The sequence below is a fragment of the Pedobacter sp. AK013 genome, from assembly GCF_014205835.1.
Classification (GTDB): domain Bacteria; phylum Bacteroidota; class Bacteroidia; order Sphingobacteriales; family Sphingobacteriaceae; genus Pedobacter.
Window position 1 is genome coordinate 1 of record NZ_JACHCQ010000043.1, and the last position, 43,774, is coordinate 43,774.

The window sequence follows — 43,774 nt, forward strand, 5'->3', positions numbered from 1 at the left end:
CAAGATCAAAGCTTTTAGGGCAACCTCAAGAGGTGTAAGGGATATTAAATTCTTCTTATTCAGATTGTCGAAAATATATGCTTAAAAAAACATCCCCCCCAACTTTTCCGCTTGATCCCTTAATTGTAGATCGTTACAGAAGTTAACTGGTTCATTAGCTATTAGTTCATTAGTAAGATTATAAACTAATGAACAACTGACCATTGAACTAATGAACTATCTATCCTTCAATCGCTTTCCAAAGCATATCCTTCAGTTCTAAAATATTTTTTTCAGCTACTGACGAAATAAATATAGATGGGATATTTGGCAGGTCCTGCTTCATCTCCTCCATCAGTTCTTCATCTAACATATCTGATTTGGTAATGGCTAAAACGTGTGGCTTTTGCATTAATTCGGGATTGTAAGATTCTAATTCGCTTTTAAGAATTTCGTATTCTTCTTTAATTGAGCGGCTTGTATCAGCCGGAACCATAAACAATAGCACCGAATTACGCTCTATATGACGCAGGAAACGGTACCCTAAACCTTTACCCTTTGATGCACCTTCGATAATTCCGGGGATATCGGCCATTACAAAAGATTTTCCACCTCTGTAACTCACAATACCCAGATTAGGAACAATAGTAGTAAATGGATAATCGGCAATTTCTGGCTTAGCAGCCGAAACTACCGAAAGTAAAGTAGATTTTCCTGCATTAGGGAAACCAACGAGACCAACATCGGCTAAAACTTTTAATTCTAAAATGTTCCAAACCTCTTGTCCCTGCTCACCCGGTTGTGCAAAACGTGGTGTTTGCTGAACAGCGTTTTTAAAATGCGCATTACCCAAACCACCACGGCCACCAGCTGTTAAAATCTTCGTTTCGCCATCTTTGGTAATTTCGAAAAGGATTTCTCCGGTTTCAGCATCTTTGGCAATGGTACCAAGTGGAACCTCTAAGATTTCATCCTTACCTTGCTTGCCGAATTTATGGGAACTACCACCAGCGCCACCATCTTCTGCAATGATATGCTTACGGTATTTAAGGTGTAATAATGTCCAGATATGGATACTGCCTTTAACGATAATGTGGCCACCGCGACCACCATCACCGCCATCGGGGCCACCCATTGACGTTAAAATATCACGATGCAAATGTGCCGAACCTGCCCCGCCCTTACCAGAACGGCAACAAATTTTTACATAATCTACGAAATTCGAACCCTGTGACATATTTTAATATTGAAATGTTAATACTGGAACGTTGAAACAACAATTCCTTTAAAATTAAAGAGTTATAACGTTTTAACATTATAACTCTTTGTATGTTTTTAAAATACGACCGGGATAATAAAATTAATCCCAATCCAATTTACTTGATACTAGATACTTGCTACCTGAACCTTACACTTTATATTGATCAATTACAGCGCAAAGATCGTTATATACTCTTTCTATTTCACCAATTCCATTAACTTTATTCAACTTTCCTTGCTCTTCATAATAAGGCAATACATGAATGGTTTTATCAAAGTATTCTGAAATCCGTTTTTTCAATTTTTCAGCGTCATCATCAGGGCGGCCACTGGTTTTATGACGTTCAGCAATACGTTTTGTTAATTCATCCTGATCTACATCTAAAGCGATAACTCCTGCTATTTTACTGCCTTTACGCTCTAAAAATAAATCAAGCTCAACTGCTTGCGGAACGGTACGCGGAAACCCATCAAACACAAACCCCTTAGCATCAGGATTTTTATCCACCTCTTCTTCAAGCATGGCAATCGTAATGGCATCAGGAACCAATTCCCCATCAGCTAACAATTGACTTACTTTTTTTCCTAATTCGGTTTCTCCTTTAACGTGTGCTCTAAAAAGATCGCCTGTTGAAACGTGTACCAACTGATATTTTGTAATCAGCTTTTCAGATTGGGTGCCTTTACCCGCCCCTGGAGGGCCAAAGAGAACTAAATTAAGCATTCAAGTTGTTTAGGTTGTCTTCAAAAATTAAAAAAGCCTTATTCCTATGGCTCTGTTAAAAGTAATATTCAAATCACTGATTAATAGGATTAGACATTGCTTACTTTCGAGGCTGCAAATATATAATTATTAATTTAGATGCCATTTAAAATTGATAATTTATTTAAAAAAGGACTATTTTAATGACATTTATCTTATTCTAAGAAGAATCTTGTGCCATTTTTATATTTAACAGAATTTTCTTCAAATAATCATAAACCTGACCAAACAATTTCTTTTACATATCATGGCGATATCCCGATCTTCTTGTTTCGGTAAGCGTTGTGAAAAAAGAAAATTATTTGGATATTAATATCCGGTCAAAAAGTGTATAAAATACGAATTGATTTATCCATATCTGGCGGATCAGCCCCCAAGATCGACAGTACCTATGGCGACCTTCATACGGCTCAGCTCACGAAAAAACTAAACCTACCAAATTAGGGTTTTGGTATAAAAACCAAAGCACTTGGTATAAAAACGCAGTTTAATACTATTTCAACAGCTTTCTTTGGTTTCATGAAAGCGAAAACTGTACAATACCCATTGTTATTGGAGCGGAAAAAAATTTCCACCAAACTGCATCCGGAAAGAGAAACTTTTCCCTCGATGGGATATAGTACTCTAGCCTGTCTTTCCCATTTTATTTTATGCTACAGGCCTTCCATGCAAATAGCTGAATGGAGACCGTATCCATCTTACACCATGCAGGACAGAGAAATCCGCGCGAAGGTTTGTCTTGTTAACTTGCACTACGCCGGAATTTACAAATTTGGGCAGTATACGGCAGAAATTGACCATGCTAAGGCTGTCTTCAATGAAGAAGCCTGGCTGATCCTCTCCTTTACAAATGATAAGCGCCCCCGCAGACTAAACGGTGAGAAAAACGCCCAACTGTTTAAGTCATTTGATAAGGTATTCCTCTTTGATTTTTTCCATTCCATAATCCATCCCATCAAATAATAATGAAAACAAGTAAAAGAATTATGTTTTCAATCACCGTTTTGCCCCCTTCAAAACCGGCTATTGTACTAACACAGAATAGTACTTCCAAAACCTGTAAGAACATCTAATACCATGCATACAAGACATTCATTAATTTTGTTAGCCTGTTTTCCCTTTTGCTTGTCTGCTCAGGTGCCATCGTCACTAAAAGCATGTATGGACTACGGGCTAAAGCATAACCGTAATAGAACGATCTACGCAAACGAAAAGAAAATTGCCGATGCAAAAGCTAAGGAAATGCTTGCGGCGTACTTACCCACTATCGGGATAAACAGTAGTTTGGATAACAACTTAAAGGTTCAGCAGACGGTCATTCCAGGGGGTATTTTCGGCCCCAATGACATCCGCGTTGCCTTTACTAAAAAAATAAACACCAACCATGTAGCCAGGATTGACCAGACGATTTATGACCAGTCTTTACTGATAGGTTTGAAGGCAAATAGTTATAATGCGCAACAGGCTACCTTAAATGAAAGGCAGAGTGAGGAAACCATTATCTATAATGTAGGAAACGCTTATACCCAGGTTTTCGTTTACCGTGAACAACTACATCTATTGGGTGAGAATCTTCGCACTTATCAACAACAGCAGGAAATCAATGCGTTGAAGGTTAAAAAGGGTGTGCTCCTGCAAAAGGATCTTGATAGGATAAGTGTTGACTACAACAACACTTTCGCCCAAATAAAGGTAGCAGAAAGCAATCTTACCCTCTGCGAAAATCAGTTGAAATTTGAAATGGGATATCCATTGGATCAGCCCCTGGCATTGGACAGTATATCTGCAGAAAAGTTATTCGTTCAGGTATCCCAGCATACGGTTGATTCTGGCCATTTAAACCTGGATAACCGGATTGATTTTCAGCTTTCAAAGATCAATGCAAAACTATTGGAAATTGATCAGAAAAGGATCAAGGCTACTGCAATGCCAAAACTTACAGCTTATGCACAATATGGTGCAATTGGCTTTGGCGACTATCCAGCTTCAGCATTTTCCACACTCACGCCTTACTCGGCTGTAGGGCTGAAACTCAGCATTCCTTTTTTTGATTTCTTGAAACGTAATGCCCAGTATAACCAGGCAAAATACAAAAGTTTGAATGCACAGGAGGAGATAAAGATGAATGAGGATAAATTTAATATTGAATACCTGAATGCGCAGACAAAGGTAATCAAGGAGCAAGGCAACCTGGAAAACAACCGACGTAATATCGCGTTGGCCCAAGCCGTGCTTAATATTACTGATTTGCAGCTCCGAAAGGGCACTACCAATATTACCGAATGGCTAAATGCACAAAATGCGTTAAAAGAGTCACAAAACAATTATCTCAACTCCTTGTACGCCTATTTTCAGGCCCGGATGGAAATCGAAAAAGCTGGTGGCAGCTTAAAAACATTTTATAACGATTTATAGAATCTATATGAAGAAAAAATATATTATCATCATCATACTATTTGCATTAGTGCTTTTGGTGGTTTTTAAGCTATCCTCCAATAAAAAAATCATTAATGAAAAAAACAGGCCCCGGAGCACTCAGAATATCCGGATTCCTGTTAAAACCGCTATGGTATTCCATAAGCAAATCGAATCGGGCATTGTCAAAACCGGAAATCTCATCCCTTATAAGCAAGCCAAAGTATTGGCAGGCGCAAGTGGTACCTTATCGGTTGTAAATTTTAATCTTGGCGATATAGTCGCCGAGGGTCAGTTGCTCGCATTGGCTGATACCAGGGTGCAACAGCTGGAATTGGAAAAAGCGCAAAGCATTGCCTCAAAATTACGTACTGACCTTAATACTTATACTGAACTTCTTCAGGGGCAGGCGGCCACACAGGAACAGGTAAATAATCTGAAGCAGGATTATACGAACGCCCTAAACCAGGTTGCGCAGGCAAAAAAGAATATGAGCAATACGAAAATCAAGGCTCCCATCAGCGGTATGATTGCTTCCAAAATTATTGAGCAGGGCATGTTTATAAATGCCGGGGCAGAGGTTGCAACGATTGTAAACCTGGCTAAAATTAATGTACAAGTGAACTTGAGTGAAGCCGAAGCCTATCAGGTCCACAAAGAGCAGCAGGTCAGGATTAGCACAGATATTTACCCCGGTGAAACATTCGTGGGCAGGGTGAGCTTTATCAGCCCTCAAGCAGACCAGGCAAATAATTTTTTGACCGAAATCCAGGTCGATAATAACTCCAGGATGGCACTTCGCGCCGGAACCTTTGTATATGTAGATTTTCAAACGAAGAATACCGCTCCAGCACTGGTCATTCCCCGCGAAGCCGTTATTCAAAGTATCCAAAAACCGGCGGTATACGTAGTGCAGCATGGCGCAGCGAAACTGCGCACTATCCAGGTGGGACAGGAGGCGGCCGGGTTCATAACAGTTCTATCAGGCCTTAAAGCTGGTGAACAGGTGGTTAGTTCAGGCCAGATTAACTTGAAAGACGGCAGCTTAATCAGCATCCCTAAATAATATAAGCGCCATTTTTAATGGTTCAAGACTATGTGTTAAGTCCAACCACTGTTTAAAGTCTGTTTTATAACAAAAGATAAAGTATATAAGAAATTAAACTTTTCAAAAATGTCTATAGCGGAAATTGCCATCAAGCGGCCCTTGCTTATCATCGTTATATTTACTGTCCTACTCCTTTTTGGAGGTTTGAGTTATTTTAAACTGAGCTATAAACTCTTACCTAATGTAGAGGTGCCAACAGTATCAGTAAGTACAATTTATCCCGGTGCCTCTGCTGCAGAGGTGGAAAGTGCTGTCACCAAAAAACTGGAAGATGCCTTTGCCTCAGTAGAAGGCCTTGAAAAAATCAGTGCCGCTTCTCAACAAGGAGTCTCGCAGATCACCATACAACTGAAAAGCGGTACAGATGTAAATCAGGCAGATCGCAATATACAACGTAAAGCAGACCAGGCGCAGAATGACCTGCCGATAGATATCGATCGGCCGAAAGTCAGTAAAATAAACCTTGAGGAAACCCCTGTGATCAGGGCGGGAGTGACCGCTAATTTATCAGCCAGGGAATTATACGAAATTGTAGATAGGGAGATCCGCCCTATCCTACAAAATGGTACAGGTGTAGGGCAGGTCAATGTAATCGGAGGAGAAGAACGCCAGATACAGGTAAATATCAATCAGGATAAACTAAAAGCCTATGGCTTAAATATTACCCAGGTTAGTGATGCTATTGGAAATGCAAACCGTTCTTTTCCTGCAGGGCTCATCGAAACGCAAAGCCAGGAAGTGGCAATACAATTCGACGCCAATATATCCTCACTCGAACAACTCGGCAAAACGGTGATCAGGCAGCAGGCAGGCATGGGACCGGTTTATTTGAAAGACCTCGGTGAAGTGGTGGATGCCAGTGTTAAAGAGACGGCCGTTAATCACATAAACGGCTTACCCTCCATCGGTATCCAGGTGATCAAACAGACCGATGCCAACGCAGTAGATGTAAGCAAAGGCATCAAAACAATGTTTAACACGCTGGAAAAACAATACAAATCTCAGGGAATACGTTTTATTGTATCGAGCGACCAATCCACATATACACTTAAGTCGGCAAATGCTGTTATGGAAGACCTTGGTTTGGCAGTACTCATCGTTGGTCTTGTAATGCTTGCTTTTTTACATAGTTTCCGCAGTTCGATGTTTGTTATGATAGCCCTCCCCTGCTCTATCATACCAACATTTATTGTGATGTACCTGATGGGTTTCTCTTTGAACCTGATGACACTAATGGCCATGTCGCTGGTTGTTGGAATTCTGGTAGACGATTCGATCGTGGTACTGGAAAATATTTACCGGCACATGGAAATGGGTACTGAGCGTCGGAAAGCGGCACTTGACGGGCGCAATGAAATCGGTTTTACAGCAATTGCCATTACGCTAGTAGATGTAGTGGTCTTTTTGCCTCTTGCCCTCACCGGTGGGATGATCGGGGCCATTCTTAGAGAGTTTTCAGTCGTTGTTATCGTATCTACCCTTATGAGTTTATTCGTTTCTTTTACAGTTACGCCCATGTTATCCAGCAGGTTCGGAAAACTCGAACACCTGGGTAAAAAAAATTGGTGGGACCGTGTTAATATTGCGTTTGAAAATCTTCTTGAGGATGTGAAGGCTGGTTATGGGAATTTTTTGAAGATTATCCTGCAGAAAAAAAGATGGCTCTTATCTGGAGTTCTGTTGTTAATTTTAGGATCTTTTATGCTAATCGGTAAGGGTTTTATAGGCGCCTCCTTCATTCCTTCGGGCGATCAGGGCGAACTTCTGATCAACCTAGAACTTGAACCTTCAGCATCCATCTATCAAACAACAATGATTACCCAACAGGCAGAAAAGATTATCATGTCACAGCCTGAAGTGCATCATGTATTTTCGAGCATAGGGTTTGTGAGCGGAGGAGTTGTGGGATCAAATAACAATGCAAATCGCGCTGAGATAACGATAAATTTGAAAGATAAAAAATACAGGAACTACACGGCAGATGAATTCGGGATAAGAATTCAGCAAAAGCTTAGCGCACATATTCCAGGGGTAAAAGTAACCTCATCAGCCAAATCAATCACAGGTAATGCCAGCTCCATACCTATCCAAATTGCGATAAAGGGCATAGACCGGACAGTGGTAAGAAAAGTTGCTGAGCAATACCGCAGCTTGGTGGCCAGTGTGCCAGGAACACAGTTTGTTCAACTTTCAGTAAAAGATCAAATCAACCAGGTTGAGATACATTTGAATCGGGAGAAGATGTCCCGCTTTGGGCTCAATGCTACGCAGGTGGGATTGTCACTTCAAAATGCGTTTAGTGGCAATAACAAGAGTAAGTTTAAGGAGCAGGGCAATGAGCACGAGATCCTGATAAGCCTGGACCGCTTTGACCGCTCGGCAATGGAAGATGTAGGGAGGCTTTCCTTTACAAATTCCAATGGTCAAAGCTTTAACCTATCGCAATTTGCGCAGATTAACCAAGGCCTGGGCGAAAGTATCCTTCAGCGCATTGACCGCATGGGTTCTATCACTGTTAATGCAAATGTTTCCGGAAGGCCAACTGGTACCGTTTCCAGTGATATAAAAGCAAAAGCGGGTGCATTTAAATTACCACCGGGAATTACTGTTGAGTATCTTGGAGATATAAAAAATCAGGGGGACGCCTTCGCCAGCCTTGGCCTGGCACTGGTTATCGGAATCCTGTTGGTTTACCTGATTATGGTTGCACTTTACGAAAATGCGGTCTACCCATTTGTGGTATTATTTTCCATTCCTGTTGCATTGGTTGGCGCGCTGCTGGCCCTAGCCCTTACCATGGAAACCCTGAATATCTTCTCTATTATAGGTATGATTATGCTGCTTGGATTGGTTTCCAAAAATGCGATCCTGATTGTCGATTTCACCAATCAGCTAAGAACGGAAAAGCGTCTTGAGGTAAAAGCTGCGCTGATTGAAGCGGGAAAAGAGCGTCTGAGGCCAATATTGATGACTACCTTGGCCATGATTTTAGGCATGCTTCCAATTGCTATTGCGAGCGGAGCAGGTTCGGAGATCAAAAACGGAATGGCATGGGTAATCATAGGCGGCCTAACCAGCTCTATGGTGCTGACTTTATTTGTAGTGCCAACCATGTACCTCATTATTGAACAGTTAAGGCTCAAATTCTATAAGAAGTGACTTATTGCTTAGTGAACAAAGAGTACTTAAGCTATGAATTTGGAGCGTTTTTAAATTTTTTGTATTTTTATCTTGAAAACATAGTGCTAGGCAAGATCGATAAAAACAATTAAACCAAATGGAAATGCTAAGTTTCATTATCGTGAAAGCCACACAAGAAAAAGGCTATATTCTTCCAGAAGATTTGGAAGTAGGAAAATCAATGGTTCAACATGACGACAGAACAGCTGTCTATGATGATACTGAACTCGACTATGATGACCAGCTGAACAATCTTAACGGGTTTATAAAATTGTAAAGATAAAATCGCAAAAGCCCTGCCGTTTGACGACAGGGCTTTTTATATTATAATATAAGATATAAAGGAGTACCACTTTACCTAACTATAGTGCCACTTCTGTGATAACCAATAATATAGGTCTATTTTAAACTATTGTTTTTTGAGATAAGTTTTATTACCATTCTTATTAATGTAATATTTTCCGCCGCGTGGACCTGTTATTACCTGCTCTCCGTTAGGACCGGATAGTGTTCTGTCTACCGTAGGCGTATAACTCTTTGTATTGGCAGAATTTTCAGCTTGTGCTGCTGGGGCTGCCTTTTCTTTAGCCGCACTGTAACGTTTATCTGGCGTACCATCTTTCTTAAGTTTTACACCATCAGCATTTGAACTTGGCGCGGCTTTACTTGTGGTAGGAGCTGCTTCTGTTTTAGAAGTATAACGTTTATCAGGTGTGCCGTCTTTTTTTAGCCTCACTCCACTTGCATCTGGACTTGGTGCAGCTTTGCTTGCAGCCGGAATCGCTTCTGCTTTAGAAGCATAGCGTTTATCGGGTGTGCCATCTTTTTTTAGCCTCACTCCACTCGCATTTGGACTTGGTGCAGCTTTACTTGTAGCAGCTGGGACTGCTTCTGTTTTAGAAGCATAACGTTTATCAGGTGTGCCGTCTTTTTTTAGTCTTACTCCACTCGCATTTGGACTTGGTGCAGCTTTGCTTGCAGCCGGAACCGCTTCTGCTTTAGAAGCATAACGTTTATCAGGCGTGCCATCTTTTTTTAGTTTAACACCACTTGTTGATTCCGTTTCTTTTTTAGCACTAGCTTTAGTTCCCTTTTTAGCTTTTGCTGAACCTGATTGTGAAGGTATAGTAGTTTGAGCAAAACTCAGGTTTATATAAAAAACCATAATGACTACCAGCGAAAATAATTTTCTCATAACTTTTTGTTTTATATTAATGGTATGTTAATTTTCATCTCAAACCCGTATCACGATATCAATGATACAATTTACCAAATTTTCTTTACCATGGCAATAAAATCAAGAATATATTAATTAATTAATTTTTTCTTTATATTGTTGAAGATAAGGTATTTTTAAATAATCACATTTATCTCTAGTAGAGGAGTTTGAAGTCTAAATTATTTCAACTTTAAATCAGAAATACATATCCAATCCTTATAGAGCAAACAAATTGTAAATTCACTAGCCTCATAGTCCACTAATTAAGGAAGATGTAATCGTTAAACCAAAACTAATAAACTCAACATCTCTTTATTTTTTTAAAAGCACTTTAAAGGCTGAGACTACTGACACGACAGAAAGAAAAATTGAATACAAATGAATACAAAATAGTTTAAAGAAAATCCTTTCAAAACTGGCTGAAGAAAATCAGATCCTTAATACTCATTGCATTTTGAATTAGGATCGATTATCTTGGACTCTCAAAGTAATGCTCATGATCCTACAAAACAGAATCCAAAATCCAAAAGAACTTGACCATCGGTTAATCGAAAAACAGATCAAATTAGGTTGGGATGTTATCGTACAATTTTCTGATAAATTTTATACCGACAAACTTCTTAATGAGATTAATAACCTTTGCAAGCACTACAACTCTCATTTTGGTATCAGGTTCTATGGGCACACCTTCGACTGTAAAAACCTGGAAAGAATACCTAATGTAAAAAATTTGTCTCTGGATTGCATGTTGGAAGTTAAAAACTTGGAAATCGTTACTAAACTGATGCACCTTGAACGATTTGGACTTGGTGTTTTTGAAATGAAAGAAACCGAAATATTGGGTGCAGAAAATCTCCATAAGATTAAATACCTAATGCTGACAGGCACTAGAATAAAGGCATTTAATTTAGACCACCTAAGAAACTACCACAACTTGACCACACTTATGGTCTGTGGACATACCAAAAACATTGATTCTATAGGAGAACTTGGTCAATTGAATCAACTAAATCTGAATTCAATTTCCAAGGCTCCACTACACTTTATTAATAAACTTAGAGAACTTAAGACCTTAAAGATTATCCTTGGTGGTCGAAGCAATATTGACGAGATAGAAAAAAACAATATTGAAAACTTAGAAATTGTTTGGGTACGAGGTTTTAACAATTTAAGTAATATATCAAACTTTGGGAAGTTAAAAACTTTGCGAGTTGAGGACAATATACAATTAAAGGAACTGCAGTTTGATCAACCCTTAAAAGACCTAGAAGATATTAAGCTATTGAACTGCAAAGCCCTTACCACATTTACAGGTATAGATAAATTAAACAAACTAAACCATCTTAGAATCTACAAAACTGCAATTGACTTCGAAAATTTCCTTAAGCTTCCCCGACCAGACTCACTGAAAACTCTTGCCTTTTATACCACTAAGGCTAAAACAGATAAGGTTATAAAGGAAAGACTTAAATCTATGGGATACACTGACGGTCTAGACAGAGATTAGAATTCTATTAAAGCAAAAAGCCTTAGATTTCTCTAAGGCTTCTATCTGTGCACATCTAGGGACGCCACTTGAACAAATAATTCCATTACTAACACTGTTCGATAATGTGGAACGCAGGAAAAAATAGCCCATTTGTGATAGCGAGAAGGCTGTTTCTAAATTTATTCCCTTGAATCTGAAAAATTGGAAAATTAGTTTTTTAGCTAAAAAAACAACTAAAAAAACGTCCAAAAAAAGCAAAAAAATGTATTTTTGGGATCAGAATTGAACCCCATTTAAACACTAATAAAACATGTTTTTGAACCATTTTTCAATTCAGTATGCGAATTTTTCAAAAATGTCCAAAATTGGAGACAAGCCAGGTTTTTGTGAGATTTTAAATAAAACACTTTTAGGAAGACTTTGAAGGGAGACCTCTCGCTAACTGAAATTAAAATCTACTATTGCAATTAACAGTAAAAATATTCTGCCTATTTTTTATTTTACCCATCCAATCAACAAAATTGCTTTCTGCTAAATTTAGCGTAAATTTCACTTCATCCATCACTTAAAGCGCAGCAAAAAAATAGCCATCTTCCAAAAAGTGGTAACGGCTATTTTATGTATCTCAGCATTATTAATCTATTTCATTGTAATGCGATCCCGACTCCTTTCTATTTTCAATAGGTTCAACTTGGTAGAAATATCGCGCCAATAGGCCTGCCGCTTCTGATCAAAACGGTGCATTTCAGGCGCATACTCGCTGTGCAGGTAATGGATATAATCGGCCACCTGATAGATGGCTGCCTGCAGGTCATCTATTTCAATTAGATTTCTTTCATTATCGGTAATATACTCTTTCATGGCTATAGATTTTAAGTATAGATCAATTCGACCGCCTGTTTAAATTTTTCATTGCCCGAATGGCTGGCATATTTTACAATGCGGTCATTGACAAAAAGAGCCGTATAACCATAAAAAAGCTGATCGGAAAACACTTTGCTGTTCTTACGCATCGTATGGCCATGCTTTTTTAGTAAAGACGCACATTCTTCGGAAAGGCTAAACCAATAATCAAAGGGCATAAATCCGTTATCCCAATTCATTTTATAATCTTGATGGTTTGCCCTGAAATCAGCGCAGACCTCTTCAAGGTGATCCAGCAGCGCGGGCATTTCATCGGGGAAGAGTTCAAATAAAAGTCTCCCCTTGCCCGTATTGGTTAATTCATGTAAAGCTTTCATAATCTGATAAATTAAGCTAGGGGCAGCAGCGCCCCAGCTGGACAAATATTAGTTTACTTTGGCAGCGATCAGCTTCGCCCAGTAAAGCGCGTTAGCAGAAATATGGCGTTGCCAAGCCCCTTGCGAACCACTCCAGCGGAAACCGTGGCGTTTTAACTCCCTGCGGATTTCTTCCACCGGTTTGCCCTCAAAAATCATTTGCAGCCGCCCTCCCTCTTTGTTCTCCCATACCCTAACGCTGCCAATCTGCATATCAAATTCAGCCCTTGCCTCGATTGCTTCCAGCATTTTAATGCGGCTTTCTACCGTTTTGATCTTTGCATTGTTATTGGTCAGACTATAAGAAGGGAAACCAACAAAATTACGGCGACTGGTATCATTCAGCTCTCCCCACATTTCAGCCGTAGCCGAGGGCAACATTAAAAAAGCTGCTTTATTCTGTCTGCGCAAACACCTGTTTGCTGCTTTCATAAAATTTTGCAAAGCCTGTAGCCTGGCAAGCTTATCTTTTAATTTCGATAGCGCTTCGGGATCATCTGAAAAAATTGCATCATTTGAAGCAATGGTTTCGGCCTTATCTGCATAATAGGCCGCCTTTTTCTGCTTTTCAACAGACTTACCCATGGTATCATGTATTTTTTCCCTGTATCTGCGGTCACGCTTTTCGCTGTGATGACCGACCAAAATCGGCTGCCCCATTGGAATAACGGAGGCCATGTCCGCGGCAGAATGATAAAGCTGGTCGGATTCCTTTTCGTTTTTTTTGCCCAGAGCTCTCGCATGATTGATGCGGTTTTCTTTGCGCTCATTAAAATCGTGTTTCATCTCTTTAAAAATTAAATCAAAAAATAAATGCCCCCTGACCGACTAGCCAAAGGGCATCAGCATTTTAAGCAGGGATAAAAATCTCGCTTTCGATCTCCGCCAATTTATCCACGCAAAGACGGTTAACATCCGCCGCTACAGCTTTAATGATAAAAGGGTTTTTGGTCGAAAACTCCCTACCATTATCATCCTCAATGGTCAGCGTACAGCCCTGATAAAAATTAACATCTGTCTCCTCCGCATCATCCTGCTGCGCCACCTCGAAAGCCTCTAAAGTGCCAATGGTTTCCAGTAACTTGCCCCTTTGATTGATGCGGCGTGTCAGATCCAAAGCCAGTTTAATCGTAGAATCCAAATTGCGGGCAGCTTTAACCTCCATCGCAGCCGTTTTACCCCCCTCTTTCTCCCCAGCCCCAGTTTCCCCTTTTTCGGCATCCATTTTTGCTTTCAGGGTTTCTACCTTCGCCCCCTCGCCAGCTTTTACCGCTGTTTTACCGTTACCCGAAGGCTTATCAAAATCCTTATTCGGCACTATCGCACTGCCACCATTGGAAGCCGCAGCAGCACCACCAGCTAAGCCATTAGCTTTATTATCAACTGAACCATTATTTGCAATTGCACTAGAATTAATTACTGTCGTTTTCATAAATTCAAAATTTAAATGTGAATGAAAAGAAATTAAAACAGCCGCCATCAGCGGCCAGTCCCTCAGCGCCACCAGCGCAGCAGGGTCAAAAAACCGGAATCGGCGGGCTTCTGCCTTTAATTGTATTCATGGTACTATGGGTTAAAAAAATATCAGTCGGCAGGAGCCTCCTGCCTTTTTGATAGTCACCCTCACCTGAACACAATCCATTTTTCAAGACAAGACTTTGCGGAAAAAAAAACCTCGGGAGCGCAGCGAACAGGGAAGATTTTTTTCCAGCAAACCCGCAGGGCACCGGTCTTGGCGGAAAATGGATTGTTCAGAAATTTGTGCTCAAAAAAGGTAGAAGCAAAATTTTCTGCAGGTAAAAGCACTTAATCGCTCACATCTATCTTGATTCATCCCAAACCAATCATCCACCAAAAACCCTGAGCATTTAATCCATAAAAAAACCAAAATAAAAAAAGACCCCGACGAGTGCCAGAGGCAAAAAATTAGAAACAATCAAACTAACACCGTATGTGTAATCCAAAGATTCTGGCACTAAAATCCCTGTATTTTGAAAAAGTAACAAAGCGGCTTTCTTCCGCCCTTATTATCCACTACAAACATGTTATTGTAATTGATCAGAAGACCTGCAAAATGCCCGGCATGTATATCTACATCAATGCTAATAACTTTTCCACCATAACAACTGGCGATATTCTCATCCAGGATGGTATTCCTGACTTTGATATGTTAACATCAAACGCTTTTAAGGTGTTGCCAACAAAATCGGCAATTTCCTTTGGCTCGATAAAATACCCCGGTACCAGAAATGTGAGCCCGTACCAAACAGTTCATTTTTGTCCAGGTACAGGTCGTTTCTTTTTACATCACAATAAGGTCTGCATAATGCATTGGGCTGGGCAACAGAGTAATTCATTTTCAGGATTTCAGGTGATATCCCGGCATGCATAAATAGCAGACTACCAATTTTTTGATGATGTTTTTTGACCGCAGCAAGTCTCCCAGTTCCGAGCCCTTACTGAAGAGTTCGAGATATTCTCGTGATGGTTGACCGTTACTGTCCAGATATTTCTGATCAACACATGGGTAATCTCCTGACATATTCATAATGTCGTAGTTACCAAAAATAATATGGACATAACCCCCGGTTTTTTTGCTTCGCTTTCCGGTTCTGTCAGGAAACGCAGCAGTTCAACAACCTGTTTTCCACGGTCAAACAGATCGCCGTAAATAACCAAATGGCCTTTACTAAAGTTCCAAATTCCATTTTTAGTGAGACCTTTATTTACGATTAAAAAATTTTTAAAGCCTCTCAGTTCTCCTTCGATGTCCGATACAGAAAGTGTAAAACCTATAAATCAATAAGTTAAACAGAAAAGGATACAATTACGCAACAGCTATTTTTAGACTATTCCAACCTAATACAGTGATAAAAATTCTATTCTAAAAAACAAAATTTCTAACCCAAACTTTAGAAATTTTGATCCTCAGATAAAATTTGATTCTATCATTATTAATATGGTAAACTGTCTACTATTACTCAGAGAAAAAAGCTTAATTAGAATTGCTCTTCCCCTTCGGAGGTTTGTTGAAGGGTATTATTAGATATTCCGATAATGCAGGCAGCAATTCGTTTATCGATATCCTCTCCAAGAATACAACCTTCAATCATTTCAGAGAGCTGATCGGGCTCAAATTGAATTTCTTTGTAGTCATTTTTCAGACTCGCTAAATTAAGTATTGTCTTTTTTCTTCTCAGCAGTTCTCTTTTACGTTTGAGGATTGGCTGCAAGATTTGTATCCATTCCTCAGCCAACCTTTCGTAGTCAAACACTTCGTTCGATTTTCCCATAATCGCGTTTAACATTTCCTGGTAGGATACTTTTATATCAGCATCGATTTTTTTGTTTTTTAATTTCATTATCAGAATATACTCCACTACCTCCAAAGCGCGTTTTTTCTTAGGCGGTAATAATTCCCGTTCTTTTGTTCTAAAAAAAACAATGTACTGCCGCAAACTATCTTGATCCCAGGGTATACTTACAGATTCTCCGCTCAGCCCCTCCCTAAGGTGTTGACAAACATCAGGGTAATCAGTGTGTATATCGTTTTGGCCATCAATAAAGTACCATCGTGGACTTTTGTTTTTCCCACCTCTTAACGCGATGAAACACCAATTACTTTCGCATTTGATGAAGCTAACCTTTGTTTTAACCTCGGACGATACGTTTCTGAACTGTTCGTATAGTTCTTCTTTGATTAATGCCGTTTTGCCCTCTTTCAAATCGACAATGAATTGAAAACTATCGTGTATTCCTGTCCAGGACTCATCCTTGTCAACAAACTCTTTGAACTCGCGTATCATGTCTTTTGTGGAATTGAGTTGTTCAAATCTCCGCTCCTTTAGCGCTTCTGGGAGATCGAAATTTGCTCCATAGATCTGCTCAACCATTTCATTGGTCGCAAACAGTCTTTCGTCGGTTTTCATGGCATATTCTTCAGAGTCTACTGGCCAATAAATATCGATCGCTGCATGCATACTATCCATGCGGTCTGCCCTTCCAATCCTTTGTTCGACCACGCGCAGTACGCTGGGTGTGTCTAGAAGAAATACACAGGAGGCCTTTTGGAGGTCCACACTTTCTGACATTTTATCTGAGCATAATGCAATACACTTTCCATTATGTTCTGATTCAAGCCGATAATATTCCATTATTTTTTGGCTTCCAGCATCTGTTTCACTGCCCGATGCCACGAGAATTTCCTTTTCAGGATAATGTTCTAAAAATAACTTCCTAAAATAGTATAGTGTGATAACTGTACTATCAAAGGCAAGGATTTTATCATGATGAGCAGAAATAAGTGCCATTTCTGCCACTTTGCCTAACTCTCTGCTGTTTGAAAGCTTTTTTGCAAGCTGAGAAATTTTGTTATAAATATCATACTCTCTTTGACAGGCTTGTTGATATGCTTCAATATCGGTCAGCCAATCTGGAAAGTATTCTTTTTTAAATTTTTGATATATGGACGGAAGCTCACCCGACTCCAGTATTTTTCTTAACACACCTAGTTTATCTCCCGAATCATTATTCTTTCCATCAAACTCAAACTCTTCCATAGCTTTTTTTGAACCCTCAATATGCTCTACCAATGCCACTTTGGAGGATCTCAATCTGGCCCTAATTACATATATAGACAGCTGTTTACTCCCATGCAGTCTTTGCTGGATTATTGACCTTAAGGTATCCTCGCTCGAGACCTCGAACTTGGGTTTGTTGAACCTAGTTAGATAAGTAATTCCCTTGATTTGCTTCGAAAGTTCATTTATTTCATGGACAATTTCTTTGTCTTTTTTCGACTCAGTAGTGCTATAGGTCAGTTCGCGCTGCTTTGGAAACTTGCAGGTAGCCCCAAGGTTATTGTGATAGCTTTTTTCATCCTTCTCAATTTCTTTATTCAGCCCTTTTTTCGTTCTCCTGACCGTAAATTTACTGATGAACTTTCGCAGATTTCTAATATTTTCCGGCTTATTTCTAAGATAAGGCTTCAGAACCAATTCTTGATAGTTTATAAAATCAATGTCTGTTAGATTATCCACATCCAGCAAATCTATAAGTCTAAGGATGTCCTCTACCTTTCTACTTATTGGAGTAGCGGTTACCAAAATTTTATAGTCTGCCCTATTATCCTTTATTAGATTTGTCCGATTCGATTCTGAAGATAAATAATTATGCGCTTCATCTATCACCAAAATATTTGCTAAATTGAGATCTTCAATAAGTTTTTTTCTATTTTGCCCTGTTGAGTTGCTCAATAAGCCATGAGAAATCTGGGTATGATTGATCCTGTTAAAGGCTTTAAACTCGCGCCCCCATTTTTCTAAAACCAATGGCGGGCATACAATGACTGATTCTGTCCGGTAATTTTTACCTATATCATAAAGCCAGTGCTGCAATGACAAAACTACGGAGGTGCATAACTTGGTTTTTCCTGCCCCAGTCGGATCTGCAATTAGCACATTCGAGTGGCTTTGCAATATCGATATTGCCTGGGCGAGTCCTTTCCATTGAGTTGGCCAAAGCCTTGTACGTTCCAGTTTGCTGATAATATCCTTATATTCATTTAGCCAATTTCCTTCCAAAACCTCTGCTATTGCCCGGGCGAGCGCTTCTTCCCAACTGGCTTTGCTTATCAGATTCCTTAAGAGATCAATCACTTTTTCATTATAAGGTTCGGAATCCTCATAGTAGCTATCAGCTATCAATTTAATATCCTTATATTGCTGTTGCTCAAAAGGGTTAGTGTAATTATTTTTTACTCTTATATTCGCTTCTTCCTGACTTGCCAACCCATTATTACTGAAATTCGAAGACCCCATAACTGCAAATTGGTCGCCAACATATATTTTTGCATGGAGCTTATCTCTAAAGCGAAATTCCAAAAGACCACGGTTGATTTTATCTATAAGATGCATCACTGCACCTCCCTGCATAATTGAAAGACCCCGTTTTAACCAATAATCTTTTATCTCTTTGTCAAGACCTAACCGTGGATACTTTTTTCTACCTTTTATGTTGGGTTCAAATCCGATTAGGATGCGGACCAAACGGTTGCTTTTGAAATCCTTTGTACCAAAAAGGTCAATAAGGTTGGATAGAGAAGTGAATCCAGTAATGATTATATACTCGGAACTTTCTTCTATATCGGTATATACCACACTCCTAACCGTTCGGGACAGTGCTTTTAGATTTAACGGAAAAAGGCTTTGGTCCGGCCATTTCGGTGTATCAAAATCTATTGTAATTTGTAAACTTTGGTTATCCTCTGTATTTGGGCACATGGATCGAGATTAATTGTAGATTACATAAATCTAATGAAAAACTTTAATTATTCAATTTTTCAAAAAATTGATCCTGGTGTCAGGCTTTCCAAGATGTAAAAAGACATTCCAGAGATGCAATTGTGGCGATGAATAATCAATTTTTGAGATATTGTATCGTTTAGTCTAGTTCAAAACCCGTGACTATCATAGCATTTATGGGGAGACATCTGATGAATCATTACTCTACTTCTAATCTCCATAACAACTCAAAAAGTGGCAATATTGCCACGAATTATTATCCAAAAATGCTCGAATTTCATCCCAATGAAAATTGTGTATCAATCCACCTATCAACTTATCGGCAACAACATTAAGCGGCTCCGAAAAGAGCAAGGTCTTTCACAGGAAGAGTTAGCTAACCGTTGTGAACGCATTGATCGGTCTAAGATTAGTGATATCGAGAATGCGAAGGAGGATTTTATGCTCTCAACGTTACTTGAGGTCTGTGCAGCACTTGACCAGGAATTATCTGTGGTTTGCTCGCTACCATCACCGAAAGCTACTCATGAATAAGCATGCTGGAACCAATTTAAAATCTAACGCTCAACAATAAAAAATGAATTACGCTATCATAGCCGAAAACGATGAATCACTTTGGCATGACCAAACCGGAGAAACCTATCACTTTCCAAAGACCTATCAGAAACTGCTGTTGCCAGGAACCCAAATTATTTACTATAAGGGCCGAATGTTAAAAAAAACGTTTAAGGATAAACGCATGACACCTGCCCCATACTATTTCGGGACAGCAGTCATTGGTCATGTATATCCAGATCCTGATTCAAGTAAAGGTGATCTTTATGCAGATATTGAACATTTTACACGTTTTTCATATCCAATTGAAATTACTCAAAATGGAACTTATCTGGAATCCATTCCAGATTCAAAGAAGACCAATTATTGGCGCAATGGTGTACGTGGTATCTCGCTAGAAGTTTATCAGCGTATCATTTCTCTTTCCGACCGGACGGATGAAAATCAGACCAATGATAAAAATCAAGGAGAAAGCGAAAGCTATACCAGTACCGAAGGTCGAAAAAAATTGGTTATGACTACGGTTTACGAGCGAGATCCCAATCTTCGCTCAAGGGCTATAGAAATCCATGGCTTAAGCTGTATGGCCTGTGCGGTCAATTTTAGGGAACTTTATGGAGAATGGGGAGAAGGATTCATCCACGTCCACCATACCAAACCGGTAGCAGAAGGAGTTCGCGAGGTATCTCCCAAAGAAGATATGATCGTACTCTGCCCCAACTGTCATTCGATGATCCATAGAAAAAAGAATGTTACGTTAACTCTCGAACAGCTCAAAGCGATCTTAAGAAAGAAATAGTCGGCCCCTCGCCCATTTGATTTGTCCAAAGGACCGCTTTACCCCCTGACGCAGATTGAATTACGCCATAGTTTTCCATAAATTCGGCCGATTTCCATTTTTCAACATTTTTTACTGTTCGCTATTAAGCTTTTTGCGAATCCGGGCGATAAACCTATCTTCATGGGTAATTATTTCGGCCATTTTCATTCCACTATTGACATTAACACCATCAACTATAAACCTTATTTGATTTCTGCCAACCCCATATAGAGACTCTGAATGTGATTTATCAATGGGAATCTCTTTGGATAGCGGATAAAGCAAACCACTCATAATCATATCTACACCATAATAACCGGCATACGAATGGATCTGATGTAGGTCCGCTCTATCAACGTCCCGGTTGATCATGTCCATTTTTTTGAACTTCGCATCAAATACAGCTATCTTTCCCGTTTCTCGATGCCTCATGACCAGATCAGGAAACATTTGACGGCCGTAAAACTGGTCTTGGTAATATTTAATATCCTCCTGAGCGCTGACTGACCAATCATTGAAGTTACGCGAAAGGAGTTTTTCCAAGTAAAGTTCAAAAAGTTCAGCAATATCAAAAAGATGTCCTCTAGTAGGTGTTTTTTGGTCAGTTTCGTCGGGTTTGAGATCCTCGTTTAGTAAGATAATCTCGGCATATTCCAGCACACGCTTAAATCCCGAAAACATCGGACTATTTATCGATCGATGTCCTTTCGCCTTTTGTATTGTCTGTTTTGTGGCGTAATTACCAGAATACATCTGCTTGAGAAGTTGTCCAATGCCTACCAGACGGCTATGGATTTCTTTACCAAAAACAGACTCCAGTTTACGAATAGCCAGATATAATACGTCTATAATTTCCTGCACATAGACCCGGTCTCGGAAAATCGAGGTAAGTTTTCCTTTAAATGGGATATTACTTTTCAGATAGGTATTGAAATCAACCCGTCCCCTTACCTTATTACTGCATTCGCTTTTTGTTACATATTCTTGCGGTAAACCTAATACCGATGCCTTTTCCAGCCCCTGAATAAATAAGTGAGCGATAATAAAAAGAAATTGGTTTTCGGACCGATCTTTTTGAGCATTGGTTTTCTCGTTGTCGATATATACTTCACAAACGAAATTAAGCATCCTTTTTAAAAAAGCATCTCCGTATCTTGAGGAGATATTGATCTTACAACCATTGTGAAAAAGGGTACCCGCATACAGCCCTGTCTGTATGATATAGCGCTTCTGTTTATCCTCTTTCGTATACAACCTCAAAACCATCCGATCACGATCCGGTTTAAAGGGTTTTCTTTTGTCAAAATTGAATAATTTTACGTTTTGAAACCTTTCTTCATCTAAATTAAGCTCAAGCAAACCCGAAAATAGTTTTTCCACTCCCCTGAGATTAGACCGCTTCACGCTGAAAGCTGATGCTAGCTCTTCTTGGAAAATGGGTTTCTCCTCATAAAAATTGTGGTTGACAGGTATCGTGATCTTCATAGGCCTTATTTGATAAAATGCTTAAAAATTCCCTGCGCGTCGAAGAGCCTGCTATCCAGTTCCGCCTCGGCATAGACTGCCCGCAGGTATTCCCGGAGTGTTGGACGTAGATAAAGATCAAACAATGTATCCATATTTGCAGTGGTTATTTCACGTCGATTGGCGATACCCGACATTTTCATAAAAAACGAATGGCCAAATTCAAAGGATCTGCCCAGACCAAGGTCATTGGAGATATATCCGTTTAGGTGTTCGCAGGCGCGGCGATAATTGGCAATGTTACTAAATTCGTCCCTTCCCCGGAAACGGGCCTCCTCTTCTATTACCTCGTAGTTACAATCCTTACGAATCCATTTAAACCTTCTCCTAAGTGCAAGGTCAAACGCGTCGATACTCTTATCCACGTCGTTCATCATCCCTATAAAAAACAGATTGTTTGGGATGCCAAACTTCGATCTCCCATTATCCATGAAGTAACTAAGTTCCAAGTAGTTCTCATCTTCGGCAATGAGATTGTCTATTAATGTAGAATATTGTGTACTGATCAAGTTTTTAGTGCTCCCGGGAACAGATACATTATGGCGATAATCCTTTTCTAACATTGACAGTGTTTCTCCAAAAACAGCGGAGAGGTTCGCACGATTGATCTCATCAACTACAAAATAGTAGCTCTTAGTAGGATTTTTCAACGCTCTCTTGCAAAAGTTTTTGAAAATTCCATTCACCAGTTCGAAACGGATATTCCCATCCTTAGAAACGCCTTTCGGCTTAATCCCCTCGATGAAATCCTCATATGTAAAAGATGGATGGAACTGCAATAGTTCATACCTTGAACTATCACCCTGACATACAAAGTCCAAACTATTGATCACCGAATAGGTTTTGCCCGTACCTGGAGGGCCATAGATAATTACATTGGGATTATCCTTGTCCGCCAGTACACTCGAAGTGGCGTACTTCCATAAGAAACGGGAAAGCAGGATCAGCTCTACGCTATCCTCACCTCCTATATCCAGCAACCGCTTTGCAAGTGTACAAACTTGATGACTTTTCAGAAAAACGTCCTCTTCTTCTCCACGAATGAACTCGTCATAGAGTTGATTGATCACCTGTTCTGCATAGATAAAGAGGAAGTCCGACGGGTTTTCCAATACAGCCAGTTTCATCAAAATCTGTTTAGCACTATAACTGGATTCCCGTATGAGGTGGCTTTTAGTTTGAGGAAGCTGTTGCTCAACGAGTGATTTGAGCAGAGGCCTGATTTGATCGACAAAGTAATTCTCTGCAGTTATACGATCGGCTTGAGGGTTTTTCTGACTTCTAATAAAATATGTAATCCGGTCACTGTTGAGCTTGACCTCAAAATTCTCGGCGTTTCCAGGCTTTGACGAGCCCAGCATACCGCGCGTAGTTCGCTCCAGGAAATTACACAGATATGAGCCAGGCATCCCGGCGGTAGGATTATTCTTGACATTGGTATAATCATCAAGGGTTAGATCATCAGCCAAGATTTTGGCCCGATATTCCATCCAATCGGTCCGAAGGGTATCTGATTGATTTCTAATTACATTACGTTCTTCATTTTTGAAATCAGCTTTGAATTTGTTCCAAAGATCCTTGATCTGTTGTTGCCTTGATTCACTAAGAACATTACTTTTTTCCATTTCTTCCTTCATTAATCTATAGTCTTTTTTGGTGATGGATACGATTCGGTTTCTCGTTTCTTGATTCGATAGCTGATGCTGAACACGATTGGTACGCAGCGAATAAAACCATTTTTTGATGTCCTTTAGGATAAATTTTTTGATATTTTTTTCATTGTGTTTAAGATCTTCTCCGTCACTGTCCAAGACGGCTTCTCCCCAAAATATTTTATTGTCAAATTCCTTAAATACGACAACATCTCCACGCTTAGGCCTATTGACAAGCCTGACATTTTCTGTAAAATAATAGGCTTTAGTTTCTAAGATTTTTTCAGTATCCCAGATAGATCCCTCGTATTGTCCTTGTGGTTTGTTGCCGAAGATATAATAAGCGGGTTCGCTAAGGTTATCGGTAATCATTTAATTTTAAAATTGATTTATTTGCTCAGAAATGGCCAAAACCATATCATATTAGAGCGGTTATTATCTAATATTGAGATATTTAAAATCCCAGATGGGATTGCCTTATTTTTGTTCCTACGAACTCATTACCAATAGTTCACAGTTACTGACATCTTTGAGAAAGGTTTCTGCTCCTGAAAGCAATACCTTGATTCGATCAAATGCAGCCTGTTGAGGTGCCGTTAAGCCGGATGTTTTCAGCCCTGGCTGTACAATGGTAATTGCTACAGGGATGACCGGATTATTAAAGTTTTCCAATATCGTTTTAGCGTCCGTAAGCGTTCCTTTCCTAAGTTTGCTGTTACTCTGGTTTCGGTCTGCCCGCTCAATCATCTGCTTAAGCAAAAGCTTTCGATTTGCCCAGTTGACTGATTTTATAGCCTGTCCACAGACTTCGTACATATCTTCGATGCTGCAATTGGGCTGCTCTCCCGACTGTTTTTTGCAATGCCAAAACTGAACCTTATCTTTTTTCATTCCGATCACATCGGCAATTTCCAAAGAACCATGATCATAAAAAACCACATCATATTCATCTTTAGCAAGATCAATTATGTAATCATGTATCGACCGCATTGGGCTGCTGCTATTATTGTTAGCTGTTTTTTCGGAATCCGAATAATATTCTTTACGCACATCTATATCGGCCGGCCAATTGTTTGCGATGATCTGCTCATCATTAATTATTTTAAAATTCTCAGATTTGAAAGGGAAATATACTCTTCCAACTAGTTTGGAAAGATCTTCAAAAAAGAAATTTATTGGATTTTCATTGATGATGGACAGGAAGCCCTCGGGAGTTCCAAGAGCGACACCTCTACTTACAACAACTAGATGCTCGGTGTCCTCCCCGTAATTGAATGTAGCCTTTGGAAGCAGTGTGAATTCAAGGCGTGCTGCAATGTTATTTTTTGAGATTTCGAGTGTGACCTTTGACGGAGTCTTACTCATTATTGCAATATCACAGGAACAAAGTAACGCTTCTTCAACAGGTTGATCGTCTTGATCCAGAAAAACTACAGAGGTATTACGGCCATATTGAGCATGGTCCCAATCGGCGAAGAAGATTGCAACATCTGGAAATTCATCAATAATTTTTCCCGTATCCAGATCAGAAAGTGGTGAGTCTAGATTATCCATCTCAGGATCTCCGACCTTTCTTGCTATTCCGGCACACCACTCCACAAAATATTTGATTTTATTATCACCCAGTGTCCAAACTTTTGAACTAGTGCTCACCCCTAACATCACGGTCTTTTTCAGCACCGTGTCGAAAGCACCTCCAAAAGAATGCCCCCTGGTATAGCTAAATTTATCGCTGGGCAATACCGAAAGTTCAGCTTGCGATCCCAGTAATTGTTTGTAAGATTCACTGTTTCCTTTATTCTTCCGGCTTCTTAGTCCCAGGTTGTAGAAACGTGGCTCTTGCCAACCGGCCATTACTCGCTTCAAAAACGGAAGCGGAACCATATCATGCAATGCACCTGCACGCAAATATTGAAGTGCAATATGTTCATACAGCTCAGTTTCTTTGCTGGTCGCACCAATAAACAACAGGGAATTATCCTGATCAAAGTAGGTTACAAAAAATTCATGGTTTACATCTTTAAGTGAGTCATCTTTTCCATACCAGGAGGGTGTTCGAGGCTCGGCCACTACATGAACTGCGACATCATGTATACTGCTAACATGGTGGTGGCGAATGATTGGGTTCTTAAAAACATCAGTACCTGAAAAGTCGATGTTACGCCGAATATCTACGGGGGGCAGCTCATTGCCTTCGTTGTCCCGCTCAGGTACAGGAGCTGGAATGATTCGGTAGATCTTGGCATGAAAAAATGGTTTGAAATCATCATCTTCAAGTGCCAGTGGTTCTTCATAACTAATATTTACTGTTGCAGCTTCGTCCGATACATCTGTAAAGGAATCGAAAAATCCCTGTTCATCCTCAGTTTTTTGGATTTTCATTTTGTGCAGATCAGGAAGAATAACCGACCAGTCCTTCGTGTCTTCCTTGTACAACTGATGCGAATCTATTTTGAATTCATGTTCACCGGCAATTACCGTAGCAATACTGCCTTCTGCGGTATTCGTCCGTGATATCCTGCCGACAAACTGTAGGGTTATCGCCAGGGATTTGTGCGGAATATGAACGGCGGCGATTTTGAGCGCAGGAAAATCATATCCTTCACCCATCATATCTACACAGATAACCCCATCAATTTCACCAGAGGTCAATTGAGAAATTCTTGACCGGATTGTTGAACTCCCTAGCTTACTGTGGATAACAACTAGTTTGAGCTGGGTGTGATTGATATAAATTTGTTCAAGATCATCCGCATCTTTTTTTCTGTCGGTGCGAATAATGATACGGTGTTCCTGATGTAGTCTCGCGGAGTATACCTCTTGGGCTTTCAAGGCAATTGCAATATTTTTCTCCTCGGCAGTGGCTGAAAGTGGTGCAGTAGCTGGAACAAAATTAATCTTACTGAAAAGCCCATCCTCGAAAGCATTTTTTAATGGATAATTATAGATCAAGCGTGCCTGAATATCTTTCTTGTCTCTTCTAAAAGGCGTTGCGGTAAGCAGTATTTGTTTTCCAAAGGAAAATGCTTCAAGAATATTTAACCATGAACTCGCGCGGCTGTGATGTGCCTCGTCTACAAAAACCACATCAAATGTATCATAGCCTATAGTTGCACGAAGATCAGATATCTTGTTCAGCGTGCCAGGAATAGCAACGACCACATCATTTTCTTTTAGTATTCGTTTCCATTCTATACTATCGTCAATAATCTTGGTAAGTTCAAACACTTTCGGCAGCTTGCTTCCTCCGGGGATAATTTTCTTATCGACCAACACTTTGGGATTGCGAAAATTTTCTACGATCTGTTCACGTACCAGTTGGCTTGGGGTGATAACAAGTACTTTTTTCCCTTGGAGTGCATAAGCCAGAACAATCATTACTGCTGTTTTTCCTGTTCCAGTTGGCATGGTAATGAGCGCAGGTTCAGATCTGACCGAGAAATGTGCCATGGCTGAACCTATAGCACCAATTTGATTTTTATAAAGCCCCTGTTTCCCATCTTTTTGAGCAAATAGGTTGATTTGGCCGTAACCTTTTTCAAAACAATTCATGTAGAGCGAATTTAGACTGGAAATATAAATAAAGTAAGCGACAACTTATCCTATTTTAACCATTTGATTGCGCTAACCGTGACTATTGTCAATATCTCGCTGCATAAAGTTTTGCGTTGCCAAGCAACCTACCATCCTGAAGTTAAAGATGGCAATGAAAAGATTGCTTATTCTATTTTAGTCAGACTTTATTAACAATCAGGTGTTCCATTTCAAACTCATCCACTGAAATTTGATAGTGAATCTGACCCGTGTTACCATCAATTGCTCTTCATGTTACTTAGTTTAAGATTTAAAACACTCGAACGAATTGGATTCTCGCTGCAGAGGTTCTCAAAATGCATATCGCAAACCAAGTTTCCCAAAGATCCAGGTAATAATATCTGCTCCATTATTTTATCAGATTTGCCAGTGGACACTGGCTTGCATGGCCTCACACGCATTTAGCGCCACATACTAAACGAATTATTCTCTTTCATCGGATTGATAGATTCTGAACAAAGCACTTAAAATATGCTTACCTCGGCCATTGTGTAAACCAATCCGAAACGCGGTTAATGCGTACAACTTTTTCACCCGTACAGTAGGGTATTCTGCATACCACTGACTGGAAACAGTTCCCCTGCCACTGAAAGTCCGCCTGTCCACCGATGAGTACGCCAATGAGTTTATGGGTGGCGACACTGAACACCGGCGAGCCGGAATTCCCCTGAAAGGCATCAAGGGAGGTATAGAAATAATCTGCGCCTGTATTATCCTCTATGGCTGCATTCGCTGCTACTTTTTTGGGTAGACCGTATGGGTGGCCGATCATGTAAATTCCTACGCCATTGGACAGTTCTTTTTCCGCTCCGGTCTGAAGGGCGGCAGCGGTCGTTTCCCTATCTAGGGTAAAGGCGGTGAGGTCTAGCTCGTCGGAATGGTGGATGATTGTGGTAGGAAAGTAGACACTGTCCGCGGCGATGATGGACTGTATGCCACCGGCCTGGTTAGCAAGCTCGAAACCGAAGATGACCGCATAATCCTGTATTTTTCCGCTGAAAACATGTCCGGCGGTGATCATCCTGTCTTTTCCGATCAGGAATGCTGTTCCACTTCCCAGTACGGGCTGTGTGATAAAGGACTCTCCGGGGCAGAGCTGGTATTTTTTACCCAGGCTAGACGATATGTCCAACTGGTAGGCATCTTTTGCAATCTGGTGGAGTTTGTCTTTTTCGACCACAATGGCCACTGCGGCGGCATTGATCAGCACGCCTTTGCCAAAAGCTGTTTGGGGATCTATCTCACGGATCTCGACCCTGCTGTCATATTGTGAGGGGCCGATCACCAGCCGTCTTTTTAAGGGAAGATCCTCCAGTCCGCTGCGAGGGATGGTCAGGGCAAAAAGGGACTGGCTTGCAGAGGAAAGATCCAGTTGCTTTGCAATCGGGCTGGCAGCACCCTGCTTCTCCTGAAGCTGCTGGATTTTCAGCTGCATGAACTCATACGAACTCTTTTTATTCAGGAAAAATTCGCTGTGATCAATCTTTCCCTTTTCCAGGATGATATCCTGTGTGCTGGTCTGTACACCTTTGGATACTTTTATAGTATCCTGGGCCCTGAGCGGAGAACAAAACGCAAAGCCTAGCATGACCGCTAAAATGACCTTAAGCGTCATTTGGAGCTGGGTCTGGTGTAAAGATTGAACAATGGAATATCAATGGTGAGCTCTATTCCGAAGCGGAAAGACTGGTAATTGGTATCCGAACCGATTTTTTTGAGCTCCGGTCCGTACTGCCCGCCAAAGTTGACCGAGAACGGGGACTTGGCAATACCAACGGTCAGGTAAAGTCCCGGCGAGAAGATGTTCTTGAAATTCAGCTCTGGCAGTGTTTCGGTAGTACTGTCCCCATCCAGATGCAGGCGGGTGACCGCTCCGATATCGATCAGGGGTATAAAGAGACCAAGGGAAGTATTCCCCAATAATTTAACATTGCCAAAAGCGACGCTCAAGCCTAAAGGAGCGGTAAAGCCGGGTGCAAATGCGGAAGTGGACCTTCCCTCAATCTGGGTAAAGTCATAAGCGGCCAATATTCCCGGATAACTGTTCAGGGATACATTGAAGGCAGATGAACGCTTGATGCTGTAGCTGCCTGAGGGCAGGGCAAAACTTTCAATGGCTTTCTCCACGTCCTTACTGTCTTTGGCCAGGGCCATTCCGTTTACCAGGTGGATGATGGACAGTACCTTGTCATCAAGTCCCCCGCTATTGCGTATGAGTTTTGCGGCATAAGCGAGCGCATCGGTGCGCAGGTTATCCCGGTTCCTTTTAAGGGCAGTGGAGTCATCGGTCGTTTTGACAATTTTTAGCGCGTAATAGGCGGCCGCATAATCCATTAGGTTTCTGGTCATCTGCACTGCGGTATCGTCATCAAAAACACGGATTTCTTTTCCGTCTACGGTGACCTTTAAAGATTTCATACGCCGCTCGAGTTCGACTGAAAACCGCTGAATGGGTACTTCTGTATAAAATGAGAGCACCATGATCTGAAAATCCCTTTCCTTCAACAGATCAGCGATTACTTTTGCCTCTGCTGGGATCGCATTGCCTGATACTGTGCCATACCTAAAATGGTTGAGCGCTGTTCTCACTGCGGACATGCGCTTAGCATAATCCTGTGGGTAGTCCCCACTGTGGGACCTCAGCCATCCATCCACTTTATTGAATTCCAGAAAAAAGGTATTGATAAGCTGGGCATCAGGACTTACACTTGGCGATTTATCGAGCCATGCGATAAGACCCTGCCATGATTTCCATACCGGTTTTTCGGCAAAATCGACCAGCGTGAAGATTTCGGGAATTTCTTTTGGCATGCCCATGGGAATCAGACTATCGATCACAGTCAGCAGCTGTTCGATGCCATTGGCGTATTTTTTGGTCTGGATAGCAAATACGGCTTCGTTGGCGGTTTCAGCGACCTGAAAATATTTATTGAATTTACCCGAGAGCTGATATCCCTCACTTTTTCCGGTCGACATTTTACTCAGCAGGGCGTTCTGGCCGGCTACCAGGTTCCTAGAGAAGCTGATCATGCTTTTGATAAAGGTGTGTATCGTGTCCGCTCCGATGTGGTCTCCGTTTTTATTGGCTTTTTTGATGGCCTGTGCGGTGCTATAGACATATTCTGCATTTTTCGTGATATCGGTAATCAGGTTTTCGAATTCCTTTTTGTAGGGCAGGCTGTTGTCTTTGACCACTGCACCGAGAACATCTCTGAGCATCAGTTTATCTGTACCCTTTGGATGCAGAAAGCTAATCTGGTAGTATTTGATATCCTGCTGGTAGAGGAAGCCGGCATAGAGTTTATAAAAATTATCCTCTGAGGAGTAGCTGCTCCACAGGTCTGCGGCGATGAATTTGGGTTCTCCATTTTCGACAACGGTGATGCTGTGCGCGAGCATCTGGGAGAAGCTCAGCAGGTTAGCGATATTTTTCCTGGTAGCGTCTCCGTCCTGTTTCCACCGGCTGACCATGGGACCTGAAGTCAGGATGGTAAAGTAATCGATGGGATATTTGACCTTGGCCAGATTAGGGATGATGTTCATGGCCTCAAAGGCAAAATCAAGATCGGGGTATTGTTCAATCAGTGCCCGTATTCTTTGCGAATTCCGGAGCTGTTGGGCGTTTTCCAATATACTGTTTAGGTCGTTTTCGATATAGCCTTTAAGATCGGTCTGAAAGGTCTGAATCTTGTCGGTGTTGAAGGTTTTAAGGTAAGCTGTTGTCTTTGGTAGCATGATGGCCAGTTCTTCAAGGGGGATATTGCCTTTGCGTTTTTCCAGCGCGGTTTTGATATTCTCCATCGCGTAGGTAACCAGTTCTTCTTTAATCCTTTTGGCCAGGAATTGGCCAAGGCCGTTGAAGAGTTCGTAGCTCATGTTTCCGCCGATAAATGGAATTGATTTTTTAAGGGAAGTGCTATAGTTTACGTTGGCACTGATATCAACTTCGGAGTTGGACAGCGCATGGTATTTATTTTTGAACAGCATGACCATTGCGCTAATAAATTTGTTTTGCGTGTCGTACTGCGTGAAAATTTCGGCCAGTTCCTGTTCGTCGGCCGCCTGGCGTGACTTGAAATAGGTATGTCTGATATCTTCAACACCCTCAAGACTGGTTTTGGCATTTTCGATCAGCAGTGTGGCGACCTCCAAATTTGAGGTACTGATGTTTTGGCTGCTGCCTGAGGTGGCGACTTTTTTGACTTTAAGGTATTCCTGATAGTTTGTGTCTACTTTGGCGACTAAAGCTTTAACCTTTTCGCTATTGATTGAAGCGAGTTTGTCATTTTCCAGATAGGATTTAAAAATGCCAATGACCAGTGCACGGTCCTTTGCGATCTCCTCTTCCTTGCTTTCGGGATCTATTGATTTATAGTCTTTTTTGATCAGATCGATCAGCAGTGCTGCATGACCGGCGACGGGGGCATCCTTCTGGGCGCACGCCGGATGCGTGGAAAGCAGGCAGAAAAGAACGGCTAGAAAACAGGTAACTATGGATTGGAGGTGGCGCTGCATTTTGGATAGTTTATTAAATGTGTCTGGTCTTGATGTTTTGTTTTGGGGAAGCAGCCGTATCCAGCGGTTGTGCCCGCTGGTTTTTATGTGGACAGGCAGTTGCTTTTTCTGCTGGATGCGGATACGGTATGTCATTTGGAAGAGCCCGCTTCACGGAGGTACTTTTCGGGTACAGTGGTTAATTCGGGGTCGATGTACATCCTGCCCCAGAAACGGATATAACTTTTCGTCCATTTTTTAAACACGCTACTGTTGCCGGGCATATCACAGGTGGTATTGTTGGCAAAGACGGTGTGATGGGGGCTCCACACCACTGCTCCTTTTTTGCCGTAGATGCTGGCGTATCGCTTCATGATAATTGTATAATCACCGGTACCAAGCAGGTTGGTGCCAAAGCGGATATCAAAGCTGGTCTGGGTGATATAGTCGAGGTCTTTGTCAAATGATTTTTTGGAAAGCTGGGGAAATTCGTCGCTGAAGGTCTTGGCCATGATGGCGTAACAGATCTGTGAGGTGGCGATGACCTCGTGCAGGTAAGGGGATTTGGCATCGGAGGTGTCGACCCGGAAGTGGGATCTGGCCAGTTCAGTTTCGCGTTTGGATAGGGTGATTTTCCGTTTGTCTTTGAGGGTGAATTCGGTTGTGCTGTCGCTGAGTTTTCGCTGGGTATAGAGGCCATCGAGGCCGAATACGTTGAGATTGGCTTTGATCAGCGCGATAGAAGCACAGTTATTTGCGGTGTCTTGCCTGTAGGCTTTGATAAGACTGTCAGCGGGTACGCCCTGTGCCATGGCGAAGGTCAGGCTGATCTGGATGCACAGAAACGTGTAGAGAATGTTTTTTTTCATCATTGAACAAATCTGAAGTTGTAACAAAAAATTTGATCTGACCGAATTGCTAAGGCCATAGACTGAAAAGATTTTTTCATGTGAATGAGAACGTGAAAAAGATTTAGAGTCTGGACTAATCTAGTGATTAGCAGATCAGTAAACAATACCTAGTAATGGGTATTTACAAATGAACAGACTGAACTGCAACGGTTTGAAGGGCGTTGTATTTATCAGGCTGCATTGGTAGTGTCGAAAGTCTTTGTTATTCAGTATGGCCTGGAATGCGTTGAAAACAAGGCAGTTTAACTTCTTAAATGTCTGGTATTATTTACTACTCTGTTGGGGTTATTTTTGGTCTAAGATCTTTCTTACCGGATAGTATTGTTAAGTGATGTTGGAATATATTTCTTATCAAAAGTCGATTATCCTCCCTCCTGTTTGCCTATGCACATCATCTGCCATGACGAATATATGGTAGCTTTTATGCTAATTTGATTAGTAGCCAAGTCGGTATAGTCGTGTCGGATGCAGTTTTGTTCTATCCTTTTATTGCTTATTATTCTAATTATACTGCGTTTGAACAGCTGGCATTCTTTTAGTTGTAGGAGGAATTAGGGATTCGGTAATACTTTGGCTGCCAAAAGTCCTTGATGGTGGATGATAAACATTTTGATCATTTCTTTGGCCATGCCTGAAAAAGGAGATTGTGGTTTCATGTAGTCTTTTAAAACTTTCATTTCCCTGGCCATAGTGTCCTCAAATTGGGTTGCTCTTAAGGGATCTATCGGTAGAAAATCAAGAAAGAGCTTGGTGTTCTCCACAATGCGGTCCTGTTGAAGTTCGATGGCAATCCGGAGTTTTTTTCGTTCATCGACAAGGTCCATGCGCTGTAGAGCGTATACTTTGATGGACTTTTCCCCTTTCAGCCGGCGCATGCCTCTCTGGCCTTTTGGCAGGATGTTGCCCTCATTTCCATATGACAGAAAATATTCGGGGTTGTCCTTGCAAGGGTTGATCAAGAGTCTTCTGGGTTCCTCTGTAGCAATTCCTACCGTATGGTCGCGGACGTGCAAAAAGTTGTGAAGTGGAAACTGATTCATCTTACCGAGACTTTCGACAACGGTTGAACCATGTACGGCGTGGCGTTGCTGAGAATTGCACAAGGTGCAGGATAACAGCAAATTATCCCAGTCCGAAGCGAGCCAGTAATAACCAGGGGATTTGGGGGCTACCGCCTCGGTAATCTCTCCCTTTGGTCGGAAGTGTTCGACGTTCCGAAAAGAGGTATGCACGAAATTACTTTCGCAATAGGCGCATTTTTTCTTGAAAAGTAAAGTTAATGTATCCCTTACGGTATCATCAGTATAGGCGCTGTAAGTGAAAGCATTTTTTGGTCCACCAGGTCCGAAATTGGCAATTGCCCTACCGCGTTCCCTCAATCCTCTTCCTCCTGCAACAGTCAGCACCGCTGGCGCTGGCACGGCTTTTCTATCTACAAAAATCATATGGCTTTATTTGATGTTCCAGATTTTTTGTAAACGGGCAAAGGCCTCTTTCTTGATTTCCTGAACGTTACGGAATGGGTCGCCGGCCTTCTTTTCGGCTAGTAGTTTGTCCACCACATCATAGATAATGCTCTCACGTTCACTGTCTCCGAGGTTGCGGATTTTTGGGACAAGCTTGCGTAGTTCTGCCAGTCTCTCGATTTCAGCACTGCTCAGCTCGTTTTCAGCTTTAGCCAAAAGTTGATAATACTCGCTGAAATGTTTTTCCGTCTGGCTGTCCATGGTACTGTTGAGGCCAAAGAAATCGGAGGTGAGGATCTGGTCGATACGGAGCTCGGAAGGATCGGGAAGGTCGGTTAAAAGGCTGATCTTTTTATCTATGCTTTTCTGGAGCACCATTGTCTCTCCTGCCCGCATACCCCTAAGGCATAGTGGTTCATGGGTGCTGACCACAAAACGCATTTTCGGAAAGGCGCGGCGGAGTTTGCCGACTACTTCCATCCGCCAACGCGGGTGGAGGTGCGCGCCGATCTCGTCGATAATAATCATGCCTTCGGAGAGCTCAAAAGGCAGGCCTTCGAGTTCGATCGTTGCCATGATATCGATCGCCATGTAGAAAACGGACTGATAACCATCGCTCAGATCATCTATTGACAAGACCTGGTTTCCAGTTTGGACAATGGTACGGCCATCAAGAAGAAATATGTTATCCTCATTATCTAATGACATCAGATCTTTAAGGGTAAGGGCGACACGGTCGAACCTTTCTTTAGGCAGAGACATGAGCCAACTGTCGCAATCGATAAAGGATGCGGTAAAGTCGAAAAGACTTCGGGCCTTTGCCCCCTTGTATTCACTTTGCTCGGCAATAATATGTGGTGGGGTATGTTTAAGGCGAATGGCATTGTAGGCAACAAAATTGATCAGGGGCTCAGCAATATTACTGGTGAATTCCGTGGCGGTGAAGATTACATGCGCCGGGACAATACTGCCAACCGTATGTAATTTGATGTATCCCGAATCCGCGCCTCTTCGCAGCAGATCAGATCCCGAAAGACCAAGCTCTTCAAGGTAATTTCGACCGGCAAGACCAATGGTAAAGGCTTTTAGCAGCGAACTTTTTCCCATGCCGTTTTCACCCAGGAATAATATCCAGGGTTCGGTGTAGGGTTCATCCAGACTATCGAAATGATTTAGAGATGCTTCTCCGTTCGTAAAGTTTATGGTGAGATTTTCAAAGCATTTAAAATTATGGATTTCGAGCTTCTCCACAAAAATATGCCTAATTTCATCTATCTCTTTACTTAGCATGCTGCTGCCCTGTTCAAAGTCGAAAGGTATAGAATTTGGACTGGTTTCAAGATGCTTTTCAATGCGCACTTTCAAGTCCTGATCAGTCTCAATGACAAAATTACGGTTGATCAGATAATCATCCAGTTCGTATCTTTTTAAGAATTCTCTGATGAAATATCTTTTGATCCCCAGATAACTTTCGGGAGAATTATCGCTGAATATGGGCTGCCATTCCTTTATAATCTCATTCAACATCGCTGTGTCAGCCTTTGCTTCATAAGTGTATCTGAAGGCTTCCATGCTTTCCTGCAGGCTGTCAACCGCTTTTTTTCTGGCCTGGACAAGTTCGTCCCTGTTGAGCTTTAATAACTCAATGGTGGTAAAACCTCGGGCAGAGGAGCCAATCAGCCTTCCGGTTGGCATATATTCAAGATGTTCAGCGGGATTATCCTCACAAGGATCCACAAATAACCGGTCCTCCATGTGGAGCATTTCATATGGTGTTCCCACAGCTGCCCTGTCTCCCTCCACCGGAAACCAGGAAGCCTTGTAGGAGTTGCATCTGGCACAAGAGTAATATATATTTCTCCATTCATACACGAACCACCAATAATGCTGCCTTGAAACTTCTTCATTTAGTCCCCTCGCTGTGTTTTTTGGTCGGAAATGATCGAATTCAGATGGAGCCACAGCAAGATCGATATGGGATTCACAGTAAGCACATTTTCCGTGGAATTCATCTCTCAGTCTTTCCAGAAACAGTTTCCGATATTTCGTACCGATTTGATCGTTAAAGCGTTTCTGTGGTGTGCTGGCACCTGACTGATAAAATTCCGCTATTTTTTCGCGTGAGAACGCCATTTCGGGAGACCGGAATACGGGCGGCTGATTGTCGAGACTTTTGTTAACGTAGATCATTATAATGCAAATTTGCTTGATCAACACTCAGGACGTGATGTATTTCAATTCAAATGAGTAGAGCGGTGATGGGACGAATTTAACAAAAGAATGGAGATGAAAAAACATCAATGGTAAAGTGTTGATAAATGCCAAGTGATAAAAGCAAAGTTAGTTGTGTTCCAGGCTCGATAGGATTTGTAATGCAAATAGTAACCCGGTTACGTCCGGAACCGCACCACCCCTTCTGAAGCGCCCAGTGTCTCTGCAATTTCTTTATGGGAATGGTTTTGATTACAGCTAAGTTCGAATATTTTGCGCATCTGCTCAGGCAAGGCCGCTACCTCAAGTTCAATCAGCGCTTTTAATTGTTCACGTACGAGGAAATCGGATTCATAGACACCAGCTTCTGAGAAACGCTTTAATGAGGAGAAGTATTTATCCCTTACTTTGTCATGGTCGATGCGGTTGAGGATTTTGTTGCGGGATATTTTATAGAGGTAACCGGATAAGGTTGTGGTGAGTTCAAGTTCACCTGATTTATCGAGTAGGGTAAGGAATACCTCCTGGGTAAGGTCCTTGACTTCCTCGTCGTTCTGCAACAGTCTTCTGGCATGTCTATACAGAACAGCCCAATAACGGTCGTAAATTTCGCTGAAAACACCTTCGTCTTTTTTGTTGAAAAGATCGGCAAGTTCTAAATCAGAATATTGGGCGTAGCTGAGCATGGTCTGCTGGTACAATTGTATGTTTGTTTTCCGTTCCCGGAATGGATAGCTTTGGGTAGATGACTATCTTTTTCCTATCATTTAAAGCCACTTTGGTCGGATGGCCTTAGCTGATGTCGCGATAAAGCAATATGTTTTTCATATCGGCTGTTTGTTCCGGGAATACTTATACAAAGGTGGGGAATATTTATGCAATAATCCTAATGCTGTAATGTTATAATTTCGTTAAGTCCGGGTGGAAATACGGCTTGGAATATTTTTTTTTGGAGTATCAGATGTTCGCTAAGGATATTGTTGATTGTAGGTGATTATCAAAGATAATAACGGCATCCTTTTAGCGTTCAGGATTTTGAAGGTCAAGCTGCACAAATACTTTTCATCTAAACGAACTTCAGTATACGATCCAATCTCTGTTATTGATAAAGGGGATCGGAATACTTTTTATTCTGGAATATCCCAGTTAAATGCGTGAATGTGTTCACTGTGCTTTTTCGAAGCCGAGCTAAAAAGTCCACCGCAGCGCTCGAGAGCCTGGCATTTGTTGCATTCTTCCAGATAAATATTTTTCCAGTCTGAAATGGACTTTCGGGTAAATTTCCAGAGATTTTCCGGCATTAGGCACAATTGACTGTTGTAGATGGAAACATTCATGCGCTTGGAAGCTAAAAAATTTACGGCGTCTTCAAGCGCAGGGGCATAATCTACCGGATCTATCCATAGTTTGTCAATATTATACGGGGTATATCCTTGGTGCTCCAGCCCCATGAAAGCGACATGTTCAACAAATGGAAGGTTTTTGTAGATGTACCTTGCAAGTTTACCCAAACGGGGAATAGTAAGGGAATGGAGTACGATCCGTAGTTCGATTCTGATGCCGCTATCGGCAAGATTGTAGAAACCCAGCATCGTTTGGTCAAATGCCCCGGAAGCCTGCACGATATAATCGTGCATTCTGGCATGATCACCATAGAGCGGGATACCAAGCATGAGTCTATCCATACTTAACCCTGATAATGTTTTGGTCAGATTTCTGCTGGCAAAACTGCGGCCATTGGTCAGACAGTGCACATCAGTACCGGGAAGCTCTTTTTGAATGAGTTTTAAAAGCTCAAAAAAGAGATAACCCATTAAAGTTGGCTCGCCCCCAGTGATACCGAGCTCCTGGCAGTCTTTTGGGATAAGTGGAAGAAGCTGACGGTGGATGCTATGGAGGTATGGTATATCCTCCCTGTCTTTGGGCGGTTGTGAGCACATCAGGCAATTACTGTTGCAGCGTTCGGTTACCAAAAGTGCATTCTGGAAAGAGTCAACCCTGTACAGGGTATTGATCACACCATCAGAGTTAATGACAACGATATCTCCCTCTTTAAGATGGTGCAGGTATGCCACGCTGTTTACCAAAGGTAAATCCTGGGGCAAAACCAGGGTTTTCGAGCAGGCAAGTACACACGAAAAGCCGATCATGGCTTGATTTCCCTCTCCGCTATCAATGAGTAGAATTTTGTTGCGGTCCGGGGAATACATGTTCCTTGTTACCGCGGCAACAATTGATTGGTCTATATGCTGCGCCTTGCCCCTGGTTTTAAGTTCCATTAGTTTTCTATCCAGTTGTTAAATATTTTCAGGATCCGCTCATCACTATCTATCAGTTCAAACAAGTGGCTGATAATGCCCATGTTTTTCTGACAGAAAACGCTCGTTGGCCGATGTCCTATGAGGTTTCCCTGGGTAGAATGGTTTAGTACCGGATCTGATCCGCAATAAGTCTGAAAGGCGCAGTCACTGCAGCCCGGAAGTGATTCATTTACGCTGGATTCTGCAAATGAGAATGCCTTTTCGCCATAAAAAATATCCTCGTAACCGGCTGTGTCTAGATGACCGAGCTGAAAGGTATAATCTTTCATTTCCGCAAGCATCCTGGCCTCGTCGCTGGCATAGATATAGCCATCATAATTGAACACGATCACGTTGTTGATCATGCCGGCCGGTGACTGTAAATCTACATAACCAACCGGAAAGGGACTAAGGATTTTCTTGAGGATAATGCTGGCATAATCCTCCCTGAAAAAGTTTCCATTTAAATTATGTTCTATAATCAGATCTAGTCCTTTTTTATAGAATTCCAAAAAGCGGTCAGTATCGTATTTGTTTTTTCTGTCATTCTTAACCGCAAAACCGAAGGGACTGATCGGTCTTAAGAAAATACTATTAAACCCCAGATTGATGTATTCCCCGACAATTTCATGGGGATAATCCAACGATAACGTCGAGGTAGTGGTTAAAGCGGAGACCGCATCATTCCCCAGTATTTCCCGGCACTTCCGGATGCCTGAGATGGCCAACTGATAGCTGTCATTTCTTTTTTTATGGCGGTTTTTGTTATGCAGAAATTCAGGTCCATCTAAAGATGTGGAAATGATAATTTTATACTTTAGACAAAAATCAAGCATTTCCTTTTTCAAGGGGGCAAGGTTTGTACAGATTACAAAAGAGATCTGCTTTCCGATCTTTTGCGATTCAGCAGAAGCCCGCTGCACTGCATACATGATCTGATCAAAAGCCAGCAGTGCTTCCCCGCCCTGAAACTCCATGGTTACATGGGGATTAGAGGATCGCATCATCAGCTCAATCCCTTTATCAATATGGGTCCGGCCCATATCGAAGGTGTCCTTATCCTCACTTACCCGGGATACCTGGCAATAATGGCAGGTATGTTCGCAGCGCAGGGTGATGACAAAAATATGCAGTGCGGTGAAATGGTCGAGAAAAGATTTTTTGGTACGGTAGCGCGTGGCTATTACCTCTAAAAGCGCAGGCACCCTGGTCTGTGAAATAAAAAAATTGGCAATCAGGTCTGCATATAGTTCGGAATCCTCAAAGGGATCCAGTTTCCGGTTGATGATCCGCCGGGCTGTGCCTTTATCAACAATCAAAAAATCCCCGATTTCATTGACAAGTACCTCCCGCCCGTTACGCAGGGCAACGAAGCGGAAAGGCAATAAATGATAATTCCCGGCGTGATCATAGTGGCTGATATCAAGAAATTTTCTTGACTTCCGCTCAGCTCCTGTTACAGGTAAGGTTATCATGATATTGTGTTAAAGCCCAGAGAATCGCCGATCTGTTCAAGTGGAAAGTCTTCTTCCTGCTCAAAATTGGCAAAAGCTTTGGCTACAATAAGTGCCCTTATATCCCTGGTTTCTTCCTGAACGATATCGCGGAGCAAGAAATCATTCAGATCCTGTGGTATTTTCTGTGCCAGGTAAACTTGATCGATTTCCTGCTGGCTTTTGTTTGTCATGGTCACAGAGACGAAATGCTCATCCACGGTTTCAAAATCAACTGTATAATCAGCGGTATACCAGTAAAAGCACTTTTGGATTACCTTATTGGAAAATATCCGTTTATCAATGCTGATCTGTACTGTATCACTATCGAACTTTACCTTCATATTTTTCCTTTATGGCATCAAAAATCATTTTTCCCACCACACCATTAGGCTTGTATTCATTTTGGGTCTGGAATTTTTTCACTGCTTCCTCGGTCTGTGGACCAAAATAGCTTGTCTGTGGTGTTGCATATCCTAGTGCTTTCAGGTATTGCTGAAGTTTAAGTACATCGCTGCCTTCACAGCCCAGGTACAAAATCCTATACCAGGCGCTGCTACTGCTTGTCGCTACCAAGGGATTCATTGTGCTGGAAGAGGTGCTTCTTGTAGTTGTTGGTGTACTGCTACCGCTACTTCCCGATGACCCGCCGCTTCCGGAAGAAGACGAACTACCTGATGAGCTGGATGGCTTATAAGTTGATGGGGGTGTGTATACCGGTGTGGGATTATAAGTTGATCCTGAGGAAGAAGAATAATGGGAAGAATGCGAGCGATGTGAGCTATGGGACCTGTGAGAGGTATGCATAAATAAAATACTTCGCGCAGGATCATTTGCCAACAACTTTAGTGTAAGTTTTGGTTTCAGAGTTTTCTTTTCTATATCCACGTGATCGTTAGATATAGGTAGCAGAGCTGAGGTGCTTTCGACCGGGACAGCTTCGGCGTGTGTGGAAGAGAGTGAGGCCATAGAGGCGGTGATCACTGCAAATGTCTTTTTTGCAAGATCTAATAGTCCTTTTTTATGTTTCATAACAATATATCGTTATCGACGATAAAAAGAAACATAGAATCTATTTTCCCGTCAGGGAAGGAAGAAATCTGAGGAGCGTTTCTTTAGAGCGTTTTGTTAATCTTGGTGCTAAAGTAAGATTTAGTTCAGAGATTTCAAATTTTATAGGTGCTGTAACATTTGTTGTGCGTATTGTAATGCTTTTGTTTCTGAGTACCAAGACTGCCCAGATATATCATGAAAAACTTCGGAATGATAGTTTATGGATTTAGGACCTAAATAGGTTACAAAAATCCAGTCTTATCTAAATGCAGAATGGGCTACTTAAAGCAAAATCTTTTTTACTAAATACCTTTGCAAAGTGTAACGGTAATGTTTTTCCGCAGGACAAACTTGGCCAACTTTGAACTCACACAATTAGATAAAACTTGAGGGACATAGCGGTTAATATTTTCCAAATATTAACTTTGCACTACATGAGAACTTTTGTTGTATCTGATATCCATGGTAATGACGATGCCTTTAGAAAAGCACTGAAGACTGTGCATCTAAAAAAGACTGACCGTTTGATCTTACTGGGAGATTACATAGACAGAGGATTTGACAGTAAAGCTGTTCTCGATACCATTTTTCTATTAAGGGAATATGGTTTTGATCTTATCTGTCTGAAGGGGAATCATGAGCAGATGCTCTTAGATGCGCTGGAGGATCCCGATAAGCTTAATAACTGGTTAATGAACGGCGGTAATGAAACACTCTCAAGTTTTCTTACTAGCTCAATACATAAAATTCCCGCTAAATATATCGATCTATTAGAGTCTTTCCGGCTTTATTATGAATATGAGCAGTATATATTTGTGCATGCGGCCCTGAACATGCGTATAGCGGATCCGTTTAGCGATGTACAAACGATTCTTTGGTCAAGATCCCAGAATGAGTTATTAGATTATGGCTGGCTTGGGGAAAGGATTCTGATTCATGGACACACCCCTACAATGGAGCAGGAAATCATAAATAATTTTGAGGATTCGTATCCTATCAAATGTATCGATAACGGTGTGTTTGTAAAAAAGCATGGTTATGGTGGATTATGTATTCTTGAATTAGAAAACTTCTCATTAAATTTCGTGCATGGTTATCAAAAACGTTAAGGCGCTCATCAACGATGGGGGATTTGGAAAAATCGAGGAAGTGCTTTGCGATGATGGAAAGTATTATGCGAGGAAAACTTTCTGCCCATCATCTCAATTTATTTCTAATCCTACGCTGTGCGCAACATTAAGACAGCGTTTCATTAGGGAAGTAAAAACGCAAAAGATGCTTCCCGAAGAGCTTTTTATCCCAATTGTTTTTGAGGATCTAACCTCACCTGATCCGTGGTTTTTAATGCCAATTGCAGAAGATGTATACATCAACGAAATTTCGATGTGTAAACATGAACGCCGGCTTCCCAAGGGACTTGGAGATATTCTAAATTCTCTGGAATTTATCCATAACAGGGGTTTGATTCACCGTGATTTAAAACCGCAGAATATCCTATATCACATTGGTAGATGGAAACTTGCGGATTTTGGGTTGATTTCTCAGGACAAAGAAATTTTGTCTCAGACCATTACTACCAGTCATAATGCGCTGGGAACAGTGATGTATGCTGCTCCTGAACAGATTAAAGATTTCAAGCGGGTAACGCCTCTTGCGGATATTTATTCTTTTGGTGCAATCTTACATGATATCTTTACAGACGGAAGCAGGGTACCCTACTCTGAACTCAGTGGAGATGGTGAAATTGGGGCCATTATCGAAAGGTGTACCAAGAACAATGCCGCTCACCGTTTCAAGAATGTTGACGCGCTACGCAAGCGCGTGCTTTATTATCTCTCAAAAGACTCAATAAAAACCGATGAGGCGGGCGATGAAAAATGGGTCCAGCTAATTAGAAAATTTGACACCTGGGACTCCGATCTTTTTGAGAATTTTGTATTCTATCTCAAGCGGAATCCTCGATCCAGGGATATACTATTTGAGATGGGTTCTGAAATAATCGACTTTTTTTATGCGCTTGACAAGGATTTATCTAATGAATTGAGTATAATCTATTGTGATTGGGTTTACAGCAGGGCATTCAACTTTGATTACTGTGATGTTATTATCGGCTTAATATTTAAGATATATGAAAAGACTTCAGATCTCGAAGTCAAATCCAAAGCTGCTATTTCTGCAGCAGAATTGGGACGATCTCATAACCGTTGGTATGTAATGGGATATGTGATCAAAATGGCAGGTAAGGCAATCGATGAGCATCTTGCATTTAGAATTAGTTTAGAGCTGGAACTAGAAGATCAGAACATTGAAAATTTTAAGCGCTGCGCCCGTGGAATAAACCTTTCTATTAACTCTTATCACCCCATCATAAAGGAAACCTTGTCTAGGTAATATTTACGCCATCAGAGATCTAATAACCTCGAGGTAACATCTCGCTCGAAAGCTAATTTCTTGCCAAGTTTTTGGCTATCGTTAAAAATAACGATATTAAGCAATTGTTGCAAAAACGATGAAAGAAGTGGATAAACCGCTTCAAATTGACCCCCCTTCGCCACTTTAAAACGCCCCCCTTTGCCGAGTTAATTTGATAAGGTCCGCCAAAGCAAAAAGACCCCTTTGCGCCGATCCAAATTGACCCCCTTGAAATCGCAGATTCGTTTGTGCTGAATGGTTTGTAGGAATATGTTTTTGTTTAGCTTTTAGCCG

32 protein-coding genes are annotated in these 43,774 nt (G+C 41.4%); 11 read left to right on the forward strand and 21 right to left on the reverse strand.

The annotated features are described in order from the left end of the window. Positions 1 to 220: 220 nt before the first annotated feature. Entirely contained in the window at positions 221 to 1,216 is a 996-nt protein-coding gene (gene obgE / locus HDC90_RS22080; protein ID WP_184470296.1) for a GTPase ObgE, read from the reverse strand. A gap of 171 nt (positions 1,217 to 1,387) precedes the next feature. Then, complete coding sequence (locus HDC90_RS22085) at positions 1,388 to 1,963, reverse strand: adenylate kinase (RefSeq protein ID WP_184470298.1); 576 nt, start codon at positions 1,961 to 1,963, stop codon at positions 1,388 to 1,390. 558 nt (positions 1,964 to 2,521) lie between these two features. Here HDC90_RS22085 and HDC90_RS22090 point away from each other — a divergent pair. The 5 genes from HDC90_RS22090 (at position 2,522) to HDC90_RS22110 (ending at position 8,982) form a co-directional block, all read left to right on the forward strand. Next, positions 2,522 to 2,965 (forward strand): hypothetical protein, encoded by a 444-nt coding sequence (locus HDC90_RS22090; protein WP_184470300.1) that lies wholly within the window; start codon positions 2,522 to 2,524, stop codon positions 2,963 to 2,965. Between the two features lie 198 nt (positions 2,966 to 3,163). Further along, positions 3,164 to 4,417 (forward strand): TolC family protein, encoded by a 1,254-nt coding sequence (locus HDC90_RS22095; protein ID WP_221451929.1) that lies wholly within the window; start codon positions 3,164 to 3,166, stop codon positions 4,415 to 4,417. Between the two features lie 7 nt (positions 4,418 to 4,424). Then, positions 4,425 to 5,483, forward strand: a complete 1,059-nt coding sequence (locus HDC90_RS22100; RefSeq protein WP_184470304.1) for an efflux RND transporter periplasmic adaptor subunit — start codon at positions 4,425 to 4,427, stop codon at positions 5,481 to 5,483. A 108-nt stretch (positions 5,484 to 5,591) separates the two neighbouring features. Beyond that, positions 5,592 to 8,684: an efflux RND transporter permease subunit gene (locus tag HDC90_RS22105; protein WP_184470306.1), complete on the forward strand. Its 3,093-nt coding sequence runs from the start codon at positions 5,592 to 5,594 to the stop codon at positions 8,682 to 8,684. A gap of 118 nt (positions 8,685 to 8,802) precedes the next feature. Next, positions 8,803 to 8,982, forward strand: coding sequence for a hypothetical protein (locus HDC90_RS22110; protein WP_184470308.1), 180 nt, complete (start codon positions 8,803 to 8,805; stop codon positions 8,980 to 8,982). A 132-nt stretch (positions 8,983 to 9,114) separates the two neighbouring features. On the opposite strand, the gene HDC90_RS22115 is transcribed toward HDC90_RS22110, so the two are convergent. Then, entirely contained in the window at positions 9,115 to 9,900 is a 786-nt protein-coding gene (locus tag HDC90_RS22115; RefSeq protein WP_184470358.1) for a hypothetical protein, read from the reverse strand. A gap of 520 nt (positions 9,901 to 10,420) precedes the next feature. Between HDC90_RS22115 and HDC90_RS22120 the strand changes: the two genes are divergently transcribed. Continuing rightward, positions 10,421 to 11,431, forward strand: a complete 1,011-nt coding sequence (locus HDC90_RS22120; RefSeq protein ID WP_184470310.1) for a hypothetical protein — start codon at positions 10,421 to 10,423, stop codon at positions 11,429 to 11,431. 621 nt (positions 11,432 to 12,052) lie between these two features. Here the strand turns inward: HDC90_RS22120 and HDC90_RS22125 are convergent. From HDC90_RS22125 to HDC90_RS22140, 4 genes are all read right to left on the reverse strand, one after another. Continuing rightward, positions 12,053 to 12,274 (reverse strand): hypothetical protein, encoded by a 222-nt coding sequence (locus tag HDC90_RS22125; RefSeq protein WP_184470312.1) that lies wholly within the window; start codon positions 12,272 to 12,274, stop codon positions 12,053 to 12,055. A gap of 11 nt (positions 12,275 to 12,285) precedes the next feature. Continuing rightward, entirely contained in the window at positions 12,286 to 12,654 is a 369-nt protein-coding gene (locus tag HDC90_RS22130; RefSeq protein ID WP_184470314.1) for a hypothetical protein, read from the reverse strand. A 48-nt stretch (positions 12,655 to 12,702) separates the two neighbouring features. Then, a complete protein-coding gene (locus HDC90_RS22135; protein WP_184470316.1) occupies positions 12,703 to 13,479 on the reverse strand; it encodes a DUF3560 domain-containing protein in 777 nt (258 codons plus the stop codon). A gap of 64 nt (positions 13,480 to 13,543) precedes the next feature. After that, complete coding sequence (locus HDC90_RS22140) at positions 13,544 to 14,125, reverse strand: hypothetical protein (RefSeq protein WP_184470318.1); 582 nt, start codon at positions 14,123 to 14,125, stop codon at positions 13,544 to 13,546. A 519-nt stretch (positions 14,126 to 14,644) separates the two neighbouring features. Between HDC90_RS22140 and HDC90_RS22145 the strand changes: the two genes are divergently transcribed. Further along, positions 14,645 to 15,085, forward strand: a complete 441-nt coding sequence (locus HDC90_RS22145) for a hypothetical protein (protein ID WP_184470320.1) — start codon at positions 14,645 to 14,647, stop codon at positions 15,083 to 15,085. Positions 15,086 to 15,692: 607 nt separating this feature from the next. Here the strand turns inward: HDC90_RS22145 and HDC90_RS22150 are convergent. After that, complete coding sequence (locus tag HDC90_RS22150; protein WP_184470322.1) at positions 15,693 to 18,974, reverse strand: SNF2-related protein; 3,282 nt, start codon at positions 18,972 to 18,974, stop codon at positions 15,693 to 15,695. Between the two features lie 306 nt (positions 18,975 to 19,280). Here HDC90_RS22150 and HDC90_RS22155 point away from each other — a divergent pair, with 306 nt between their 5' ends. Beyond that, complete coding sequence (locus HDC90_RS22155) at positions 19,281 to 19,529, forward strand: helix-turn-helix domain-containing protein (protein ID WP_184470324.1); 249 nt, start codon at positions 19,281 to 19,283, stop codon at positions 19,527 to 19,529. A gap of 43 nt (positions 19,530 to 19,572) precedes the next feature. Further along, a complete protein-coding gene (locus HDC90_RS22160) occupies positions 19,573 to 20,349 on the forward strand; it encodes an HNH endonuclease (RefSeq protein ID WP_184470326.1) in 777 nt (258 codons plus the stop codon). Between the two features lie 111 nt (positions 20,350 to 20,460). Here the strand turns inward: HDC90_RS22160 and HDC90_RS22165 are convergent, their stop codons facing one another. From HDC90_RS22165 to HDC90_RS22225, 13 genes are all read right to left on the reverse strand, one after another. After that, entirely contained in the window at positions 20,461 to 21,855 is a 1,395-nt protein-coding gene (locus tag HDC90_RS22165) for an McrC family protein (protein WP_184470328.1), read from the reverse strand. A 5-nt stretch (positions 21,856 to 21,860) separates the two neighbouring features. Continuing rightward, positions 21,861 to 23,918, reverse strand: coding sequence for an McrB family protein (locus HDC90_RS22170; protein ID WP_184470330.1), 2,058 nt, complete (start codon positions 23,916 to 23,918; stop codon positions 21,861 to 21,863). A gap of 117 nt (positions 23,919 to 24,035) precedes the next feature. After that, complete coding sequence (locus tag HDC90_RS22175; RefSeq protein WP_184470332.1) at positions 24,036 to 27,098, reverse strand: DEAD/DEAH box helicase; 3,063 nt, start codon at positions 27,096 to 27,098, stop codon at positions 24,036 to 24,038. A 517-nt stretch (positions 27,099 to 27,615) separates the two neighbouring features. Continuing rightward, positions 27,616 to 28,755 (reverse strand): serine protease, encoded by a 1,140-nt coding sequence (locus HDC90_RS22180; RefSeq protein WP_184470334.1) that lies wholly within the window; start codon positions 28,753 to 28,755, stop codon positions 27,616 to 27,618. Further along, positions 28,752 to 31,790: a hypothetical protein gene (locus HDC90_RS22185; protein ID WP_184470336.1), complete on the reverse strand. Its 3,039-nt coding sequence runs from the start codon at positions 31,788 to 31,790 to the stop codon at positions 28,752 to 28,754. The genes HDC90_RS22180 and HDC90_RS22185 overlap by 4 nt, the downstream gene beginning before the upstream one ends. After that, positions 31,787 to 32,506 (reverse strand): hypothetical protein, encoded by a 720-nt coding sequence (locus HDC90_RS22190; protein ID WP_184470338.1) that lies wholly within the window; start codon positions 32,504 to 32,506, stop codon positions 31,787 to 31,789. The genes HDC90_RS22185 and HDC90_RS22190 overlap by 4 nt, the downstream gene beginning before the upstream one ends. Positions 32,507 to 33,096: 590 nt before the next feature. After that, on the reverse strand, positions 33,097 to 33,990 hold the full coding sequence (locus HDC90_RS22195) for a hypothetical protein (RefSeq protein ID WP_184470340.1): 894 nt from the start codon (positions 33,988 to 33,990) through the stop codon (positions 33,097 to 33,099). Positions 33,991 to 33,996: 6 nt separating this feature from the next. Continuing rightward, on the reverse strand, positions 33,997 to 36,201 hold the full coding sequence (locus tag HDC90_RS22200; protein WP_184470342.1) for an AAA family ATPase: 2,205 nt from the start codon (positions 36,199 to 36,201) through the stop codon (positions 33,997 to 33,999). A gap of 200 nt (positions 36,202 to 36,401) precedes the next feature. Beyond that, positions 36,402 to 36,908 carry a sigma-70 family RNA polymerase sigma factor gene (locus HDC90_RS22205; protein ID WP_184470344.1) on the reverse strand — a complete coding sequence of 169 codons (507 nt, stop codon included), beginning with the start codon at positions 36,906 to 36,908 and terminating at the stop codon, positions 36,402 to 36,404. A gap of 441 nt (positions 36,909 to 37,349) precedes the next feature. Beyond that, a complete protein-coding gene (hxsC, locus tag HDC90_RS22210; protein ID WP_184470346.1) occupies positions 37,350 to 38,501 on the reverse strand; it encodes a His-Xaa-Ser system radical SAM maturase HxsC in 1,152 nt (383 codons plus the stop codon). After that, positions 38,501 to 39,997 (reverse strand): His-Xaa-Ser system radical SAM maturase HxsB, encoded by a 1,497-nt coding sequence (gene hxsB, locus HDC90_RS22215; RefSeq protein ID WP_184470348.1) that lies wholly within the window; start codon positions 39,995 to 39,997, stop codon positions 38,501 to 38,503. Before hxsB ends, hxsC begins: the two co-directional genes overlap by 1 nt. Then, a complete protein-coding gene (hxsD, locus tag HDC90_RS22220) occupies positions 39,994 to 40,359 on the reverse strand; it encodes a His-Xaa-Ser system protein HxsD (protein ID WP_184470350.1) in 366 nt (121 codons plus the stop codon). The genes hxsB and hxsD overlap by 4 nt, the downstream gene beginning before the upstream one ends. Beyond that, complete coding sequence (locus tag HDC90_RS22225) at positions 40,340 to 40,822, reverse strand: peptidoglycan-binding protein (RefSeq protein ID WP_184470352.1); 483 nt, start codon at positions 40,820 to 40,822, stop codon at positions 40,340 to 40,342. The genes hxsD and HDC90_RS22225 overlap by 20 nt, the downstream gene beginning before the upstream one ends. 680 nt (positions 40,823 to 41,502) lie before the next feature. On the opposite strand from HDC90_RS22225, the gene HDC90_RS22230 reads away from it, so the two are divergent. Together HDC90_RS22230 and HDC90_RS22235 are read left to right on the forward strand one after the other, a co-directional pair. Then, complete coding sequence (locus HDC90_RS22230; RefSeq protein ID WP_184470354.1) at positions 41,503 to 42,177, forward strand: metallophosphoesterase family protein; 675 nt, start codon at positions 41,503 to 41,505, stop codon at positions 42,175 to 42,177. Continuing rightward, positions 42,158 to 43,459 carry a protein kinase gene (locus HDC90_RS22235; protein WP_184470356.1) on the forward strand — a complete coding sequence of 434 codons (1,302 nt, stop codon included), beginning with the start codon at positions 42,158 to 42,160 and terminating at the stop codon, positions 43,457 to 43,459. The genes HDC90_RS22230 and HDC90_RS22235 overlap by 20 nt, the downstream gene beginning before the upstream one ends. Positions 43,460 to 43,774: the final 315 nt, after the last annotated feature.

Excerpts from the sequence above, each read along its gene's own strand:
- hxsB (WP_184470348.1), bottom strand. The coding sequence starts at position 39,997 with ATGATAACCTTACCTGTAACAGGAGCTGAGCGGAAGTCAAGAAAATTT.
- HDC90_RS22105 (WP_184470306.1), top strand. The coding sequence starts at position 5,592 with ATGTCTATAGCGGAAATTGCCATCAAGCGGCCCTTGCTTATCATCGTT.
- HDC90_RS22195 (WP_184470340.1), bottom strand. The coding sequence starts at position 33,990 with ATGATTTTTGTAGATAGAAAAGCCGTGCCAGCGCCAGCGGTGCTGACT.
- HDC90_RS22130 (WP_184470314.1), bottom strand. The coding sequence starts at position 12,654 with ATGAAAGCTTTACATGAATTAACCAATACGGGCAAGGGGAGACTTTTA.
- HDC90_RS22110 (WP_184470308.1), top strand. The coding sequence starts at position 8,803 with ATGGAAATGCTAAGTTTCATTATCGTGAAAGCCACACAAGAAAAAGGC.
- HDC90_RS22180 (WP_184470334.1), bottom strand. The coding sequence starts at position 28,755 with ATGACGCTTAAGGTCATTTTAGCGGTCATGCTAGGCTTTGCGTTTTGT.
- HDC90_RS22175 (WP_184470332.1), bottom strand. The coding sequence starts at position 27,098 with ATGAATTGTTTTGAAAAAGGTTACGGCCAAATCAACCTATTTGCTCAA.
- HDC90_RS22230 (WP_184470354.1), top strand. The coding sequence starts at position 41,503 with ATGAGAACTTTTGTTGTATCTGATATCCATGGTAATGACGATGCCTTT.
- HDC90_RS22090 (WP_184470300.1), top strand. The coding sequence starts at position 2,522 with ATGAAAGCGAAAACTGTACAATACCCATTGTTATTGGAGCGGAAAAAA.
- HDC90_RS22100 (WP_184470304.1), top strand. The coding sequence starts at position 4,425 with ATGAAGAAAAAATATATTATCATCATCATACTATTTGCATTAGTGCTT.
- HDC90_RS22185 (WP_184470336.1), bottom strand. The coding sequence starts at position 31,790 with ATGACATACCGTATCCGCATCCAGCAGAAAAAGCAACTGCCTGTCCAC.
- HDC90_RS22115 (WP_184470358.1), bottom strand. The coding sequence starts at position 9,900 with ATGAGAAAATTATTTTCGCTGGTAGTCATTATGGTTTTTTATATAAAC.
- HDC90_RS22150 (WP_184470322.1), bottom strand. The coding sequence starts at position 18,974 with ATGTGCCCAAATACAGAGGATAACCAAAGTTTACAAATTACAATAGAT.
- HDC90_RS22165 (WP_184470328.1), bottom strand. The coding sequence starts at position 21,855 with ATGAAGATCACGATACCTGTCAACCACAATTTTTATGAGGAGAAACCC.
- HDC90_RS22235 (WP_184470356.1), top strand. The coding sequence starts at position 42,158 with ATGGTTATCAAAAACGTTAAGGCGCTCATCAACGATGGGGGATTTGGA.
- HDC90_RS22125 (WP_184470312.1), bottom strand. The coding sequence starts at position 12,274 with ATGAAAGAGTATATTACCGATAATGAAAGAAATCTAATTGAAATAGAT.
- HDC90_RS22225 (WP_184470352.1), bottom strand. The coding sequence starts at position 40,822 with ATGCATACCTCTCACAGGTCCCATAGCTCACATCGCTCGCATTCTTCC.
- HDC90_RS22190 (WP_184470338.1), bottom strand. The coding sequence starts at position 32,506 with ATGATGAAAAAAAACATTCTCTACACGTTTCTGTGCATCCAGATCAGC.
- hxsD (WP_184470350.1), bottom strand. The coding sequence starts at position 40,359 with ATGAAGGTAAAGTTCGATAGTGATACAGTACAGATCAGCATTGATAAA.
- HDC90_RS22155 (WP_184470324.1), top strand. The coding sequence starts at position 19,281 with ATGAAAATTGTGTATCAATCCACCTATCAACTTATCGGCAACAACATT.
- HDC90_RS22140 (WP_184470318.1), bottom strand. The coding sequence starts at position 14,125 with ATGAAAACGACAGTAATTAATTCTAGTGCAATTGCAAATAATGGTTCA.
- HDC90_RS22145 (WP_184470320.1), top strand. The coding sequence starts at position 14,645 with ATGTGTAATCCAAAGATTCTGGCACTAAAATCCCTGTATTTTGAAAAA.
- HDC90_RS22170 (WP_184470330.1), bottom strand. The coding sequence starts at position 23,918 with ATGATTACCGATAACCTTAGCGAACCCGCTTATTATATCTTCGGCAAC.
- HDC90_RS22200 (WP_184470342.1), bottom strand. The coding sequence starts at position 36,201 with ATGATCTACGTTAACAAAAGTCTCGACAATCAGCCGCCCGTATTCCGG.
- hxsC (WP_184470346.1), bottom strand. The coding sequence starts at position 38,501 with ATGGAACTTAAAACCAGGGGCAAGGCGCAGCATATAGACCAATCAATT.
- HDC90_RS22205 (WP_184470344.1), bottom strand. The coding sequence starts at position 36,908 with ATGCTCAGCTACGCCCAATATTCTGATTTAGAACTTGCCGATCTTTTC.
- HDC90_RS22120 (WP_184470310.1), top strand. The coding sequence starts at position 10,421 with ATGATCCTACAAAACAGAATCCAAAATCCAAAAGAACTTGACCATCGG.
- obgE (WP_184470296.1), bottom strand. The coding sequence starts at position 1,216 with ATGTCACAGGGTTCGAATTTCGTAGATTATGTAAAAATTTGTTGCCGT.
- HDC90_RS22095 (WP_221451929.1), top strand. The coding sequence starts at position 3,164 with ATGGACTACGGGCTAAAGCATAACCGTAATAGAACGATCTACGCAAAC.
- HDC90_RS22135 (WP_184470316.1), bottom strand. The coding sequence starts at position 13,479 with ATGAAACACGATTTTAATGAGCGCAAAGAAAACCGCATCAATCATGCG.
- HDC90_RS22085 (WP_184470298.1), bottom strand. The coding sequence starts at position 1,963 with ATGCTTAATTTAGTTCTCTTTGGCCCTCCAGGGGCGGGTAAAGGCACC.
- HDC90_RS22160 (WP_184470326.1), top strand. The coding sequence starts at position 19,573 with ATGAATTACGCTATCATAGCCGAAAACGATGAATCACTTTGGCATGAC.